This is a genomic window from uncultured Plantibacter sp. (genome assembly GCF_963518075.1).
GTDB classification, from domain to species: Bacteria; Actinomycetota; Actinomycetes; order Actinomycetales; family Microbacteriaceae; genus Plantibacter; species Plantibacter flavus_A.
Genome location: NZ_CAUQHZ010000014.1, coordinates 1 through 53,353, shown reverse-complemented (window position 1 = coordinate 53,353; position 53,353 = coordinate 1). Strand labels below are relative to the sequence as shown.

General features: G+C 69.7%; 60 protein-coding genes (1 of these 60 cut by a window edge). 30 read left to right on the top strand and 30 right to left on the bottom strand.

Going from position 1 to position 53,353, the window contains the following annotated elements; genetic code table 11:
- From RWN05_RS15330 to RWN05_RS15300, 7 genes are all read right to left on the bottom strand, one after another.
- Positions 1-332, bottom strand: the 5' portion of a protein-coding gene (locus tag RWN05_RS15330; RefSeq protein ID WP_314140192.1) for a hypothetical protein. Its footprint begins 301 nt before the window's first position; the window shows 332 of its 633 coding nt (coding positions 1-332); the start codon lies at positions 330-332; the stop codon falls past the left edge of the window.
- A complete protein-coding gene (locus tag RWN05_RS15325) occupies positions 329-1,090 on the bottom strand; it encodes a hypothetical protein (protein ID WP_314140191.1) in 762 nt (253 codons plus the stop codon). Before RWN05_RS15325 ends, RWN05_RS15330 begins: the two co-directional genes overlap by 4 nt.
- The gene (locus RWN05_RS15320; protein ID WP_314140190.1) at positions 1,068-1,463 is read right to left on the bottom strand and encodes a PadR family transcriptional regulator; all 396 of its coding nucleotides are present in this window, start codon (positions 1,461-1,463) and stop codon (positions 1,068-1,070) included. Before RWN05_RS15320 ends, RWN05_RS15325 begins: the two co-directional genes overlap by 23 nt.
- Before the next feature lie 69 nt (positions 1,464-1,532).
- Positions 1,533-2,144 (bottom strand): DUF1349 domain-containing protein, encoded by a 612-nt coding sequence (locus tag RWN05_RS15315; RefSeq protein ID WP_314140189.1) that lies wholly within the window; start codon positions 2,142-2,144, stop codon positions 1,533-1,535.
- A gap of 94 nt (positions 2,145-2,238) precedes the next feature.
- Positions 2,239-2,895 (bottom strand): YigZ family protein, encoded by a 657-nt coding sequence (locus tag RWN05_RS15310; protein ID WP_314140187.1) that lies wholly within the window; start codon positions 2,893-2,895, stop codon positions 2,239-2,241.
- Between the two features lie 43 nt (positions 2,896-2,938).
- Complete coding sequence (locus tag RWN05_RS15305) at positions 2,939-3,817, bottom strand: CPBP family intramembrane glutamic endopeptidase (protein WP_314140186.1); 879 nt, start codon at positions 3,815-3,817, stop codon at positions 2,939-2,941.
- Between the two features lie 90 nt (positions 3,818-3,907).
- The gene (locus RWN05_RS15300) at positions 3,908-4,402 is read right to left on the bottom strand and encodes an FBP domain-containing protein (protein ID WP_079003820.1); all 495 of its coding nucleotides are present in this window, start codon (positions 4,400-4,402) and stop codon (positions 3,908-3,910) included.
- 327 nt (positions 4,403-4,729) lie between these two features.
- Between RWN05_RS15300 and RWN05_RS15295 the strand changes: the two genes are divergently transcribed.
- Entirely contained in the window at positions 4,730-5,938 is a 1,209-nt protein-coding gene (locus RWN05_RS15295; RefSeq protein ID WP_314140185.1) for a cysteine desulfurase-like protein, read from the top strand.
- Positions 5,939-5,986: 48 nt separating this feature from the next.
- Here RWN05_RS15295 and RWN05_RS15290 read toward each other — a convergent pair whose 3' ends face one another.
- Positions 5,987-6,268, bottom strand: coding sequence for a hypothetical protein (locus RWN05_RS15290; protein ID WP_153303369.1), 282 nt, complete (start codon positions 6,266-6,268; stop codon positions 5,987-5,989).
- Positions 6,269-6,365: 97 nt separating this feature from the next.
- Positions 6,366-6,848, bottom strand: a complete 483-nt coding sequence (locus tag RWN05_RS15285; RefSeq protein ID WP_121291417.1) for a MarR family winged helix-turn-helix transcriptional regulator — start codon at positions 6,846-6,848, stop codon at positions 6,366-6,368.
- Between the two features lie 105 nt (positions 6,849-6,953).
- Between RWN05_RS15285 and RWN05_RS15280 the strand changes: the two genes are divergently transcribed.
- The 3 genes from RWN05_RS15280 (at position 6,954) to RWN05_RS15270 (ending at position 9,224) form a co-directional block, all read left to right on the top strand.
- Positions 6,954-7,526 (top strand): NAD(P)-binding domain-containing protein, encoded by a 573-nt coding sequence (locus RWN05_RS15280; protein WP_314140184.1) that lies wholly within the window; start codon positions 6,954-6,956, stop codon positions 7,524-7,526.
- Between the two features lie 66 nt (positions 7,527-7,592).
- A complete protein-coding gene (locus RWN05_RS15275; RefSeq protein ID WP_314140182.1) occupies positions 7,593-8,477 on the top strand; it encodes a biopolymer transporter Tol in 885 nt (294 codons plus the stop codon).
- A 48-nt stretch (positions 8,478-8,525) separates the two neighbouring features.
- Positions 8,526-9,224, top strand: a complete 699-nt coding sequence (locus RWN05_RS15270; RefSeq protein WP_314140181.1) for an IclR family transcriptional regulator — start codon at positions 8,526-8,528, stop codon at positions 9,222-9,224.
- A gap of 6 nt (positions 9,225-9,230) precedes the next feature.
- On the opposite strand, the gene RWN05_RS15265 is transcribed toward RWN05_RS15270, so the two are convergent.
- The gene (locus tag RWN05_RS15265; RefSeq protein WP_314140180.1) at positions 9,231-10,604 is read right to left on the bottom strand and encodes an MFS transporter; all 1,374 of its coding nucleotides are present in this window, start codon (positions 10,602-10,604) and stop codon (positions 9,231-9,233) included.
- A 157-nt stretch (positions 10,605-10,761) separates the two neighbouring features.
- On the opposite strand from RWN05_RS15265, the gene RWN05_RS15260 reads away from it, so the two are divergent.
- From RWN05_RS15260 to RWN05_RS15225, 8 genes are all read left to right on the top strand, one after another.
- The gene (locus RWN05_RS15260) at positions 10,762-11,544 is read left to right on the top strand and encodes a fumarylacetoacetate hydrolase family protein (RefSeq protein WP_314140179.1); all 783 of its coding nucleotides are present in this window, start codon (positions 10,762-10,764) and stop codon (positions 11,542-11,544) included.
- Positions 11,529-12,341 (top strand): HpcH/HpaI aldolase/citrate lyase family protein, encoded by an 813-nt coding sequence (locus tag RWN05_RS15255; RefSeq protein ID WP_314140177.1) that lies wholly within the window; start codon positions 11,529-11,531, stop codon positions 12,339-12,341. Before RWN05_RS15260 ends, RWN05_RS15255 begins: the two co-directional genes overlap by 16 nt.
- 59 nt (positions 12,342-12,400) lie before the next feature.
- Positions 12,401-13,897 (top strand): fumarylacetoacetate hydrolase family protein, encoded by a 1,497-nt coding sequence (locus tag RWN05_RS15250; protein WP_314140176.1) that lies wholly within the window; start codon positions 12,401-12,403, stop codon positions 13,895-13,897.
- Positions 13,894-14,640: a GntR family transcriptional regulator gene (locus tag RWN05_RS15245; RefSeq protein WP_314140175.1), complete on the top strand. Its 747-nt coding sequence runs from the start codon at positions 13,894-13,896 to the stop codon at positions 14,638-14,640. The genes RWN05_RS15250 and RWN05_RS15245 overlap by 4 nt, the downstream gene beginning before the upstream one ends.
- Positions 14,637-16,151: a 5-carboxymethyl-2-hydroxymuconate semialdehyde dehydrogenase gene (hpaE, locus tag RWN05_RS15240; protein ID WP_314140174.1), complete on the top strand. Its 1,515-nt coding sequence runs from the start codon at positions 14,637-14,639 to the stop codon at positions 16,149-16,151. The genes RWN05_RS15245 and hpaE overlap by 4 nt, the downstream gene beginning before the upstream one ends.
- Positions 16,152-16,203: 52 nt before the next feature.
- Positions 16,204-17,343 (top strand): 3,4-dihydroxyphenylacetate 2,3-dioxygenase, encoded by a 1,140-nt coding sequence (gene hpaD / locus RWN05_RS15235; RefSeq protein WP_314140173.1) that lies wholly within the window; start codon positions 16,204-16,206, stop codon positions 17,341-17,343.
- A 153-nt stretch (positions 17,344-17,496) separates the two neighbouring features.
- Complete coding sequence (locus tag RWN05_RS15230; protein WP_314140172.1) at positions 17,497-18,345, top strand: Ltp family lipoprotein; 849 nt, start codon at positions 17,497-17,499, stop codon at positions 18,343-18,345.
- A gap of 96 nt (positions 18,346-18,441) precedes the next feature.
- Positions 18,442-19,653, top strand: a complete 1,212-nt coding sequence (locus RWN05_RS15225; protein ID WP_314140170.1) for a GNAT family N-acetyltransferase — start codon at positions 18,442-18,444, stop codon at positions 19,651-19,653.
- 16 nt (positions 19,654-19,669) lie between these two features.
- Here RWN05_RS15225 and RWN05_RS15220 read toward each other — a convergent pair whose 3' ends face one another.
- Positions 19,670-20,248: a TetR/AcrR family transcriptional regulator gene (locus RWN05_RS15220; RefSeq protein ID WP_314140169.1), complete on the bottom strand. Its 579-nt coding sequence runs from the start codon at positions 20,246-20,248 to the stop codon at positions 19,670-19,672.
- Between the two features lie 46 nt (positions 20,249-20,294).
- Between RWN05_RS15220 and RWN05_RS15215 the strand changes: the two genes are divergently transcribed.
- A complete protein-coding gene (locus RWN05_RS15215; RefSeq protein WP_314140168.1) occupies positions 20,295-21,491 on the top strand; it encodes a DUF418 domain-containing protein in 1,197 nt (398 codons plus the stop codon).
- A 4-nt stretch (positions 21,492-21,495) separates the two neighbouring features.
- Positions 21,496-22,893 carry an alpha/beta fold hydrolase gene (locus RWN05_RS15210; protein ID WP_314140167.1) on the top strand — a complete coding sequence of 466 codons (1,398 nt, stop codon included), beginning with the start codon at positions 21,496-21,498 and terminating at the stop codon, positions 22,891-22,893.
- A gap of 34 nt (positions 22,894-22,927) precedes the next feature.
- Here RWN05_RS15210 and RWN05_RS15205 read toward each other — a convergent pair whose 3' ends face one another.
- The 3 genes from RWN05_RS15205 to RWN05_RS15195 are packed head-to-tail and all read right to left on the bottom strand — an operon-like array spanning position 22,928 to position 24,787.
- Positions 22,928-23,569 (bottom strand): ABC-2 transporter permease, encoded by a 642-nt coding sequence (locus tag RWN05_RS15205; RefSeq protein ID WP_314140165.1) that lies wholly within the window; start codon positions 23,567-23,569, stop codon positions 22,928-22,930.
- On the bottom strand, positions 23,566-24,417 hold the full coding sequence (locus RWN05_RS15200) for an ABC transporter ATP-binding protein (RefSeq protein WP_314140164.1): 852 nt from the start codon (positions 24,415-24,417) through the stop codon (positions 23,566-23,568). The genes RWN05_RS15205 and RWN05_RS15200 overlap by 4 nt, the downstream gene beginning before the upstream one ends.
- A complete protein-coding gene (locus RWN05_RS15195; protein WP_064297095.1) occupies positions 24,410-24,787 on the bottom strand; it encodes a GntR family transcriptional regulator in 378 nt (125 codons plus the stop codon). Before RWN05_RS15195 ends, RWN05_RS15200 begins: the two co-directional genes overlap by 8 nt.
- A gap of 108 nt (positions 24,788-24,895) precedes the next feature.
- On the opposite strand from RWN05_RS15195, the gene RWN05_RS15190 reads away from it, so the two are divergent.
- Positions 24,896-25,501 (top strand): class I SAM-dependent methyltransferase, encoded by a 606-nt coding sequence (locus tag RWN05_RS15190; RefSeq protein ID WP_314140163.1) that lies wholly within the window; start codon positions 24,896-24,898, stop codon positions 25,499-25,501.
- Positions 25,502-25,660: 159 nt separating this feature from the next.
- A complete protein-coding gene (locus RWN05_RS15185; RefSeq protein ID WP_314140162.1) occupies positions 25,661-27,124 on the top strand; it encodes an FAD-dependent monooxygenase in 1,464 nt (487 codons plus the stop codon).
- A 62-nt stretch (positions 27,125-27,186) separates the two neighbouring features.
- On the opposite strand, the gene RWN05_RS15180 is transcribed toward RWN05_RS15185, so the two are convergent.
- A complete protein-coding gene (locus tag RWN05_RS15180; RefSeq protein WP_314140161.1) occupies positions 27,187-28,170 on the bottom strand; it encodes an alpha/beta fold hydrolase in 984 nt (327 codons plus the stop codon).
- A 129-nt stretch (positions 28,171-28,299) separates the two neighbouring features.
- Here RWN05_RS15180 and RWN05_RS15175 point away from each other — a divergent pair, with 129 nt between their 5' ends.
- Together RWN05_RS15175 and RWN05_RS15170 are read left to right on the top strand one after the other, a co-directional pair.
- Positions 28,300-29,508 (top strand): FAD-dependent monooxygenase, encoded by a 1,209-nt coding sequence (locus tag RWN05_RS15175; protein ID WP_314140160.1) that lies wholly within the window; start codon positions 28,300-28,302, stop codon positions 29,506-29,508.
- Positions 29,505-30,257 (top strand): DUF2071 domain-containing protein, encoded by a 753-nt coding sequence (locus RWN05_RS15170; protein ID WP_314140159.1) that lies wholly within the window; start codon positions 29,505-29,507, stop codon positions 30,255-30,257. Before RWN05_RS15175 ends, RWN05_RS15170 begins: the two co-directional genes overlap by 4 nt.
- Positions 30,258-30,264: 7 nt before the next feature.
- Here the strand turns inward: RWN05_RS15170 and RWN05_RS15165 are convergent, their stop codons facing one another.
- The 3 genes from RWN05_RS15165 to RWN05_RS15155 form a co-directional block, all read right to left on the bottom strand.
- Positions 30,265-30,750, bottom strand: a complete 486-nt coding sequence (locus RWN05_RS15165; RefSeq protein WP_121291379.1) for an SRPBCC family protein — start codon at positions 30,748-30,750, stop codon at positions 30,265-30,267.
- Positions 30,751-30,824: 74 nt separating this feature from the next.
- Positions 30,825-31,523 (bottom strand): Pr6Pr family membrane protein, encoded by a 699-nt coding sequence (locus tag RWN05_RS15160; protein WP_071261773.1) that lies wholly within the window; start codon positions 31,521-31,523, stop codon positions 30,825-30,827.
- 59 nt (positions 31,524-31,582) lie between these two features.
- Positions 31,583-32,056: a DUF2000 domain-containing protein gene (locus RWN05_RS15155; protein ID WP_314140158.1), complete on the bottom strand. Its 474-nt coding sequence runs from the start codon at positions 32,054-32,056 to the stop codon at positions 31,583-31,585.
- A gap of 106 nt (positions 32,057-32,162) precedes the next feature.
- On the opposite strand from RWN05_RS15155, the gene RWN05_RS15150 reads away from it, so the two are divergent.
- The gene (locus RWN05_RS15150; protein WP_121291375.1) at positions 32,163-32,627 is read left to right on the top strand and encodes an Lrp/AsnC family transcriptional regulator; all 465 of its coding nucleotides are present in this window, start codon (positions 32,163-32,165) and stop codon (positions 32,625-32,627) included.
- A 4-nt stretch (positions 32,628-32,631) separates the two neighbouring features.
- Here the strand turns inward: RWN05_RS15150 and RWN05_RS15145 are convergent, their stop codons facing one another.
- Positions 32,632-33,264, bottom strand: coding sequence for an alpha/beta hydrolase (locus tag RWN05_RS15145; RefSeq protein WP_121291373.1), 633 nt, complete (start codon positions 33,262-33,264; stop codon positions 32,632-32,634).
- On the bottom strand, positions 33,261-34,175 hold the full coding sequence (locus RWN05_RS15140) for a VOC family protein (RefSeq protein ID WP_175117017.1): 915 nt from the start codon (positions 34,173-34,175) through the stop codon (positions 33,261-33,263). The genes RWN05_RS15145 and RWN05_RS15140 overlap by 4 nt, the downstream gene beginning before the upstream one ends.
- A gap of 167 nt (positions 34,176-34,342) precedes the next feature.
- Between RWN05_RS15140 and RWN05_RS15135 the strand changes: the two genes are divergently transcribed.
- Genes RWN05_RS15135 through RWN05_RS15125 form a run of 3 tightly spaced genes read left to right on the top strand, consistent with a single transcriptional unit; the run spans position 34,343 to position 36,109 of the window.
- Positions 34,343-34,798 carry a phage holin family protein gene (locus RWN05_RS15135; RefSeq protein WP_071261765.1) on the top strand — a complete coding sequence of 152 codons (456 nt, stop codon included), beginning with the start codon at positions 34,343-34,345 and terminating at the stop codon, positions 34,796-34,798.
- Positions 34,795-35,037 (top strand): DUF3618 domain-containing protein, encoded by a 243-nt coding sequence (locus RWN05_RS15130; RefSeq protein WP_064297084.1) that lies wholly within the window; start codon positions 34,795-34,797, stop codon positions 35,035-35,037. Before RWN05_RS15135 ends, RWN05_RS15130 begins: the two co-directional genes overlap by 4 nt.
- On the top strand, positions 35,030-36,109 hold the full coding sequence (locus RWN05_RS15125; RefSeq protein WP_314140156.1) for a YihY/virulence factor BrkB family protein: 1,080 nt from the start codon (positions 35,030-35,032) through the stop codon (positions 36,107-36,109). Before RWN05_RS15130 ends, RWN05_RS15125 begins: the two co-directional genes overlap by 8 nt.
- Before the next feature lie 96 nt (positions 36,110-36,205).
- On the opposite strand, the gene RWN05_RS15120 is transcribed toward RWN05_RS15125, so the two are convergent.
- Positions 36,206-37,102 carry an SDR family oxidoreductase gene (locus tag RWN05_RS15120; protein WP_121291367.1) on the bottom strand — a complete coding sequence of 299 codons (897 nt, stop codon included), beginning with the start codon at positions 37,100-37,102 and terminating at the stop codon, positions 36,206-36,208.
- 198 nt (positions 37,103-37,300) lie between these two features.
- Positions 37,301-39,085, bottom strand: a complete 1,785-nt coding sequence (locus RWN05_RS15115; RefSeq protein ID WP_314140155.1) for a glycoside hydrolase family 15 protein — start codon at positions 39,083-39,085, stop codon at positions 37,301-37,303.
- 169 nt (positions 39,086-39,254) lie between these two features.
- Here RWN05_RS15115 and RWN05_RS15110 point away from each other — a divergent pair, with 169 nt between their 5' ends.
- Positions 39,255-40,094, top strand: coding sequence for an SDR family oxidoreductase (locus tag RWN05_RS15110; protein ID WP_175117012.1), 840 nt, complete (start codon positions 39,255-39,257; stop codon positions 40,092-40,094).
- Between the two features lie 23 nt (positions 40,095-40,117).
- Here the strand turns inward: RWN05_RS15110 and RWN05_RS15105 are convergent, their stop codons facing one another.
- Positions 40,118-41,296 carry an FUSC family protein gene (locus tag RWN05_RS15105; RefSeq protein ID WP_314140152.1) on the bottom strand — a complete coding sequence of 393 codons (1,179 nt, stop codon included), beginning with the start codon at positions 41,294-41,296 and terminating at the stop codon, positions 40,118-40,120.
- 117 nt (positions 41,297-41,413) lie between these two features.
- Here RWN05_RS15105 and RWN05_RS15100 point away from each other — a divergent pair, with 117 nt between their 5' ends.
- Positions 41,414-41,542: a hypothetical protein gene (locus RWN05_RS15100; RefSeq protein ID WP_255376699.1), complete on the top strand. Its 129-nt coding sequence runs from the start codon at positions 41,414-41,416 to the stop codon at positions 41,540-41,542.
- Between the two features lie 71 nt (positions 41,543-41,613).
- Here the strand turns inward: RWN05_RS15100 and RWN05_RS15095 are convergent, their stop codons facing one another.
- The gene (locus RWN05_RS15095; RefSeq protein ID WP_071261759.1) at positions 41,614-42,177 is read right to left on the bottom strand and encodes a Dps family protein; all 564 of its coding nucleotides are present in this window, start codon (positions 42,175-42,177) and stop codon (positions 41,614-41,616) included.
- Between the two features lie 191 nt (positions 42,178-42,368).
- Between RWN05_RS15095 and RWN05_RS15090 the strand changes: the two genes are divergently transcribed.
- The 3 genes from RWN05_RS15090 to RWN05_RS15080 all read left to right on the top strand — a co-directional run bounded on the left by RWN05_RS15090 (position 42,369) and on the right by RWN05_RS15080 (position 43,435).
- On the top strand, positions 42,369-42,689 hold the full coding sequence (locus RWN05_RS15090; protein WP_064297077.1) for a hypothetical protein: 321 nt from the start codon (positions 42,369-42,371) through the stop codon (positions 42,687-42,689).
- Entirely contained in the window at positions 42,686-42,952 is a 267-nt protein-coding gene (locus RWN05_RS15085) for a hypothetical protein (protein WP_314140150.1), read from the top strand. The genes RWN05_RS15090 and RWN05_RS15085 overlap by 4 nt, the downstream gene beginning before the upstream one ends.
- Positions 42,953-43,132: 180 nt before the next feature.
- Entirely contained in the window at positions 43,133-43,435 is a 303-nt protein-coding gene (locus RWN05_RS15080; protein ID WP_064297075.1) for a hypothetical protein, read from the top strand.
- A gap of 71 nt (positions 43,436-43,506) precedes the next feature.
- Here RWN05_RS15080 and RWN05_RS15075 read toward each other — a convergent pair whose 3' ends face one another.
- The 6 genes from RWN05_RS15075 to RWN05_RS15050 all read right to left on the bottom strand — a co-directional run bounded on the left by RWN05_RS15075 (position 43,507) and on the right by RWN05_RS15050 (position 51,361).
- Entirely contained in the window at positions 43,507-45,819 is a 2,313-nt protein-coding gene (locus RWN05_RS15075) for a glycoside hydrolase family 3 N-terminal domain-containing protein (protein ID WP_314140148.1), read from the bottom strand.
- Positions 45,816-46,862 carry an ABC transporter permease gene (locus RWN05_RS15070; protein WP_399543083.1) on the bottom strand — a complete coding sequence of 349 codons (1,047 nt, stop codon included), beginning with the start codon at positions 46,860-46,862 and terminating at the stop codon, positions 45,816-45,818. Before RWN05_RS15070 ends, RWN05_RS15075 begins: the two co-directional genes overlap by 4 nt.
- A 7-nt stretch (positions 46,863-46,869) precedes the next feature.
- Positions 46,870-47,853, bottom strand: a complete 984-nt coding sequence (locus tag RWN05_RS15065; protein ID WP_064297072.1) for an ABC transporter permease — start codon at positions 47,851-47,853, stop codon at positions 46,870-46,872.
- The gene (locus RWN05_RS15060; protein WP_314140146.1) at positions 47,850-48,665 is read right to left on the bottom strand and encodes an ATP-binding cassette domain-containing protein; all 816 of its coding nucleotides are present in this window, start codon (positions 48,663-48,665) and stop codon (positions 47,850-47,852) included. The genes RWN05_RS15065 and RWN05_RS15060 overlap by 4 nt, the downstream gene beginning before the upstream one ends.
- Positions 48,662-49,534 carry an ABC transporter ATP-binding protein gene (locus tag RWN05_RS15055; protein WP_175117005.1) on the bottom strand — a complete coding sequence of 291 codons (873 nt, stop codon included), beginning with the start codon at positions 49,532-49,534 and terminating at the stop codon, positions 48,662-48,664. Before RWN05_RS15055 ends, RWN05_RS15060 begins: the two co-directional genes overlap by 4 nt.
- Before the next feature lie 168 nt (positions 49,535-49,702).
- A complete protein-coding gene (locus tag RWN05_RS15050; protein ID WP_314140145.1) occupies positions 49,703-51,361 on the bottom strand; it encodes an ABC transporter substrate-binding protein in 1,659 nt (552 codons plus the stop codon).
- Between the two features lie 132 nt (positions 51,362-51,493).
- Between RWN05_RS15050 and RWN05_RS15045 the strand changes: the two genes are divergently transcribed.
- The 3 genes from RWN05_RS15045 to RWN05_RS15035 form a co-directional block, all read left to right on the top strand.
- On the top strand, positions 51,494-52,141 hold the full coding sequence (locus RWN05_RS15045) for a TetR/AcrR family transcriptional regulator (protein WP_064297068.1): 648 nt from the start codon (positions 51,494-51,496) through the stop codon (positions 52,139-52,141).
- A 92-nt stretch (positions 52,142-52,233) separates the two neighbouring features.
- Positions 52,234-52,665 carry a hypothetical protein gene (locus RWN05_RS15040; protein ID WP_285038506.1) on the top strand — a complete coding sequence of 144 codons (432 nt, stop codon included), beginning with the start codon at positions 52,234-52,236 and terminating at the stop codon, positions 52,663-52,665.
- A gap of 287 nt (positions 52,666-52,952) precedes the next feature.
- Positions 52,953-53,353 (top strand): DUF222 domain-containing protein (locus RWN05_RS15035; RefSeq protein ID WP_314140143.1); only part of this gene is annotated, 401 nt, incomplete at its 3' end.

Sequence of the window (53,353 nt, the reverse complement as noted above, 5' to 3'; positions counted from 1 at the left end):
TCGTACCAGCCCTCCGGCGTCTGCGAGTAGTCGACGCCCGCCGCGGGCGAGACGGATTCGTCGGCGTCCGGGTCCGCGGGGACGACGGGTTCGACGGGTGGGAGTTCGTCCAGCGACGCCGCAGCCTGGGCCACCGCTTCGAGGGATCGGGCGTCGTCGGCCGCCGCCTGGGCGTTCGACACCCCGATGAACACCCCGCCTGCCGCCACCGCGAGCACCCCGCTCATCGCGATGCCGAGCCCGATCCGTCGTCGGAGCATTCCGGAACTCCGGCGGACGGGTGCCGCCTCCTGCGCCGCGTCCGGCCCGTCGTGGATCTCGCTGCCGCTCATACCGTCTCCCCCTGCATCGACGCCACTGCGTCCCGTTCCGTCGTTCGGCGACCCCCCGGCCACCACCACACCGCGGCTCCGATGAACCCGAGCGCCGCCCCGACCCCGATCGCCACGCTCATCACCCACCACGGTTCGAATCCGGCGCCGTGCGAGCTCAGGCGGGACACGATGAGCACGCCGGTCGCGCTGACGCGGTACATGATGTCGCCCGCGAGCACGCCGATGAGGACCGCTGCGGGCGCCAGGAGCCCCGCGCCGAGCCATCGACTGCGTCGCCGCAGCGACAGCACGAGCCCCACGATGCCCAGGACCGCGGCGATCGCCACACCGAGCGCGCCCATCGGCACCTCGACGACGTCGCCGATGACGAGAGCACGCAGGATCCGGACGAGGAGGAACAGTGCCGCTCCCGTGACCAGGACGCCGCCGGTCACCACGAGCGCTGCGAGGACATCACCGGCCCGCCGCATGCCGAGCGACATCGGATCGACGCCGTGGCCCGCGCGCAACTGCCCGGAGCGCCACGAGAGGTCGTGCGGGATCCCGCGGATGGCCCGCAGCATGATGTCGCGCCGGAGCCGCTGTGGCGTGACGCCCGTTTCCTGGGCCCAGACGGCGTGCTCGTGCAGGTCGGAGGCGATCTCGTCGCGGCGCTCCCCGGCGACGTCGGGCGAGAGGTCTCGGGTGTACCACCCGCACCAGTTCAGGACGCGGTGGGCGGCCGCGCGGTATTCAGGCGTCCGGATGGCGGTCATGCGACCGCCCCTGCGTCCACGCCGCACCCGCCGGCCTCGCCGCGGAGGCCTCCTCACCGGCGATCCTCGCGTGCTCACGATCCCGGGCCGTCGCGCCTTCGCCCGTGATCCGATACAGCCGTCGACGGGGGCGGCCCTCCGCCTCGGCGACCTCCGGAGCCTCCCACGTCGCCTCGATCAGGCCGGCGTCCGCCATCCGCGACAGGGCCTTGTAGAGCGTGCCGTGCGCAGTGAGGGCGGCATCCCCGGCTTCGGCGAGCTGCTTGGCGAGGGCGAACCCGTAGAAGCTCCCATCGGTCGCCTGCAACACGGTGCCGACGTCGAGGATGTCGAGCTCGAGCGGGAAGAGCGTGCCGGGTCGTCTGCGTGCCATGGAGCCACTATAGGAAGATAGGTTCCGATACGTCAACTCCGGATCCGCGGTCGCACCGGTCGAGGACGACTAGCTCCCGTCGCGGATGTCCGACGGGGGTTCCACTCCGAAGGTGATCTCGTCGAACCGCGCCTCGCAGGGTGGACCGAGCGGCGCCTGCGAAAGGAAGCCGACGCGCACCGGGGCGTCGCTGTGCAGACGGAAGACCCGGACGAAGTCCCACGTGACACCGTCGGTCGAGCTGTGGAACGCCCATGCCTCGCCGAGACGGCTGACGCGCATCCACACGTGGTCGGCCGCGACGTGCGTCGAGTTCACGTCGTCCGACCAGGTGTTCGTCACGACGCTCACCACCATCGCCTGCCCCTGCGGCGACTGCTCGAAGCAGAGCTTGGCCCAGTGCTCGTCGTCGATCCAGAGTGCGAGGGCGCCGGCGTCGAAGGTGCTGCGCTCGCTCACGACCGCGATCCGCGCCGAGAGCGTGAAGTGTTCGGGTGCGTCGAAGGCGAGCGCCGTGGCACGCAACTCACGCGGCCCACCGAGCGAGCTGTTGCTCCAGTCGACGCCGGCGGCGGAGGTGAGGGTGAGCGCTCCGGCATCGGCGTCGAACGCGGCGATTCCGCGGGTCGAGGTCCAGGCGAGGTCGGGAAGCCCGTCGATGCGGGTCACGTCGGTGTGCATGGTCCGACCCTATCGGGATCGCCTGTTCCCGTGAGTCGCCCGGATCTGTTCAGAATTCGGCGGATTTCGCGCAGATCCGGGCGACTCAGCGAGGTCAGCCGGCGGGGACGTCGACGACGCGCTCCTCCCCGACGGCCACGACGAGCGAACCGTTGGAGGCCGAAGCGACGTCCGCTTGGAGCCGCTCGAGCTCCGCCGGCGGCACCCACAGTTCCAGCTCAGCCTGCGCCCCGTAGACCGGCTCACCGAGCGTCGCACCGTGGGTAGCGGCCCAATCGCGCAGCAGGTTGTCGTACCGCCCGGCGTCGGCGTGGGGGACGACGAGGGTCGCGCGGGTCAGGGTCTCACGGCGCACGAGCGCGGCGAGGTCGAGCGTCTCGGAGGCCGCCGAGGAGTACGCGCGGACGAGCCCACCGGCCCCGAGCTTGACGCCGCCGAAGTACCGTGTGACGACGACGACCACGTCGGTCAGCTCGCGCCGCCGGATGACCTCGAGGATCGGCATCCCCGCCGTGCCGGACGGTTCACTGTCGTCGGACGAGCGGGCCTGGTCGCCGAGCAGCCCGGTGACCATCGCGACGCAGTGGTGTCGCGCATCCCACGCCTGCTTCTTCACCCGCGCGATGACCGCTTCCGCGTCCTCCGGCGACGCGACCGGGTGGGCGAGGCCGAGGAAGCGCGACTTCTTGATCACGAGTTCGTGCTCGACCGGCGCGGCGATCGTCGCCGGGTACTGCCGCGCGGTGGTCATCCGTCCGAGCGTACTGGTGGCCGGTCGACGAGGCCCGTTCGGCCTACGGCCGCAGCACGTCGTCGGCCGGGTGGGCCTGCACGTGCCCACGGACGAAGATCAAGCCGATCACGGCCACGAGCATGATGAGCAGGTTGGCCGGACCGGCGATCGCCAGGAACACGCTCTGACCGGCGGCCGCTCCCGCGTGGTCGATCCCACCGGTCGAGAGGAAGAGCGTCGGGTCGTAGAGTCCGTGGATCAGGATCGGCCAGATGAGGTTGCCGGTCACCCGGAGCGTCAGGTACATGCACACGCCGAATCCGAAGGTGTAGACGACGGTCACGAGCACGGTCACGACCGGCTGGCCCGACAGGAGGTTGGAGGCGTGCAGCAGCGCGAAGACCAGCGAGGAGATCACCATCACGATCCACTCCGAACTCCCGGCGTCGCGCAGCATCTTCACGACCAGTCCGCGGGTCAGGATCTCCTCGGCGAACCCGATGAACACGCCGGACAGCATCGCGACCACGACCACAGAACCCTCGTAGCTCCCGTAGTCGATGCCGAGCAACCGCAGGACGACCGCGGCGAGGATCACGATCGGAGCGGCCCACATCCACCAGCGTCCGCGGATCGGCTGCTTCGCGAACAGCTCCCGGAACCAGCCGACCGAGAGCACGAACCCGGCCAGGACGAGGGAACCGACGATGAGCGGCAGCATGAGCCCGAAGAACACGCTCTGCGGGGTCGCGAAGAGGTTCTCACCGATCTGCGATGTGAAGAGCTGCCCGACGACCCAGCCGGCCCCGAGGTACAGGGCGAGGTAGACGATGGCCAGCAGGAACGCCCGGCCGATCCCGCCCTTCGCCCAGAAGTCATGCCATCCGCTGGTGGTGAGCGTCCGCTGACGTCGGTGCTCGTGACCCCTGTGCTCGCCCATGCATCGATCCAACCACGGAGCACCAGACTGAGTCGCCCGAATCTGCGCGGACCCGGCCGCAATTCGTGCAGATCCGAGCGACTCAGTGGGTCAGCCGACGCCGTTCAGGACCGAGGAGGCGAAGGAGGCGGCACGGACGCCGAGCGTCGCGATGCGCTCCTGGCGGGCCGCCTCCGCGTCGAAACCGACGTAGGCGAGCGGTGGCAGCTTCCGCACGTTGGCCGAGCACTGGAAGTCGGCGCAGACGAGCGTGCCGACCGTGTCCCCGTTCTTGCCGGCCTGCCCGGCCCGCTTCGCGCTGTAGAACACGACGTCGTTGCTGAGCGTGATGTCCTGGCACCACGCGCACTGCGGCCGGGTGCGGGGTGTCGCGTCAGCCTGTCGGAGGAGGATGCCGACGGGTTCGCCGTCGACGATCGTGACCACGTACGCGCGTCGCGGCAGCTTCTTGTCGCGCCACCCGAGGAAGTCACGCACCTCGAAGTCGATCGCGTCGAGGTCGACGGGAAGGCTCACGTCACTGACCTCCTTGCGCGACGCGTTGACGAAGGAGGCTCGGATCTGGGATTCGTTCAGGGGGATCATGGGTTCACCGGTTTCGGCTGGGCCGTCGTGGCGACGGCGGAGAGACCCTCCGCGCGTCGGTGCGCTGCGGTGGGTACGTCAGGGTGCGCGGCCCCGTCGCCGTCGCTCGGACGAGCGCGATGGACGAAGCCGACGTCCTCACCGGGTGGGCGAGGTGGTCGACCGGGTGCGCTGCTCTCTCGGGCCGGTGTTGCGGACGCCGACGACCTCCAGACGCCCGACGCGGGGCGGAGTGATGAGCATGGACACACCGGCACTGTATCAAGCGGTGGCGCGCTCGCTCCCCCGATCCGCACGTTCTGGCTCCCGGCGCGGCAGGATGGACGTATGACCCTCGACGTCGCCCTCCTCCGCACCGCGTTCCCGTCCCTCGCCTCGGGCATCGCCCACTTCGACGGCCCCGGCGGCACCCAGACGCCGCTCGCCGTCGGCCAGGCCATCCTCGACACCCTCACCGGGCCACTGTCCAACCGGGGTTCGTCGGTCGCGTCCGAGCGTCGGGCGGACGACGCCGTGACCGCCTTCCGCGCCGCGTGCGCCGACCTGCTCGCCGCAGAGGAGCGGGGCATCGTCTACGGTCGCAGCGCGACCCAGCTCACGTACGACTTCTCCAGGCATCTGTCGCGCGACTGGATCGCCGGCGACGAGATCATCCTGTCCCGACTCGACCACGACGCGAACGTGCGCCCGTGGGTGCAGGCGGCGGACCGCACGGGCGCGACCGTCCGCTGGATCGACCTGGACCCGGCGACGGGCGAGCTCGACCTCGCCGACCTCGACGACCTCGTCACCGAACGCACGAGGCTCGTCGCCGTGACCGCTGCGTCGAACCTCCTCGGCACCATCCCGCCGGTGCGGACGATCGCCGATCGGGCGCACGCGGTCGGCGCACTCGTCTGGGTCGACGGCGTCCACTACACGGCCCACCACGTCGTCGACGTCGAGGCCCTCGGTGCCGACTTCTTCGTCTGCTCGCCGTACAAGTTCTTCGGGCCGCACTGCGGTGTCCTCGCCGCGTCGCCGGCGCTGCTCGAGTCGATCCACCCCGACAAGCTGCTGCCGTCGACGAACGTTGTGCCGGAGCGCTTCGAGTTCGGCACGCTGCCCTACGAGCTCATGGCCGGCGTGACGGCGGCCATCGGCGTGCTCGCGTCGATCGACCCCGGTGACGCCACGACGAGACGCGACCGTCTGGTCGCCTCCGCTGCAGCCGTCCACGAACGGGAACTCGCGCTGCGCACCCGCATCGAAGGCGCCCTCGCGGAGCTCGGCCCGCTCGTCGAGCTGCACTCGCGGGCCGCAGAACGCACGGCGACGCTGTTCATGACGTTCCCCGGCAGGCGTGCAGCCGATGCGGCCGCCTTCCTCGCCGCTCGCGACGTCCTCGCACCGGCCGGCTCGTTCTACGCGGTCGAGCCGTTCGCGGCGCTGGGCCTCGACGACGTCGGAGGCCTCCGCGTCGGCGTCGCCCCGTACACCTCGGACGAGGACGTCGACCGCCTGCTCGACGGCATCAGGGCCTTCCTCGCCGATTGAACGGCCCGCCGATTGAACGGTTGGCGGACCGACCCGGCGTCAGCGCTCTCAGGACCGCTTGCCGCTCTCGCGTCGCAGCACGACGAACCCGGCGACCATGACGACCGCCCCGAGGACGAGGGTGATGATCCGGAAGAACCCGAAGTCGTCGACACCGAAGATCAGGGGCCCGGCGAAGAGGAACGTCGCACCGACGAAGTACCAGACCGAGGTCGTCTGACCGTTGAGTGACGTGGGCGGAGGCGTTGATTCGGGCTCCGCCGCGGCGGGACCGCCCTGGGGCGCCTCGTCCCCGTATGGTGCAGGTTCGGGCTGCGTCGATCCGGTCATCATTCGCTCCGATCCGCGTCGCGCTCGGTGGTGTCCGCGACGTCGAGCCCCACGCTACGCAGCCCTCGAGCGCCGCGAATCCCCCAGGTGACGGAGATCAGGCCTCGCTGGCGAACATCCGTCCGTCTGGGTCGAGTTTCGTCAGGAGGGCGGCGGAGATCTCGCCGAGCTGCTCGATCTGCGCCGGCGTCAGCGCGTCGAGGACGAGGGATCGCACGTGCTCGACGTGGCCCGGTGCGGCCTGGACGACCTTGTCCCACCCCGCATCGGTGAGCGTCACGTTCGTCGCCCGTCGATCCTCCGGGCACGGCGTGCGCGCCACGAAGCCGGCCTCCTCCAAGCGGGTCAGCACCCGCGACAAGCGGGGCAGCGTCGCATTCGTCCGGGCGGCGAGCGCCGAGGTGCGCAGCGTGCGGCCCGGGGTCTCGGACAGCATCGCGAGCGTGAAGTAGTCGAAGTGCGTCAGGTGTTGGTCCCGCGTGAGCTGGAGGTCGAGGGCGGCCGGCAGGAGTTCGAGCACCGCGGCGAAGCGCACCCAGGAGCGTTGCTCGTCGTCGCTCAGCCATCGCGTCTCGGTCATGACTCCAGCGTAGCAATAGTTGCGCCTACAACTAACCGGTGCTACGTTAGTTGTATCAACAACCAATTGACCCGTGACCAGGCGGCCACGAGAAGGAGCATCGTCATGACGAACGTCACCATCTTCGGAACCGGCAACATGGGCACTGCCATCGCCGGCGTCCTCGCAGCGGGCGGCGCCTCCGTCGACCACCTCGGGTCGGCCGAGACCGGCACGATCACCGGCGACGTCGTCGTCCTCGCCGTCCCCTACCCGGCCCTCGCGTCGATCGTCGAGCAGTACGCCGACCAGCTCGCAGGCAAGGTCGTCGTCGACATCACCAACCCCCTGGACTTCTCGACCTTCGACGCCCTCACCGTCCCAGCCGGCAGCTCGGCTGCAGCGGAACTGCAGGCGAAGCTCCCGAGCTCCCACGTCCTCAAGGCCTTCAACACGAACTTCGCCGCGACCCTCGCATCGAAGCAGGTCGGCGACGTGGCCACCACGGTCCTCATCGCCGGGGACGACGCCGACGCCAAGGCCGCACTCCAGCAGCTCGTGACCGCCGGAGGCCTCGAGGCCGTCGACGCCGGGTCCCTGAAGCGCGCCCACGAACTCGAGGCGATCGGCTTCCTGCAGCTCACGCTGGCGGCCTCGGAGAAGGTCTCCTGGACCGCGGGGTTCGCGCTCGTCAAGTAGCCGTCGGATCGTGATCCGGGAGGAACGATCCTCCCGGATCACGACGGATTGGAGGACGATGGGCGCATGACCTTCCGCGCCCTCGCCCCTGGCCAGCGTTCCAGCATCCTGCTCGGCGGGCCGCACGATGATGCGCCCGTGCTCCTCTTCGAGACCGACGAGCTCCTCGTCGAAGCACCGAACTGGTCACTCGACGGCCGGACGCTGCTCCTCAACGGCAACGGGCGGCTCTGGGCGCTCCCGGTCGACGATCCGACCGCCGGGCTCGCGCCGATCGAGTTCCACGGCCTCCCCGAACTCAACAACGACCACGTCCTCGACCCCGACGGCGAGCACATCCTCCTCTCGGCGATGGACGGTCACATCTACCGCGGCGCGCTCACCGGCGGGCCGGTCACGAAGCTCACCGCCGACGACGACCGGTGGCACTTCCTCCACGGCGTTTCGCCCGACGGCACGCGGATCGCGTACGTCGAGCTCGAGGGCTTCGAGCACCCCGGTCGACTCGCGATCGCTCCGGCGGTCGAGGGCGGCGGCCCCGTCACCGTCCTCGACACCGGCGACGGCCACCTCGACGGTCCGGAATGGTCGCCCGACGGCCGATGGCTGTTCTGCAACACGGAACACTTCGGCACCGGCCCCGGCCATGCGCAGCTCGCGCGGATCCCCGACGGCGGCGGCGAGCTCGAGCAGCTCGTCGTGAGCGACACCGTCGACTGGTTCCCGCACCTCTCCCACGACGCCCGACTGGCCTCGTACATCGCCTTCCCCGCCGGCACGATCGGACACCCGGCCGACCTCGACGTCGAGGTCCGGCTCATCTCGACCGACGACTGGGCGACCCCGCTCCGTCGCTACCCACTGTTCGGCGGGCAGGGCACCCTCAACGTGAACAGCTGGTCCCCCGACAGCTCACGGTTCGCCTTCGTCGCCTACCCGATCGACGACTGAGGCACCGGGACTCCGGGCGCGCGGGCCGTCAGTCGGTACTGTCGGAGCGTGACCGATGCCAGCAGCGCCCACTCCCAGACGCTCTCGCGCGGCATCCGGATCCTCGAGGTCCTGGCCGACGCGCGCACCCCGCTGACGATCGACACCCTGAGCGCGACGCTCGGCCTGCACCGGAGCGTCACCTACCGGCTCCTGCGGACGCTCGAAGACCACCGCCTGGTCGTCCGCGACGGTACGGGACGGATCGCACTCGGATCGCGCCTGGCAGCCCTCGCCGCCGGTGTCTCCCACGACCTGCAGGCCGCCGCCCTGCCCGAGCTGACGGCCATCGCGAACGAGCTCGGCATGACCTGCTTCCTCACCGTGCTGGACGGCGACGAGATCGTCACCCTCGTCAGCGTCGAGCCACGGCACACGATGGGGTCGATCGCGCAGCGACCCGGCACCCGGCACCCGGTCGGTGTCGGCGCGCCTGGCAAGGCGATCGCGTCCCGCCTCTCCGAGGCGCAGTGGCCGGACACCCTCGACGACGACCACCGCGGGGAGCTGGCAGCAGTCCGCGAACAAGGCTGGGCGTCGAGCCACGACGAGGTCATCACCGGTCTCCGCGCCGTTGCCGCCCCGCTCTCGGCGCACGGCTCGCCGGCAGCCGCCCTCGCGGTCGTCTACGTCTCCAGCAGCCGCTCCGAAGCCGACATCGCGGCCCGCCTCATCGAGGGGGCCGCGACCATCGCGTCGTCGGTCTGACCGCGCCTACATCCGGGTGCCGTAGACCTGGCCGCGTCCCTGCTGCTCCTCCGCCTCGCCACCGAGCGGGATGCCCGTGCGGTCGCGCAGGAGGAGGGTCGCCGCGAAGGCGATCACGATCATGCCGGCGATGTAGAACGCGACGCTCGTGGACGACCCCGTGACCTGCACCAGCCAGGTCGCGATCGTCGGGGCGAACGCGCCGCCGAGGATGGCGCCGATCGCGTAGGTGACCGAGACGCCCGTGTACCGGATCGACGCGGGGAACAGCTCGGCGAAGTACGCCGCCTGCGGCCCGTAGGTGAAGCCGTTGCCGATCGTGAACAGGGCGAGCCCGAGGAACAACAACCACGGGTCACCGGTGTTCACGAGCGGGAAGAGCACGAAGACGGTTGCCAGGAACGCGACCCAGCCGATGATGTAGGTGTTGCGTCGGCCGATCCGGTCGGAGAGCGAGCCCGCGAACCACGTGACGATCAGCCAGACGATGGCCGACCCGGTGACCGCGAGCAGGACCGGTGTCCGCTCCATGCCCACCAGGCCGCCGTCGGCGAGCGGCGTCGTCGCGTAGTTCTGGATGTAGCCGCCCGTCGTCATGTAGCCGGCGGCGTTGTTGCCGGCGAAGGTGAGCGCCGCGAGCAGCACGAGCAGCCAGTGGTGCCGGAAGAGCTCGACGATCGGGACCCGGCGACGCTCCTTGTTGCGGGCGAGGGCGACGAAGACGGGGCTCTCGTCTACCTTCCGGCGCACGACGTAGCCGACGATGATCAGGACGAAGCTCAGCAGGAACGGGATCCGCCAGCCCCACTCAAGGAACGCCGCGCCGGGCGAGATCACGCCCGTCATGAGGGCGAGCATGCCGGAGGCGAGGAGGAGTCCGATCGGGACGCCGATCTGCGGGAACGCCCCGAACCGGCCGCGGCGGCCGGTGGGAGCGTGCTCGACCGCCATGAGGACGGCGCCGCCCCACTCGCCGCCGGTGGACAGCCCCTGCAGGATGCGGAGGAGCACGAGCAGGGCGGGGGCGATGATCCCGATCTGGTCGTAGGTCGGCAGCAGACCGATGAGCGTCGTGGCAGCTCCCATGAGGAAGAGCGTGATGACGAGCATCTTCTTCCGGCCGATGCGATCGCCGTAGTGCCCGGCGACGAACGCGCCGAGCGGCCGGAACAGGAAGCTCACACCGACGGTCGCGAACGACAGCAACAGCGCGGCCTGCGGTCCCGCCGGCTGGAAGAAGAGCTGCGAGAAGACGAGTCCGGCGGCGCTCGCGTAGAGGAAGAAGTCGTACCACTCGACCGTGGTGCCGATGACGGTGGCGAAGGCCACGCGCCGGAGTTCCGCGGGCGTCGTCGCTCGCGCCAGTGATGCGGTTGTCATTGTCTCGAGACCCCTTTGTCCGTCGCGGCCCGCCATTGGACCGCCAGAATGTACACCACATCGTATACAATCATGCTCACCGCGCAAGAGGCAGTCGACGACGACGCACCGTATCGTGATCGCAGGCCGCAGTCGACGCAGATGAGGACGGGACGCGATGCAGGATCACGAACGACAGGCGATCGCCGACGAACTGGCGGTGGCGCACGAGGAGCGGAGCGTCATCCCCCTCCTCACCGCCCGGCACCCGGACATGACCGTCGAGGACTCCTACGCCGTGCAGGCGCTGTGGGCCGAACGCCGCATCGCCGCCGGTCGGCGCGTCGTCGGCCACAAGATCGGCCTCACCTCAAGGGCGATGCAGCAGGCCACCGGGATCACCGAACCCGACTACGGCGTCATCCTCGACGACCAGGTCTTCGACTCGGGCGCGACGCTCGACTTCGACGCCTACTCCAACGTCCGCGTGGAGGTCGAGCTGGCGTTCGTCCTCGGACGCCCGCTGCAGGGCCCGCACTGCACGATCTTCGAGGTGCTCGACGCGACCGACCACATCGTGCCCGCGCTCGAGGTCCTCAACTCACACATCGAACTCGACGGTCGCACGATCGTCGACACCATCGCCGACAATGCGGCTCTCGGCGCCATGGTGCTCGGCGGAACGCCCGTCCGCCCCGACGCGATCGACCCGCGATGGGTCTCGGCCCTGCTCTACCGCAACCAGACCATCGAGGAGTCGGGGGTCGCCGGCGCCGTCCTCGGGCACCCGGCACTCGGCGTCGCGTGGCTCGCGGGCAAGCTCGCCCAGCACGGCGGGAGTCTCGCCGCCGGGGAGATCATCCTGTCGGGGTCGTTCACGAGACCGATGTGGGTCGAACGGGGCGACACCGTCCACGCCGAATACCAGGGACTGGGAGCCGTGACATGCCGATTCGAATGACCCTGCCGCCGACCTTCGGCGAGCGCCTGCGCACCGCGGATCGCCCCCTCGCCGGGATGTGGGTGGTGTCGGGGAGCCCGATCGCGGCGGAGATCGCTGCGGGCAGCGGCCTCGACCTGCTCCTCATCGACGGCGAGCACTCGGCGAACACCCTGGAGAGCATCCAACTGCAGCTGCAGGTGGTCGCCGCCTTCCCGGTGTGTCCGCTGGTGCGGGTGCCGTTCGGCGACGCGGTCGTCATCAAGCGGGTGCTCGACCTCGGGGCGCAGAACCTCATCGTGCCCATGGTGTCGTCGGCCGAGCAGGCGGCGGCGCTCGTGCAGGCCGTGCGGTACCCGCCTCAGGGCGTCCGTGGGGTCGGCAGCGCGCTCGCGAGGTCCTCCCGCTGGAACCGCGTCGACGACTACCTCGCGCAGGCGGACGATTCGGTGTCGCTCACGGTGCAGATCGAGTCGGCGGAGGCCGTCGAGCAGGCGGAGGACATCCTCGCGGTCGACGGCGTGGACGCGGTGTTCGTCGGTCCGGCCGACCTCTCGGCGTCGCTCGGACTGCTCGGTCAGCAGGGGCACCCCACCGTGGTCAGCGCTGTCGAGCGGGTGCTCGATGCCGCCGCCGCCGCGGGGAAGCCGGCCGGCGTGAACGCCTTCGACCCCGGCATGGCCGAGCACTACCTCGACCGCGGGGCGTCCTTCGTCCTCGTCGGTGCGGATGTGTCGCTCCTCGCCCGCGCATCCGAGCAGTTGGCGGAGCGCTTCGTCGACGGCCGGAGTGATACGAGCCGCAGCGACGGGTACTGACCCTTTCCCACTGCGCCCAGATCGTATACGATTCTGGATACCGACGACGAGGACGTGTGATGAGCAGCCACCAGAGCATCGAAGGTCTCCCGAACAGCGGGGGCGGCAAGATCATCGCCGTCCACCTCAACTACCCGTCACGGGCGGCCCAGCGCGGCCGCACGCCGGAGCACCCCTCGTACTTCCTCAAGCCGTGGTCCTCCGTCTCAGGCACGGGCGGCACCGTCGAGCGCCCGGCCGGCGCGGAACTGCTCGCCTTCGAGGGAGAGATCGCCATCATCATCGGGACCGCGGCCCGCCGCGTCAGGGTCGAAGACGCCTGGCAGCACGTCTCGGGCGTCACCGCGGCGAACGACTTCGGGCTCTACGACCTCCGCAGTGCCGACAAGGGGTCGAACCTGCGCTCGAAGGGCGGTGACGGCTACACGCCGCTCGGCCCGTCCGTCATCTCCGCCGAGCAGATCGATCCGGCCGCCCTCCGCGTGCGCACCTGGGTCAACGGCGTCGTGGTCCAGAACGACACGAGCGACACGCTGCTCTTCCCGTTCGCCCAGCTCATCGCCGACCTCTCGCAGCTCTCGACGCTCGAGCCCGGCGACGTCATCCTCACCGGCACACCCGCCGGCTCCTCCGTCGTCGTGCCCGGCGACGTCGTCGAGGTCGAGGTCGACGCACCGACCGCACCCGGCACCCCGACGAGCGGTCGACTCGTGACGACGGTCGTCGAGGGCACCGAGCCCTTCGGTGGGTTCGGCGCGAAGCCGGCCGTCGACGACCATCAGCGGATCGAGGCCTGGGGGGACGCTGCGGCGGCGGGTCTGCCTGCACCGACTGAGCCTCCCACCGCTGCATCGCCCGCCGAACCGCTCGACCCCGCGGTCGCCGGACAGCTCGCCTCGGTCTCGACGGCGACGCTCAGCGCCAAGCTCCGGGCCCGCGGGTACACCGAGGTCTTCATCGAGGGCGTCCAAGCATCGCGACCGGGCACGCGCATGGTCGGCGTGGCCCGCACCCTCCGGTTCGTCGCCTACCGGCCCGACCTCTTCGCCGAGCGCGGCAACGGCTTCAACGCGCAGAAGCGCGTCTTCGACACCGTCGAGGCCGGCGAGGTCATCGTGATCGAGGCACGCGCCGAGCGCGGCACGGGCACCGTCGGCGACGTCCTCGCGCTTCGGGCACAGCAGCGGGGAGCGGCCGGGGTCGTCACCGACGGCGGCATCCGCGATGCCGAGCAGGTCGCGGCGTTCGACCTGCCGACCTTCTCGCAGGGTCCGCACCCGTCCGTCCTCGGGCGCCGCCATGTGCCGTGGGAGACCGATGTCGCGGTCACCTGCGGCGGGGCGACGGTCCTGCCCGGCGACGTGATCGTCGGGGACGGTGACGGCGTCATCGCGATCCCCCGGGCGCTCGCCGCCGAGGTCGCCGCGGAGGCGGTCGTGCAGGAGGCGGAGGACGCCTGGATCGCCGAGCAGGTCCGTGGTGGTGCAGCGGTCGACGGCCTCTTCCCGCTGAACGCCGAGTGGCGGGCGCGATACGAGAGCGAGCAGGGACGATGAGCGGACCGCACCCGACCACCGGGCAGGAGGCGTCGCTCAGCAAGTCGGAGCGCGCCTACCGGTTCATCCGCGAGGCCATCGACGAGGGGCGCTTCGTCCCCGGGTACCGGCTGGTGCTCGGCCAGATCGCCGGTGAGCTCGACATCAGCGTGGTCCCGGTGCGCGAGGCGATCCGTCGGCTGGAGGCCGAGGGGCTCGTGACGTTCGAGCGCAACGTCGGCGCGCAGGTCGCGATGCTGCACGAAACCGAGTACCTCTTCACGATGCAGACGCTCGCCCTCGTCGAGGGCGCAGCGACCTCGATGAGCGCCGCCTACCTGACCGACGACCACCTGGCCCGCGCCCGCGAGATCAACGAGCGGATGCGCCGCACGCTCGACGACTTCGACCCGCACGCGTTCACGGCGCTGAACCTGGAGTTCCACACCGTCCTCTTCGAGGAGTGCCCGAACCCGCACGTCCTCGACCTCGTCCACCGCGGCTGGCGGCGGCTGAACGCGCTCCGCGACTCCACGTTCAGCTTCGTGCCCGGCCGCGCGCGGGAGTCGGTCGCAGAGCACGACGGCATCCTCGAACTCATCGTCGCCGGCGCGCAGCCGCTCGAGATCGAGATCGCCGCCCGCGACCACCGCACCGCGACGCTCGACGCCATGCTCGCGTACCAGGCGGAGCACCAGCCGCCCACCACGGCCCGCCCGCCGTCGTCACCGCCGTCCACCACCGACCGGAGGAACCACCCATGACCCAGCACGTTCCGGCAGCGTTGCCCGACCGTATCCGGCACTACATCGACGGCGCGTTCGTCGACTCGGTCGACGGCGACACCTTCGACGTCCTCGACCCGGTGTCGAACGAGACCTACGTCCAGGCCGCCGCCGGCAAGCAGGCGGACATCGACCTCGCCGTCGCCGCCGCCAAGCGCGCCTTCGACGAGGGTCCGTGGCCGCGGCTCCTCCCCCGCGAGCGCAGCCGGATCCTGCACCGGGTCGCCGACGCCGTCGAAGCGCAGGACGCCCGCCTCGCGGAGCTGGAGAGCTTCGACACCGGGCTACCGATCACGCAGGCGCTCGGTCAGGCGAAGCGCGCCGCCGAGAACTTCCGGTTCTTCGCCGATCTGATCGTCGCCCAGCACGACGACACCTACAAGGTCCCGGGGCGGCAGGTCAACTACGTCAACCGCAAGCCCATCGGTGTCGCGGGGCTCATCACGCCGTGGAACACGCCGTTCATGCTCGAGAGCTGGAAGCTCGCTCCGGCCCTCGCGACCGGCAACACGGTCGTCCTGAAGCCGGCGGAGTTCACCCCGCTCTCGGCGAGCCTGTGGGCGGACATCTTCCGCGACGCCGGCGTGCCCGACGGCGTATTCAACCTCGTGAACGGCCTCGGTGAAGACGCCGGTGACGCCCTCGTGAAGCACCCGGACGTGCCGCTCATCTCGTTCACCGGCGAGAGCAGCACCGGTCAGCTCATCTTCGCGAACGCCGCGCCGTTCCTGAAGGGGCTCTCGATGGAGCTCGGCGGCAAGTCACCGGCCGTCGTGTTCGCCGACGCCGACCTCGACGACGCCCTCGACGCGACGGTGTTCGGGGTGTTCTCGTTGAACGGTGAGCGCTGCACCGCCGGCAGCCGCATCCTCGTCGAGCGGAGTGTCTACGACGACTTCGTCGAGCGCTACGCCGAGCGGGCCCGCAACATCGTCGTCGGGCACCCGAACGACCCGGCCACCGAGGTCGGCGCGCTCGTGCACCCGGAGCACTACGAGAAGGTCATGGGCTACGTCGAGATCGGCAAGACCGAGGGCCGCCTCGTCGCCGGTGGTGGTCGCCCCGAGGGATTCCCGACCGGCAACTACGTCGCGCCGACGGTCTTCGCCGACGTCCCGCCGACCGCCCGCATCTTCCAGGAGGAGATCTTCGGGCCGGTCGTCGCCATCACCCCGTTCGACTCCGACGAGGAGGCGCTCGCCCTCGCGAACGACACGAAGTACGGGCTCGCCGCGTACATCTGGACGAACGACCTCAAGCGCGCACACGCCTTCTCCCAGAACGTGCAGGCCGGGATGGTGTGGCTGAACTCGAACAATGTGCGCGACCTCCGCACGCCGTTCGGCGGTGTAAAGGCCTCGGGTCTCGGGCACGAGGGCGGCTACCGCTCGATCGACTTCTACACCGACCAGCAGGCGGTGCACATCACGCTGAACCAGGCGCACTCCCCGCGTTTCGGCACGGGCGGGCCGCTGCAGGCCGCGCACTGACCGCTCCCGGTCGACCTCCACCCAGCAACCGAGATCAGCAAGGACGCAGATCATGTCGAACCCCATCACCCCGTCGTCGGCCGAGCCCGTCGTGACCGCCTCCGACCCGATCCCCGCGCCGGTGAACCGCATCCCGACGCCGACCGCCACCCCGCCGGACATCCTCCGCTGTGCGTACATGGAGATCGTCGTCACGGATCTCGCCGCGAGCCGGAAGTTCTACGTCGACGTGCTCGACCTCGTGGTCACGGAGGAGGATGAGCACACCGTCTACTTGCGGAGCTTCGAGGAGTTCATCCACCACAACCTCGTGCTGCGGCAGGGGCCGGTGGCGGCGGTCGCGGCGTTCAGCTACCGGGTGCGGAGTCCTGAGGACCTCGACCGCGCGGTCGCCTTCTACACGGAGCTCGGGTGCCGGGTGGAGCGTCGTGCCGAGGGGTATGTGCAGGGCATCGGCGACTCGGTGCGCGTCGAGGATCCGCTCGGGTTCCCCGTCGAGTTCTTCTACGACGTGGAGCACGTCGAGCGGTTGGCGTGGCGCTACGACCTGTACACGCCGGGCGCGCTCGTGCGGCTCGACCACTTCAACCAGGTGACGCCGGACGTGCCGCGGGCGGTCGCGTACATGGAGGACCTCGGGTTCCGGGTCACGGAGGACATCCAGGACGAGGCCGGGACGACGTACGCGGCGTGGATGCGGCGGAAACCGACCGTCCACGACACCGCGATGACGGGCGGTGACGGACCGCGCATGCACCACGTGGCGTTCGCGACGCATGAGAAGCACAACATCATCGCGATCTGCGACAAGCTCGGCGCGCTGCGGATGTCGGACGTCATCGAGCGCGGCCCCGGCCGACACGGCGTCTCGAACGCGTTCTACCTGTACATCCGCGACCCCGACGGCCACCGGATCGAGATCTACACCCAGGACTACTACACGGGCGACCCCGACAACCCGGTGGTCACGTGGGACGTGCACGACAACCAGCGGCGCGACTGGTGGGGCAATGCCGTCGTGCCGAGTTGGTACACGGACGCGTCGCTCGTGCTCGACCTCGACGGCGAGCCGAAGCCCGTGGTCTCCAGGACCGACGACTCCGAACTCGAGGTCACGATCGGCGCCGACGGCTTCTCCTACACCCGCAAGGGCGACGAGGCGCAGGGCTTCAAGCTCGGCAACACCCTCTAGGCCTCGGTTCATTCGCCCATCTTTGGGCGACCCAGTACTCGCTCGCCCAAAGATGGGCGAATGAACCGGGCTAGGGGGAACCTCCCGAATCACCCCTGCACTGGGGGCAACACCACTCTCGGAAGTCGGTCGCTCGACTGCCATGCTCAGATCGTGACCACATCAGAACCGCTGGGGGGCGGCTCACAGCAGCCCGACCCCGCATACGCACAACAGCCGACCGCGCCCTACACGAACCCGTACGCACCGACGGCCCAGTACACCGACACCACGGCACCGCCGCCTTACGGCCAGCAGCCATACGGTCAGCAGCCGCAGCAGACACCGCCGCGATCGACCTCGGCCGGGCTCGCGATCGCGGCCCTGATCGTCGGTATCGTCGCGTTCCTCATGGGCCTCATCCCCGTCGCCGGCGCGCTCGTCGGTATCGCGGCGATCGTCCTGGCGGTGCTCGCACTGCAGAAGCGACAGTCCAAGGGACTCGCGGTCACCGGTCTCATCCTCGGAGCCGTCGCGACCATCGCATCATTCGGCTCCCTCGTCGGAATCGGTGCGGCGGTGAACAGTGTGTCCGATGACAAGCCTGCCGCGATCGTGGAGTCCTCGGCGCCGGCCGAAGAAGCAGCCAAGCCGGTCGAGACGACTGCTCCCGTCGCCGAGACTCCGGTTCCCGCAGCTCCTGCTGCACCCGCGGTGCCCGTCGAGTACCAGTCCGCGCTGATCAAGGCGAAGAGCTACTCGGACCTCATGCACATGAGCAAGGCCGGCATCTACGACCAGCTGACCTCCGAATACGGCGAACAGTTCTCACCAGAGGCGGGCCAGTACGCCGTCGACAACCTGCAGGCCGACTACAACGCGAACGCGCTCGCGAAGGCGAAGTCCTACCAGGAGACCATGTCGATGTCGCCCGAAGCGATCCGCGATCAGCTGACCAGCGAGTACGGAGAGAAGTTCAGGCCCGAAGAGGCCGACTACGCGATCCTGCACCTCAATGACTGACCTGAGGTGAGGCAGATCGTCGCACGCTCACCTCTCTGACGACGATCTGCCTCACTTCGCGGGCTCGATGCACTGCCACTTCCCTATGCTGGCTGGATGATGAGCCCGGTCGGCTACACCTCCTTCGCCGGATCCGCACCCGACGGCGTGTGGGGTCAGGTCACGCAGCTGTTCGTCGCGGCGTTCACCGCCGAGCCGTACAACGAGGACGCGATCGATCTCGCGACCATCCGGCAGTGGGGCCCGGAGCATCTCGGGCACCGCGGCGGGCGCCTCGTGATCGCCACGGTCGACAGCCGGATCGTGGGCTTCGCGCTCGCCCACGGCCTCGACGCCGACCCCGCCTGGCTCGGCATCCTGGCGCAACTGGCCGGCTCCAGCAGCACGGCTTCGACTGCGATCGCGCATCCGGCGGACGCCGTCGTCGTCCACGAGCTCGCCGTCTCGGAGGAACAGCGCGGACGTGGGATCGCCCGCGGGTGCCTGGCTGAAGTCTTGCAGGAGCGCACCGAGTCGACGACCTTCATCGGCGTCTACGAGCGCGCGACCGACGCCGCGTCGATGTACCACCGCTGGGGGCTCAGCGAACTCGGTCGCGTACCGATGCCTGGCGACGCGATCGCCCTCCGCGTCCTGTCCGCACCCACGACCTCGCTGGTTTCGCGCCTGCGGTCCGACGACCCGGCGTCGGCGCGGATGACCCGGCGGACGCTCTGGCTCAGCTCCTGGGAGTGGGATTGTTGCGGCGGGCCGTTGGAAACCGGCCAACGGGCGACCTTCTCCGTCTGGCCCGTCGACGACGGCCAGCGGACCTGGCTGACCGAGGAGATCGGGGCGGATCTGACGGCGCGGATCGACGGTGTCGAGATGCACCACGAAGAGGACGCCGCACCGGAGCGGCTGACGGGCAGGCTGGCGAAGCTGTCGAGGGTGTCGATACCCTCGCGCCGCGTCCACACCAAGCGACCACCGTTGCCGCTTGGAGCTCTGCCCACGGCGAGGCGCCTCGTTGGGCCACCAGGCAGCGGCGTGTACATCGGCGTAGCGGTCTCCGACGACGTCACCCATCATGAGACCGTCCCCGGCCCGCCCGTCGTCGAGGAGACACCGCGGATCCCGCTCACGCGCGGGATCGATCACCCCGACGCCCAAGCAGCGGCAGAGGCAGCGGCGGCAGCGGCACGCGCAGCGGCGCGGGCGGCGGAAGCTGCCGCTCGAGCGGCGCAGACGACCGGCCCGCCACCACCCGGCGAGGTCGAACCCCGACTGGTCGGCTATCTCGTCGAACTCGAACTGGACGTCGACTGAGCAGGATCTTCGCGACTCAGCCCGCTCGGCGCAGGCCCCGGAGCGTCGCGGCGATGAGCCGTTCCGCCCGCTCCGGGGTCATCCGGTCCGACTGCTCCGCCGCTCGCGCGACCGCGATGCCGTCGAGCACTGCGAGCAGGAGTGCCGCATCGTCCGCGACCAAGCCGTCGTCAGGGAACGCTGCGACGAGCAGCCGCAGGAGGACCTCCTCGGTGCGGGCCCAGTCGACGGCGTGGATCGCTCGCACCTCGGTCTCGGTGCTCGCCCGCGCGGCGAAGGCGACCCAGACGATCCCATCGGTCAGGTCGTCGCCCTCGATGCAGGCGATCTCACGACAGAAGATCCGAAGTCGCTCTTCCTCGGACGCCTGGGCCTCGAGTCGCGCCGCCACGCGCCGACGGAACCGCTCGTTGACCTCGGTCATCGCCGCGACGACCAGTCGGTCCTTCGTCGGGAAGTGATGCTGGACCGCGCCGACGGAGACCCCGGCCTCGCTCGCGACCGTGCGGATGGTCAGGGCGTCGGCTCCGCGCGACGCCATGATGCGCAGCAGTGCATCGAGGATCCGATCCCTGTTCGTGTCCTGCTCGGTCATCGCCTCCGCTTTCGCCATCGCCCACTCGACAGGGTACGGTCATCTCATGACCAATACGAGCGTATTGCCACCATCGCGTCCGAGCAACCGACGGATCGCCGCACTCGACGTCGTCCGCGGACTCGCCATCCTCGGCACGCTCGGCACCAACATCTGGCTGTTCTCGCACCCTTGGGGCATGGTCGGCATGCTCTCGGCCCCGGTGACGCCGGAGACCGGCCCCGCGGCGGGCACGATCCAGCTCGCCCTCTCGGCACTCACGCAGGGCAAGTTCCTCGCTCTGCTGACCCTGATGTTCGGCGCCGGACTCGCGATCCAGCACGCCGCGGCACGCCGACGCGAGCAGCGCTGGCCGGGCCGGTACCTGTGGCGCGCCACCCTGCTCCTCATCGACGGCGCCGTGAACTACGTCCTCATCGCGGAGTTCGACGTCCTCATGGGCTATGCGGTCACCGGCGCCATCGTCGCCTGGCTCCTGCTCACGAGGCCCCGCGCGCAGCGCGCCATGATCGCCGTCTTCGGGGCGCTGCACGTCCTCCTCATCACCGCGATCGTCGCGTTCATCGCCACGACGCCGACGATGTCGGGCGACCTCCCGCTCCCCGCCGGACCGAGCCCGTACGCCACTGACTCGTTCCTCGGCCTGGCGGCCTTCCGACTCGAGAACGTGGGGGTCTTCCGCGCGGAGCCCGTGCTGATCGGGTTCCTCACGCTCGCGATGTTCCTCGCCGGCGCACACCTCTTCCAAGCCGGCGTCTTCGGGGAGACCGGCGGTCGACTCCGACGCCGCCTGATGATCGTCGGTACCTGCGCGCTGCCGGTCGACCTCGCCCTCGGTGTCTGGGGCGGCACCGCAGGACTCCTCGCGGAACGCTACCTGGCCGCGCCGCTCGTGGCGCTCGGCATCCTCGGCGCCACCGTCGAACTCTGTCGTCGCTTCGGTACCGATGGCTGGATCGCCGTACGCCTGCGCGAACTCGGGAAGGTCGCGCTCAGCGCCTACCTCCTGCAGAATCTCCTCGGCGGCGCGCTCTTCTACGGCTGGGGATTGGGCCTCGCCGAACACACGACGGCCTGGCGTGTCCCGATCACCGTGGCTGCGTTCGTCGTCATCGCCGCGCTCGTGACCGGCTTCGCCCACCTCTGGCTCCGACGGTTCGCGCTCGGCCCCGTCGAATCGCTCTGGAAACACGGTGCGGAGCTCGGGTCGAAGCGGCCGGAGGGCCGACCCTCGCTACGGTGAGACCATGACCACCGTGCACCTGACCGGCCAGTTGATCTGCGCGACACCGACCGACGTGGCGGTCGTCGAGACCCATCTGCCGGAGCATATCGCTCTCACCCGCGCCGAACCGGGGTGTGTGTCGTTCGAGGTGACGCCGACGGACGAGCCGCTCGTCTGGGACGTCGCCGAGGTCTTCGAGGACGACGAGTCGTTCGCAGCACACCAGGCCCGCGTCGCGTCCAGCGAGTGGGGGCGTGCGACCGCGGGCATCGAACGCCGCTACCAGGTGACCCGATCGCCAGCAGGCCAGGCCGTCTTGGACGTCGGCGACGACGACCTCGCGGACCTCCGCCGCAGACTCCACGACATGCGCTGGCCCGACCGGTGGCCGACCGCCGGTTGGGAGGCCGGCACCGACCAGGACAAGCTGCGGCGGCTCGTCACCTACTGGGCGGACGACTTCGACTGGGCGGCGCAGCAGCGGGACATCAACGCCCTGCCGTGGCACCGCGCCGAGATCGGCGGGGCCGCGATCACCTACCTCCGGTTCGACGCCGAGGCCCCGGGCGGCATCCCCGTCGTCCTCACGAACGGATGGCCGAGCACCGCCCTCGAACTGGTCGGACTCGCCAGGCGCCTCGCGACACCGTCCCGGTACGGCGGAGACCCGGCGAGCGCCTTCACCGTCATCGTGCCCGCACTGCCCGGACTGCCGTTCTCACCGCAACGGCCGAGCTTCGGCGACCAGACGCACGAGCTGTGGCACACGCTCATGCACGACCACCTCGGCTTCGCCCGGTACGCCGCGCACGGAGGCGATCTCGGATCCGGAATCACCTCTCGGCTCGCGCAGGCGCATCCCGAGGCGGTCGCCGGCATCCACCTCCTCGCGGTCGCTGCACCGCGCGAGGTCGACGCTGAGACGCTCACGGAGGAGGAGCGGGCGCATCTCGCCCGGGTCGATGCCTGGGACGCCGAGGAGGGTGCGTATGAGCATCAGCACCACACCCGTCCGCTCACGCTCGCTCCCGCGCTGTCCGACTCCCCCGTCGGCCTGCTCTCATGGATCCTCGAGAAGCATCGGGCCTGGAGCGATTGCGGCGGCGACGTCTCGTCCCGGTTCAGCGACGAGTACCTCGCGACGCTCGCCTCCGTCTACTGGTTCACGAACGCGATCGGCACCTCGCTCCGCCCGTACTACGAGTCCGCGACCGGGATCACGACGCGTGTCGACCGGGTCGAGGTGCCGACCGCGGTCGCGCTCTTCCCGCACGACCTGGCGAGTCCGCCGCGCAGCTGGGCCGAGCGGAGCTACGACGTGCGGCGGTTCACGACGATGCCCCGAGGCGGCCATTTCGCGCCGCACGAGGAGCCCGAGCTCCTCGCGGACGACATCCGGGCGTTCCTGACGACGCTGTGACGCCGGGAACGCTCGGGACGGATGCTGCGACTGCTCAGAGTTCGCGCTTGCGGTACAGCGGCACGGCGACGAGGACGCCGACGACGATCCCGGTGGCGCCGAGCGCGAGTCCGAGGCCGACTGCGAGCGGGAGCGGAACACCGGTGGCGGCCTCTTGCGCGCCGTCCAGCACGCCGATCGCCTGCGCGAGCCAGGCGAGGCCTGCGATCGCCAGCGCAGGGGCGTAGCTGATCAGTCGGCCGCGCGTGTATCCGATCCGGAACAGGACCGGCAACTGGATGCTGGCCGACAGCCCGACGAAGGCGACCGCGACGGCCTGGATCACGAGCAGGAGGCCCCAGTCGAGTGAGGCGCCGCGCACGCCGGCCATGAGCACGGTCACGGCGAAGGCGATCGCCGAAGCGAGCAGGGCGAAGACGACGATGGAGCCGGCCCGTCCCACCACGACGGTGGACCGCGAGACGGGGAGGATGCCGTAGAGCGTGTCGAGGCGTCCGCGCTCGTCGCCGAGGAACGGCGCGGCGATCATGAGCGAGGTGACGATCGCCGCGCCCATGATCGCCATGCCGGGCACGGGGAGCAGGATCCCGACGACGGCGACGAAGCCGAGCAGGAGGAGCGTCTGCCGCCGCGGCAGCCAGGAGGTCAGGTCGAAGCGGATGAATGAGCCGATCATGCGGAAGCCTTCCCGTGTGCTGCTGCCAGGTGGATGACGATGTCGTCGACGCTCGCCGGGTCGATCACGGTCTCCGGTCCGAACTCCGCCATCTGCGTCGTCCGGATGAGCGCGGACCACTGCTCCCCGCGCCGCTCGAGCCCGAGCACCTCGCCGGTCGGCGGCGCTCCCGCGCCCCGCACCATCGCGAACTCGTCGACGGTGTCGGCGAACCGTCCGTCATAGGCGACCCGGCCGTTCACGAGCACGAGCAGGTCGTCGGCGAGCTCGTCGAGATCCGTCGTGATGTGTGTCGAGAAGAGCACCGCGTGCTCGGGGTCGACCATGAACTCACGGATCAGGTCCCCGATCTCGCGCCGGGAAGCCGGGTCGAGGCCGCTGGACGGCTCGTCGAGGATGAGGAGTTCCGGCTGCTGCGCGAGTGCGGTCGACAGCGACAGCTTCACGCCCTGCCCCCGGGACAGCTCGCTGACCCGCTGCTCGCGGGGCACCCCGAGGCGGTCGAGCAACGACTCGAACCGCTGCTGATCCCATTCCGGATAGAACGGGCTGAGCCGTCGGCCGATCGATGCGACACGCCACTCCGGAGCCGCGGTCGGCTGGTCGAGGACGACGCCGATGCGTGCGAGCGCACTCGGGGAACCGGCCGGCTGCCCCAGCACCTCGATGTCGCCGGCGTCGGGGGTCAGCAGGCCCAGTAGGGCACGGATGGTGGTCGTCTTGCCGGCCCCGTTGGGTCCGACGAGGCCGGTCACGGTGCCGCGTTCGACCGCGAAGGAGACGTCGTCGACGGCGAATGATCGCCGCTGGACGCGCAATCCGTCGATGCGAAGGATCTTGTCAGTCATCGGTACTCCACCTCTGTTCGAGTCGTGTCTGGATGTCGGTCCTACTGAGACGCGCATGCCGAGCCGCGATGACGAGCTCGCTGATGACCTCGTCGACCCGCGACTGCAGGAGGGTGCTCGCCGTCTCGGGGTCGACGTCGAGGACGACGAACCCGCGTCCGTGCTCACTCCGCACCAAGCCCTCGGCGACGAGATCGTTGTAGGCCCGGGTGACGGTGATGACGCTCACCCGGAGATCCGCCGCGAACTGCCGCAGGGACGGAAGCGTCTGCCCGACGGGGATCTCCCCGGCGAGGATCGACGCACGCAACTGGGTCTCGATCTGTTCGTAGATCGGTGTTCCCGAACTGTTCGAGATCACGACGCCCATGGCACCTCCATCTGTTTATAAACACCATAACAGTTGGCATGCGGAACCGCGAGGCCCGCCTCTCCATCCCGACGGCGAAGCGTGCCGCGTGCTCGCTACGGTGGAGCCATGAGCACCGTCCGAGACGCCTACACCCGACGGTCCACCGAGTACGCGAAGCTGCTGGGCACGATGGCCTCGGTGCATCCGTCGGACCGGCAGCTCGTGACCTCCTGGGCCGACCGGATCGCCGGTCCCGCACTGGACGCCGGCTGTGGCCCGGGACAGTGGACGGCGTACCTCGCCTCGCGCGGCCTCGACATCCGCGGCATCGACCTGGTCCCCGAGTTCATCGCGCATGCCCGCGTCGAGCACCCGGAGACCCGGTTCGACCTCGGCAGCCTCGACACCCTCGACGCTGAGACCGGCTCGGTGGGCGGCGTCCTCGCCTGGTACTCGCTGATCCACCACCGTCCCGACACGATCGAGACACCGCTCGCGGAATTCGCTCGCGTGCTCCGGCCGGGAGGTGGACTCCTCATCGGCTGCTTCGAGGGGCCATCGGTCGAAGCGTTCGACCATGCCGTGGCGACGGCCTATCGCTGGCCGATCGCGGAGCTGGCCGAGCACGTGCGCCGAGCGGGCTTCGAGGTCATCGAGACGCACACCAGGACGAGCCTCGATCAACGACCGCACGGAGCGATCCTGGCCAGGCGAGCCGACCCGGTGAGGTGAGGCGGTTCGTCACCCGGCCCGCGGCTGAGCGACGAACCGCCGCATCTCACCGCCGCTGCAGTTCCAGCGTACGCCGCGCACCGGGGCTTGCCGCAAGACCCCCTCCGGCCTCCAGAATGGGTGGCCGCGGTCGCCTCCGACCACGAGAACGGGGTCCTCATGCATGACGTCATCATCAGCGGTGGTGGACCGACCGGCATGATGCTGGCAGCCGAAGTCCGGCTCCACGGCGTCGATGTCCTCGTCATCGAACGGGACGCCGAGCCGAGCCCTGCCGTACGGTCGTTGGGCCTCCACCCGCGGACCATCGAGATCCTCGACCAGCGCGGCATCCTCGACCGGTTCCTCGCCGAGGGCACGCAGCACCCGGGCGCCACCGGTCACTTCGCCGGCATCGTCCCGCCGCGACCCGTGCCGCTCGACACCGCGCACGACTACGTCCTCGGTCTCCGGCAGCCGGTCACCGATCGACTACTGACCGAGCGCGCGGTCGAGCTCGGTGCAGAGCTGCGTCGCGGGAGCGGACTCGTCGGCCTCGAACAGGACGACGACGGGGTCACCGTCGAGCTGGACGAGGGTGAGCGCCTGCGGGCACGGTGGCTCGTCGGGTGCGACGGCGGGCGGAGCACCGTTCGGAAGATCCTCGGCATCGGCTTCCCCGGCGAGTCCGCGCAGACCGAGTGGATCCTCGGGGAGATCCAGGTCACCCTCCCGGCCGACGAGGTCACCGCCATCGCCGACGAGGTCCGGAAGACGCACCGTGGCTTCGGCATCGGGCCGGTGTCCGACGGCTTCTTTCGCGCGGTGGCGCCCGCCGACGCCCCCGCCGACGAACGCCTGGCGACTCCCACGATCGAGGAGTTCCGGGCCCGGCTCGAACGCTTCGCCGGGACCGACTTCGGCGCACACTCCCCACGCTGGCTGTCGCGCTTCACCGATGCGACGAGACTCGCTGAGCGCTACCGGGTCGGCCGGGTGCTCATCGCCGGCGACGCCGCCCACGTGCACCCGCCCCTCGGCGGGCAGGGCCTCAACCTCGGGATCCAGGACGCGTTCAACCTCGGATGGAAACTGGCAGCCGAGCTCGCCGGCTGGGCACCGGCCGACCTCCTCGACACCTACGCGACGGAGCGCCGCCCGGTCGCCGACGACGTCCTCACGCTCACCCGCGCGCAGAGCGTCCTCCTGTCCCCCGACCCCGGCCCGCAGGCGGTGCGTCGGCTGTTCTCGGAGCTCATGCGGTTCGACGACGTGGCCCGTTTCCTGGGCGAGCGGATCGCGTCCACCGGCATCCGATACGACGTCGGAGGTCCCGGTACAACGGTGGACAGCGGCTCGGACGAGGGGTCGCTGCTGGGTCGACGGCTCCACGACCTCCCCCTGGCCGACGGCAGGGGCCTGTTCACGCTCCTGCACGAGGGTCGCGGACTCCTGCTCGACCGGACCGGGACCCACAACGTCACCGGCTGGGCGGACCGCGTCGACCGGGTCGCCACCACGACCCCGGGGCTCTCGGCCACGGCGGTGCTTCTGCGCCCCGACGGACACGTGGTCTGGCTGGGCGACGGGCGGGAGCCGCTCGAGCCGGCCCTCCGGCGCTGGTTCGGTGAACCGACGCGGTGAGGTGAGGCGGTTCGTCGCCCGGCCCGAGGCTGAGCGACGATCCGCCGCATCTCAGCGAGCGCTCAGTCGTGGTCGATGGAGGCGACCGCGTCGGCCACCTGCGACTTCCCCTCGGCCACACGGTCGTCGTCGTCGGTGACGATTCCGATCGTCTCCTCGATGCGCCCCTGCACAGCCTGGATGACCGCCTTCGGCTGCGGTGCCTCCGGCTCGGAGTCGTCGCTCCCGTCCGAGTCCTCGGGGTAGACCCGGAGCCGGTCGTCGTCACCGTCCGCCACCGTGCGTCTGGCGTGGTCGACGCAGAGTTTGGCGACCTCCTCCGCGTGCGCGTACATGACGGAGTGCGCTGCGCCGGGGATCTCCCAGAGGCGCGAGGAGGGCAGGAGTTCTCCGACCCGTTCCACCCACTCGCGCGGTGCGACGGCGTCGTACTCGCCGCGGATCACGAGCGTGTGCGCCTGCACCTTCGGCAGGGCCTCCTCGATCGGATACCTGAGCATCTGGGGCAGAACCCGAGAGAACCACTTGAAGCCGCAGAAGACGTAGGCGCTGACGGCGAGCACCTTCACCGTGAGCGGTTCGTGCCAGCTCGACTGCAGGAAGCGGACGGCCTGGGTGAGCACCCGGCGCTGACCGGGCACGACGACCGGGCCGATGAGGACGAGGGTGGACAGCTCAGGACGACGGGAGACGAGGTCGCTGACCACCTGGCTGCCCATCGAATGGCCGACGATGATCGGGTCCTTGAGATCGAGCTCGTCGATCACCCGGCCGACGAGGTCCGCGTACTCGCGGATCGAGAGCGTCGACGAGGGGTGCGGCACGCCGCCGAAGCCGGGGAGGTCGAGCGCGTGCACGGGACCGAACTCGTTGAGGTGCGGCGCCAGGCGTTCGAAGTAGGTGGAGGAGACACCGATGCCCGGGATGAGGATGAAGGAGCGGTCGCCGCTGGATCCCACGGAGTTGACCCGGACGTAGACGTCGCCGTCGTACACGCGATCGACCCGCACACTCCGCCTGCGACGCTTGCGTTCGATCCTCGACATGCCCCCAGCGTACAAGCGGGTGACGCCTGCACCGCCGGAGCTGTCAACCATGCGGGATTCGGATCGGCGATTGCGATGATGGAGGCAACCGGAGCGGCAGTCCCACGCTCCTCGAGAGGTGGCACCACCATGACCGTTCCCCGCGTCCTGATCTCCGGAGCCAGCATCGCCGGCCCCGGCCTGGCCTTCTGGCTGAACCGCTACGGCTGGGAGACGACGGTGATCGAGCGCGCGCCGGCGTTCCGCGACGGCGGCCAGAACATCGACGTGCGCGGCGCCGCTCGCGAGGTCCTGCGACGCGCTGGCCTCGAGGACGCGGCGCGCGAGGCGACCACCGGAGAACGCGGCACACGCTTCGTCGGCGACGCCGGTGAGACGATCGCCGAATTCCCGGTGTCGGACTCCGAGACCGACGGCGCGACCGCCGAGGTCGAGATCCTGCGCGGTGACCTGGCCCGCATCTTCATCGATGCGACGGACGACACCACCACCTACCGCTACGGCGACCACATCACGGCCCTCGACGACGACGGCGAACGGGTCCTCGTGTCCTTCGCGCATGGAGCGGACGAGGCGTTCGACCTCGTGATCGCGGCGGACGGCATCCGATCGTCGACCCGTGAGCTGGCCTTCCCCGGCGAGGCGGTGACCCGGTCCCTCGGGCTCGAGATGACGTACCTCACGATTCCGCGCGACGACGCCGACGTGCCGTGGTGGCAGTGGTACTCGGGCGTCGGCGGCCGCAGCGTCACGCTCCGACCCGACCGGCACGGCACCACTCGCGCGGTGTTGACGGAGGTCACATCCGACCGTGGTGACGGCGTCGTCCCCGCGCGCCGCGACCTCGACGCGCAGCGACGGCATCTCCGGAACCGGTTCGTCGGACTCCCCTGGCAGGCGAACCGGATCCTCGAGCACCTCGACGACAGCGACGACGTCTATTACGAGTCCATCGGCCAGGTCAGGACGCCCCGCTGGGCATCCGGACGGGTCGCGCTGCTCGGCGACGCGGCCTGGTGCGCGTCGCCCGTCAGCGGCATGGGGACGAGCCTGTCGATCGTCGGCGCCTACGTGCTGGCCGGAGAGCTGGCCGCGCACGTGCACCACCGGGACGCCTTCCGCGGGTACGAACGCATCATGCGCCCCTACGTCGAGCAGGCCCAGTCGCTGCCGCCGGGCACGCCGCAGCTCGCCAATCCGACCTCGAAGGCCGGCGTCGCCGCCTTCCGAACCGCGCTCCGCGTGGCCGGGTCGAAGCCGGCGAAGCTCGTCGGTGCGCAGTTGTTCTCCCCGCCGGCCGACAAGATCGACCTGCCCGAGTACGAACACCTGGCATGACCGGCGAGCCCAGGCCGATCGCCTCGGACGCACCGGCACTGTCCGGCCCGGTCGTCGCCGCGCAGGAATGGCGGGACCTGGCGTTCGTCCACTGGCGCGTCCCGGCGAGCGCGGTCGCGCCACTGCTCCCGCCCGGGGTGGTCCCCGACGTCTTCAACGGTTCCACCTGGGTCGGACTCATCGCCTTCCAGTTGGGCGACGCCCGCATCGGCCCACTGCCGCCGTCGCCCATCGGCGGTTCCTTCACCGAGGTGAACGTCCGGCTGTACGGGGTCGACACCGAGGGGCGTCGCGGCGTCGTGTTCCGGTCGCTCGAGGCGTCGAGCCTGCCGGCGGTCCTCGCGGCTCGCGCGATGTTCGGTCTGCCCTACCGGTGGGCGCGGACCGCGCAACGGCCGACGGACGACGGCTGGGAGTACGCGTCGCGGCGGATCACCACGTCGCCGACGACACGGGGTCCGGGCTTCCAGCTCGGCGTCGATGTCGACCGGACGACGACCGTCGACGACGAGCTGTCCCAGTTCCTGACGGCGCGGTGGGGGCTCTTCCAGAGCCGCTTCGGTCGGACGCAGTGGTTGCCGAACGAGCACGAACCCTGGGTCCTCCACCCGGCTCGCGTCACCTCGTTGCGCGACGAGCTCTGCGCAGCGGCGGGCCTCCCGGGTGTCGTCGAGCACGAGCCCGACTCGGTCCTCTTCAGCCCCGGCGTGACCGCCCGGTTCGGTATCGGCTCGTTCCTCGCCCGCTAGTGCCGGATCAGTCCGCTGCAGCGACCGCGGCGAGCACCACGGGGTCCTCGCAGCCGCGCGCGAAGCCTCGGATCCGGCGGTCGATGTCGCGCTGCAGGACGATCGCACCGATGCGCTCGGCGATCGGTGCCAGCCACCGCGGCTTGCACGTGAAGTTGTAGCGCCAGACGGCGAGGGTGCGCTGGTCGTCGCCGTCCACCGGGCTGAAACGCCAGCCGCCAGCGAGCCGTTCGAAGAACCATGAGCCCTTCGTCATCTTCATGCCGACGTTGGTCGGCGGGTGGTACGAGACGTATTCGCTGACCATCCGAAACCCGAACCGCTGGACCGTGAAGGTGCGGACGCCCTTGGCGGGCTCCTTCGCGCCGTCGAGGAAGTGCTGCCGCCGGATGAACGGGTCCCAGCGCATCCGGGTGTCGCCCGTGGTCTGGGAGATCGCGAACGCGACGTCGGGCGGGACGGGCACGGTGCAGCGGGATTCCACGACGGGCATGCCCCATCCTGACACGGCCCCGAGGTGAGGCAGATGGTCACCCGGAACGCTGCCGGGCGACCAGTTACCTCACCTCAGCGGCGGAGCGTGGCGGGCAGCACCCGGTCGACGAGCTTGAGCAGCACGGCGAACACGATCGCGACGACGAGCACCATGAGCGCGTTCCGGACGGCACCGTCGAAGCCGAGCTGCGTCGCATCGAGGAAGGGGTAGGGGTACCAGCCGGTGATGCCGCCACGGATGAAGGTGAAGACCACCCAGGCGAGCGGCCAGAGGAACGCCCAGGCGACGGTGCTCCAGGTGAAGCGCGGACGCGGACCGAACACGAGCCAGGCACCGAGCGTGAGCCACGGCGAGAGGTAGTGGAACCCGATCGTGATGACGAGCGCCCACCCCGTGAGGTTCACCTGCGGCGCGAGGACCACCGCGTAGACGATGCCGGTGATGACGATGCTGAGCAGGGCGTCGAGCCGCGCCACCCGCCACAGCCGGCCGTCACGCAGGGGGTCGATCACCAACAGGACGGACACGGTGAGCACGATGAGGTTGCTGAGGATGGTGAACGCGCTGAAGATGCGTGCGAACCGGGTCGCGAGGTCGACGGACATGTCCACACCACCCGAGCGGGCGTCGGCGCCGCCGGTGATGACGAGGACGATCTGGATGACGAGCGAGATCGCGATGATCACGGCGATCAGGAGGTAGACCACACGGCTGGCGGTGACGACGGCCGCGGACGGCGCGACCTGCGTGGGATGGACGGTGGTGCTCACCCGCCAACCCTAGCCAGCCCGCCGCACCCCATCTCCCTCAAGCCCTGACACGTGCGCTTTCAGGCCAACAGCGGCAGTCGCCCGACGATCCGGTCCACACGGTTGCGCGGCCCGACCAGGGCGACGGCCATCGGGTTGAGTGCATCCGACACGGTGTCCCCAACCACCTCGAGGTACTCGTCGTAGACCCGGGTGAGCTGGCCCGCCTCCGGCATGTCGACGACGAGCACGCCGTCCGACCCCGCCGCTTTGGCCCGGATCGCCCCCAGTTGCGCAGCCGGTGCGGACAACACACTGCACCCCGCCCACGGCAGTCCGGGATGAGCCGAGCCGTCGGCGTCGACCGCGTCCGGTCCGAGGAGTCCCTGCACCCCGGCTCCGATCGCCGCTGCGACGCAGGCCGCCGCATTCACGGCACGACCGGCCGGAAGATCCTGTTGCACGACGACGACCCACTTCAGCCGGGCGGACCGCGTGGGCGCCGCCGTGTCGATCTCCTCCGGCGCGAAGCCGACGAATCGTTCTTCCGTCATGTCTCTCCCTGATGTCATACGCGAATCGATCCTCAGGCTACGTCGATCAGAAGGGAGCGCGGATCGCAGCCGTACATCGTTCGGTGCATCTGGCAGAATCGCCGCCATGGACGAACTTGATACGGCGATCCTGCGCGAACTCCAGCGCGACGCTCGGCGCACCAACCGCGACATCGCGGCCGCGGTCGGCGTCTCCCCCACCACCGCACTCGACCGGACACGCGGCCTGTACCGCCGCGGCGTCATCCGCGGCGCGCGACTCGACGTCGATCTGCCGTCGCTCGGTCGCTCCGTCCAAGCGCTCATCGCGATCCGGATCCGGCCGCCGTCGCGCGTCAACATCGACGCGTTCCGCAGCTGGGCGATCACCCTCCCGGAGACCATCGGCGTCTTCGTCGTCTCCGGGAACGAGGACTTCCTGCTCCAGGTCGCCGTCACCGACAACGACGCGCTCTACGCCTTCGTCATCGACAAGCTCACGGAGCGCGAGGAGGTCGCGGACGTCCGGACGAGCGTCGTCTACGAGCACGTGCGACCGCAGGTGGTGATGCCTGCGGAACCGGAGACCTGAACGATCAGCCGGTGTGCGCCTCGAGGAACCCGCGGACGTCGTCGATCTCGGCTTGGTGGATCCCGTGGGCGAGCCCCGGATAGGTGCGCTCGGTGAGCGTCGTGTGCTGCGGCAACCAGGCGGCGGTCCGCGCGACGGCCGGCGCGGCGATGACCCGGTCCTCGAGACCCCGTCCCCAGAACACCGCGGGCTTCGTCGCCGCCAGCACCTCGTCGCCGGGCTGTGGTGCACTCAGGACGAAGCCGGCGAGGATCACCGGCGCCACGACCCGCTCGGGTCGGGTGCGCAGCAGCTGCGAAGCCATGAAGCCACCCTGCGAGAAACCGATGGGCACGATGCGCGCCTCGGCCGACACGTGTTCGTCGATCCAGCCCCAGACGGCGTCCGTTGCGCGGGCGATCGGCTCCGGGTCCGGGTTGCCCGGCGTCGTGATCTCGAACCAGGCCGCCCCGCCGTGTCCCATCTCGAGCGGCGCGCGCAGCGACACCCAGGGCATGCCGAGCGCGAGGGGCCCGACGAGGCCGGTGAGGTCGTGCTCGTTCGAGCCGTAGCCGTGCAGGAGCACCGCGACGGCGGGAGCCGCAGCGGCAGTCTCGGCCCAGTCGGCGGAACGGACGTCGCGCAGTGCGGTGGTCATCGGGACAGCAGCTCCTCGGTCGACAGGTCGGGCAGCGCCACGGTCACGCGGGTCCCCCACGGGTCGGAGACGGTCACGGAACGACCGTCCGCGTCGAAGGGGATCGTGCGGGTGCGCAGCCTCGCGGCCAGCGTATCGAGGTTCGCGAGGTCGGGGACGGTGATCGACACGTCGCCGAGGCCGAGGGCGGCCGCGCGGGGACCGGCGCCCTGGCTGTTCCAGACGTTCATCGCGATGTGGTGGTGGTACCCGCCGGCGGAGGCGAAGATCGCGCCGGGGTACTCGGTCTGCGTCGTCTCGAATCCGAGGGCGTCGACATAGAAGGCTCGGGCGGTCTGTAGGTCGCCGACCTGCAGGTGCACGTGCCCGACCGCGCCGGCCAACGACGGCCCGGCGCCGAGGGCGTCCTCCGTGAGGTGCCGCTGCAGGTAGGCGTTCGGGTCGAGGTACGTGGTGGTCATGGCGATCTGGTCCCCCGAGCGCACCCAGCTGCTGCGCGGGCGGTCCGTGTACAGCTCCACGCCGTTCCCCTCCGGGTCGGTGAAGTAGAACGCCTCGCTCACGAAGTGGTCGCTCGACCCGACGAACTGTCCGCGGGGATCCTGCGCGGCCCGATAGACCGTCGCCGAGAGACTCGACTCGTCCTCGAACAGGAACGCCGTGTGGAACAGGCCGGCCTGCCGCCGGTCGACGGCCGGCAGATCCGGCGTGTGCACGAGTCGCACGAGCGGGGTGTCGCCACGACCGAGCACCCGGTGCACCTCGCGGGCACGGCTGCGCTCCTCGAGCGGCTCCATCGCGAAGGCGTTGGCGTAGTAACCGGACATGAGGTCGAGGTCGCCGACGCGGAGCGTGACCGCGCCCATCGACGTCTCCGGGGCGAGCAGACGCTCGTCGAGCACAGCGGACATTCGGTCTCCGATCGGGTGATGGGGTCGGTACAGGCTACCCCGTTTACTTGTAGATGTAACCAATTCAGGGTCGTCGTATTCCGCGATCGGCCGACACGCCTGTCAAGCCCTTGTCTCGCGCGCGCGAGGGGTGTGGGCTGGAGGACCACAACGAGAAGAGTGCTCACATGACCGATGCCAGCAGCGCGGCCGACCGCAGACGGAGTCGCCGCGGACTTCCTCCCATGAAGACCCTCCTCACCGACCTCCGCGAGGACGTCGTCCGCCTGGTCACCGGCGAGATCGCCCTGTTCAAGGCGGAGATGACGAAGAAGGCCAAGGACCTCGGGATCGGCGCGGGGATGCTCGTCGTCGCCCTGGTGCTCGTGCTCTTCGGCTTCGGGACGCTCATCGCGGCCGCCGTCCTCGGACTCGCCACCGTGCTCCCCGCCTGGCTCGCCGCCCTCATCGTCGGCGTCGTCCTCATCCTCGTCGCCGGGATCCTGGCGCTCGTCGGCGTCAAGAAGCTCAAGGCCGGCGCGAAGCCCGTTCCCGAGCGCAGTGTCGAAGCCCTCACCGGCGACCACCTCGCAGAGCACCAGCAGCACGACTCGAAGCACGACACCAAGGAGGCCGCAGCATGAGCGACCAGGATCTCGCCCGCCCCACTCCCCCCGAGGGCGCCGGGCTGAACACCCTGCAGCTCGACGTCGAGCAGACGCGTGAGCACCTCGCACAGACGCTCGACCTCCTCTTCCAGAAGTTCGACGTCCGCACCGCCGTGGCCTACCACCTGCGCACCACCGCCATCGTCGTCGCCTCGGTGGCGGTCGTCGGCGCCGGCGTCCTGCTGTGGCGTGCGAACCGAGGGCACCGTGTCTGAACCCACCAAGCAGCGCCAGGACCGCGTCGAGGCGAGCCAGCCCGACGATCCGAAGGACCGTCACGCGGATGACGCCGAGGAGACGATGCAGCCGCAGCGCGTCCCCGTGCCCTGGGGCTACGTCCTCAAGCGGACGCTGCACTCCTTCACCTCGAACCAGTGCACCGACCTCGCGGCAGGGCTCACCTACTTCGCGATCCTGTCGCTGTTCCCGGCCGTCCTCGCGCTCGTCTCGATCCTCGGCCTCTTCGGGCAGAGCCGGAGCGGCACCGACGCCCTGCTCGAGATCGTCGGCAACCTCGCACCGGGCGACAGCCTCGGCTTCCTGACCGACGCCGTGAACCAGTTCGTCGAGTCACCGGCGATCGGCTTCGCCCTCTTCGCCGGTATCGCCGGTGCCGTGTGGTCGGCATCCGGCTACGTGGGTGGTTTCGGTCGCGCGCTGAACCGCATGTACGGGGTCGAGGAGGGTCGCAAGATCTGGTCCCTGCGTCCGACGCAGCTCGGCGTGACCCTCGTCGTCCTCCTCGTCATCTCGGTGATCGCCCTCGCGCTCATCGTGTCCGGCCCGGTCGCGCAGGCCATCGGACAGGCGGTCGGTCTCGGTGAGACGGGCCTCACGGTCTGGTCGATCGCGAAGTGGCCGGTCATGGCCATCGCGCTCGTCTTCGTCATCGCCGTGCTGTACTCCGCGACGCCGAACATCAAGCCGGAGAAGTTCCGTTGGATCAGCATCGGTGCGCTCGCCGCTCTCCTGATCCTGCTCATCGCCTCGGTCGGGTTCGGCTTCTACATCGCCAACTTCAGCAACTACGACGCCACCTATGGCTCGCTCGCCGGCATCATCATCTTCCTGCTGTGGATCTGGATCGCGAACCTCGCACTGCTGTTCGGTGCCCAGCTCGACATCGAGATCCAGCGTGGCCGCCAGCTCGCCTCGGGTGTCGCCGCGGAACAGGAACTGCAGCTGCCGCTGCGCTCGGACGCCGCGATCAAGGCGCTCGCCGACCGCGACGCGAAGGACGCCCTCGAGGGCCGTCGTGTCCGACGAGCGGCAGACCGCCAGGACTGACCAGAACAGCCCGCGAACTGTCAGAAACGGCTAGTCGGATGGTGGTCCGACTAGCCGGAACTGACAGTTCGCGGGCTGCTGTGAGTTGGGACGGGGTTACGGCGTGGGCATACCGCCGTTGACGTTCAGGGTCTCACCGAGGACGTAGCTCGACTCAGCCGACGCGAGGAACACGTAGGCGGGCGCGAGCTCGGCAGGCTGGCCCATGCGGCCGAGCGGGGTGTCCTCGCCGAACTCGGCGATCTTGTCCTGCGGCTGACCGTCCGACACCTGGAGCGGCGTCCAGATCGGGCCGGGCGCGACCGCGTTGACGCGGATGCCCTTGGGTGCGAGCTGCTGCGCCAGCGCCTTCGTGAAGGCGTTGATGGTCGCCTTGGTCGACGCGTAGTCCACGAGGATGTCGGAGGGCGAGTACGCCTGGATCGAGGTCGTGTTGATGATCGACGAGCCGGCCGGCAGGTGCGGGAGGGCGGCCTTCGAGAGCCAGAACATCGCGTAGACGTTGGTCTTGAAGGTGTCGTCGAACTGCTCGTCCGTGAGGGTGGTGAGGTCCTCGTTGAACGTCTGCTTGCCGCCGTTGTTCACGAGGATGTCGAGTCCTCCGAGGCCCTCGACCGTCTGCGCGACGAGGTCACGGCAGTAGGACGGGTCGCGCAGGTCGCCCGGCAGGGTGAGGACGGTGACGCCGGCCTCGCGGACGATGCCGGCGATGCGCTGCGCGTCCTCTTCCTCCTCGGGGAGGTAGGACAGGGCCACGGAGGCACCTTCGCGGGCGAAGGCGATCGCCGTGGCCGCTCCGATGCCGGAGTCACCGCCGGTGATGAGCGCCTTGCGGCCGGTGAGACGGCCGCTGCCGCGGTAGCTCTCCTCGCCGAGGTCGGCCTTCGGGTCGAGCTTCGCGTCGAGGCCGGGCTCGGGCTGGTGCTGCTTCTCCGCGGAGATGTGAGCGTAGAGCTTCGCCGGGTCGGTGAAGGTGTACTGGTCGTCGGCCATGGTGATGGTCCTCTCGTTCAGTGGGTGTTCGGCGTGGATCGGATCGTGGCCGAGTGGTTGTAACGCTACGGAACGCGACCGGTGTGACCCCGGGGCTTGCGTTCTCGGAGGCTGCCGGGTATCCGCGCAGGGACCGCCCTTCGACAAGCTCAGGGACCGGGGTGCAGACTCAGGGTGCAGACTCAGGGACCGGTGACTTCACTCCTCCCCGGTGAGCTCCTTGATCGTGAGGGCCGCGTTGATGAGCGCGAGGTGACTCAACGCCTGCGGCAGGTTGCCCCAGTGCGCACCGTCGGCGGGATCGATCATCTCGGCGAGGATTCCGACGTCGTTGGTCATGCCGACGAGTTCGTCCATGGCCGCGATCGCCTCGTCATGACGGCCGACGCAGGCGAGCGCGGACGCCCGCCAGAACGCGCAGGCGACGAAGGTGTACTCCTCCTGCTGCACGCCCGAGTACCGGTAGAGCAGGGCCCCCTCGCCGAGTTCGTCCGTGAGCGCGTCGATCGTCGACGACATGCGGTCACCACGGTCGAATCCGCTCATCGCATGCAGCAGCACCGAGGCGTCGAGATCGTCGCTCCCGGGGAACATCACGTACGCGCCGCGCTCCTCGTTCCATCCGTGCTCGTCGATCCATTCCCGGATCCGGGTCTGCTCGGCGCGCCAGCGATCGGCACTGCCGGCGACCTGCCCGAGCTCCGCCAGGTGCACCGCATCGCCGAGGGCCTGCCAGCAGCCCATCTTCGACGAGACGTAGTGCTCCTCCTGCGGCAGCTCCCACATGCCTGCATCGCGATTCCGCCACAGGTCGCAGGTGCGGTCGGCGACCTCGGCGAGGAGACGACCGGTCTCCACGTCGAGGACGTTGCCGGCGTCGACGTAGGTGCGGCAGATCGCGAAGAGGTCGCCGTAGACGCCGAGCTGCAACTGCCCCTGGGCGGGGTTCCCACTCACCACCGGTCCGATACCGCGCCAGCCGGCGACGTCGTGCTCGACGACCCCGTCGGGCACACCGCCCTCGAGTCCGTAGAAGATGTGCAGCTCCGGCCCGTTCTCGCGGATGGTGCGCAGCAGCCACGACACGGCGGCGTGCGTCTCCTCGCGGAGACCGAAGCGGACGAGCGCATGCGCGGTGTACGCGAGGTCGCGCACCCAGGCGAAGCGGTAGTCCCAGTTCTTGGCCCCGCGCGGGTTCTCCGGCAGTGACGTCGTGGCGGCGGCGGCGATGGCCCCGGTGGGGCTGAAGATGAGCAGTTTCAGGGCGAGCGCGCTGCGCTGCACCTGATTCGCCCACGGTCCCTCGTAGGAGAACGCCCGGGACCAGGCCCGCCAGTTGTCGATCGTGCGGTCGATGCCCACGTCGACGTTGGCAGGCACGGGCAAATGGATCGGCTCGCCGTGGGTGGCGACGACGATCAGGAGATGCCGGGAGTCCTCGCTGGTCGTGAACTGGCCCGAGAGCTCCGTCGGCATCGATCCATCGACCTCGACCTCGTTCGGCCCGTACTCGTCGCCGACCACCGCGATCGTCGTCGCGCCCGACCGGATGATGGGGCCCCGTGTGCTGTCCTCGATCCAGGGCGAGGCCGTCCCCAGCGCGGTCCCGGGCCGGACGCGCCAGGTGAACTCGACGCTGCCTGAGACGCCGTCGATCCGGCGTGCGAGTTCGGCCCAGGGCAGGCGGCCCGCGATACCCGTGACGAGTGCGTCCGTGATCGTCGCGCGCCCGTGCTCGGTCGTGAAGGTCGTGCGCAACACGTTGGTGCCGGAGACGTAGCGTCTCGTGACGGTGTACTCGCCGACCGGCTCGAGCTCGATGCACCCGCCGGAGTCGTCGTCGAGCAGCCGGGCGAACACCGGCATGGAGCCGAGGTCGGGGATCGGCAGCCAGTCGACCTGGCCTCGGAGTCCGATGAGGGCGACGGTGCGGCCGTCCCCGATCGGTGCGTACGAACGGAGATCCTCGCCAGCTGCGGTCATGCGATTCACCCTACGAGCCGCGCCTCCGAATCGCCGGGGCTGGCGGCCCCGGCACGCGGCTGCTAGCACGGGACGCCCGGTGCCGGGCGGGCGTCAACCCCTGGAGGCGGATCACCCGGATCGGCTTGGGTGGACGGACCGCAACCGCAGCAGCACAGGGAGGAACACCATGAACCAGCCCGCTCAGCAGCAGCAGCCGCCCGGGACCGAGGGAGCGCTCACGCCGCAGGCCGATCACGGCGAGACCAGCTACCGGGGTTCGGGCAAGCTCGAGGGCAAGGTCGCCATCATCACCGGCGGCGACAGCGGCATCGGGAAGGCCGTCGCGATCGCCTACGCCCGCGAAGGGGCGGACGTCGTCGTCAGCTACCTCGACGAGGACGAGGACGCCGCGGACACGGTGCGCTGGGTCGAGGAGGCCGGCCGGAGCGCGCTCAGCATCGGCGGTGACCTGACGAGCCCGGAGCACTGCCGCGAGATCGTCCGCGCGACGGTGGAGCGCTTCGGCAAGGTCGACATCCTCGTGAGCAACGCCGCGTACCAGATGACCCGGGAGAGCCTGGCCGAGATCCCGGACGAGGAGTGGGACCACACGCTCGCGACGAACCTCAGTGCGTTCTTCCACCTGAGCAAGGCGGCGGTCCCGCACATGGCTCCGGGATCCTCGATCATCGCGACGAGCTCGGTGCAGGCCGACTCGCCGTCGCCGCAGCTCATGCCCTACGCCATGACCAAGGCGGGTCTCGCGAGTATGACCGCGTCGCTCGCGCAGCTGCTCGGCGGCGACGGGATCCGCGTGAACGCGGTCGCCCCCGGCCCGATCTGGACACCCCTGATCCCGTCGACGATGCCGCCCGAGACGGTCGAGTCGTTCGGGACGGACACCCCGCTCGGGCGTCCGGGACAGCCCGCCGAGGTCGCACCGCCCTACGTGCTGCTCGCCTCGGACGAGGGGAGCTACATCTCGGGCGCCGTCATCGCGGTGACCGGCGGCAAGCCGATCCTCTGAGGACCGGGCGCGCCGGGCGCCGCTCAGGCGTCTGGCGACCGCTCCGAGCGTTCGATCTCGGCGTGGATGCGGCGCAGGGCGAACAGCAGGTTCTCGCCACCCGCATCCTCCGCCGGGTCGTCGTCGTCCGGCTCCCGACCGGCCGCACCGTTCGCGCCCGCGTGGGCCGATCGGACCGCCCGACGCAGCATCGTCAGCGCCCGGTCGGAGGCACGCAACGCCTCGGAGAGACGCTCGTCGTCGATCGCGGCCTCGACGAGGTCGGCCGAGGCGTCGATCGCATCGGCGAGTGCGCTCCGGACGCCCTCGTCGAGGTCGACCGGCACCGGGATCCCCCAGAGCGCCGCACGCAGGGCGTCACCGATTTCCACGACCACCGGCGCGATCCGTTCGAGGGCGGCGAGCGCCCCCTCGTCCCCGCGGAAGTCGTGCCGGTTCCACCGCGTGCGCGGGTTGGCCCGGCGGCTCTCCGCGGCGTCTTTCATCAGCCCGCGCGCGGCGTCGACGTCGTGCCGGATGGCGAGCAGCGAGCTGTCCCAGGACGGCGGGTCGTCCGAGGTCGGTGCCGACTCGGATCGGAGGGTGTCCGACATGCTCCGGAGCGCACCGACCATCCGTGACCTCGCGGCCGAGATCCCGGCTGCCGACTCGCGGACGAACAGCGGCGGCATGATGAGCAGGTTCACGAGGAGCCCGACGAGCACGCCGAGTGCCATCTGCACGAGGTAGCCGAGCGAGAAGTCGTTGGCGTTCGCGCCGCCGATGATGATGACGAAGAGCGCCGCGATGGGGACGTAGTCGCGGCCCTGTCCGAGCCCCGGCAAGCCGGCGAGGAGTGTGCCGAGCCCCACCGACAGGGATACGGACACCCAGCCGGGCGCGGGCGAGATGATGAGGAGCCACGCGAGTCCGATGCCGAGGCCCAGACCGATGAGGGTCTGCAGGCTCGAGCGCACCGAGTCCATGAGCGTCGGTGTGAGGCTGACGAGGGCGCCGAGCGGGGCGTAGTAGGAGAAGTCACCGAGCTCGCCCGGGAGCAGGCTGCCGAGGAACCAGGCCGCGGTGGCCGCGATGGCGACCTTGAGCGCGAGCATGAGGCGCCACGGACGCAGCGCGGGCATGATCCACGCGCCGACCCGTTGCTTCGGTGTGCGGATGCTCCCCGTCGGGGTCTTGCGTCCGGTCACCTCATCGCCGCTCATCACAGCCGCCATGGTGGTCTGGCCCTGTCGAAGCGTCAACCCCCACGCGCCGATCAGCTCGGCGGCCTAGCGTGGGTCTGGTCATCTCCGATGGCGACAACCAGGAAGGAAGCGAACATGACGAACGCATCTGCATCATCCTCACGTCCGGACGCGGAGGAGATCCCCGACGGTTCGGGCTCCGACGGTTCCGAGTCCACTGACGGTGAGGACACGGCGTCGGGTGGCGGCGCCGACGACGAGTAGTCGCCGAACCGACATCCGACCCCGATGGGTGGCGGCGCCGACGACGATTCGCCGTCGGACGCCGCCCCAGGTCAACGACTGCGGGTCGCCGTCCGGTTCTCCGCGCTGATCATCCAGGCGAACTGCTCCAGCTGCTGGATGATCGCGTGGAGGATGTCCGCGCTCGTCGGGTCCTCGTCATCGACCTCGTCGTGGACGCGGCGCATGGTGCCGACGACGGCCTCGAGTCGGACGGTGATCAGATCGATCGTCTCCGAGGTGTCGATCTCGCCCTGCGGGTACTCGGGCAACGTCGTGGTCTCGGCCACGATGTCGCTGCGTCCGTCCGGCACGGCGTGCAGGGCACGCATGCGCTCGGCGACGGTGTCGCTGAACTCACGGGCAGCGTCGATGATCTCGTCCAGCTGCAGGTGCGTGTCGCGGAAATTGCGTCCGACGACGTTCCAGTGTGCCTGCTTGCCCTGGATCGACAGCTCGATGAGGTCGACGAGGACGGCCTGCATGTTGGCGTCCAGTTCCTTCGACGCGACGAAACCCTTCTCGGCGTTCTGCCGACGGGTGGGCTTCGGCCCGGATCCTCCGGGAGCCGATCGGGTCGTGCTCTCGGTCTTGCTGGTCTTCTCTGCTGTTGCCATTGGTGGCACCTCCTGCACCGCAGGTTACGCACCGAAGCTGTCGATCCGGGGGCCCTTGACATCATCGACGACATCTCCCATTCGCGCCCGCGCGGTCGTCAGCTGGGAATTCCGAGCCGGGAGACTTATGGTGAAGCGACACAGCGTGACGCGACACCGCGTGAAGCACGACGAGGAGAGCACGGCCCGCCATGGGAAAACTGATCTACGGTTCTGAGGTCTCGATCACCTTCGAGGACCGGCTGCTTGCGCACCTGCAGTTCGTGATCGGCGCGAAGCTCCGCCGGAACGAGGCCTTCTACTTCGGCTGGAAGGACGACCCGCGGGCGGGCGACGGGCGCAGTGTCATCTGGATCCACCCCTCGGTGCCGTTGCGCTTCAAGTACTCGGGCAGCGTCCCGATCGACCTCAACCGCGCGTGGATCGACGCGCTGAACGTCACGGCGAACTCCGCCCACGGCCTCTCGGTCATCGCGGAGCCCGCTCCGAGCCGGACAGGACAAGTCGCATGAGCCGCATGGAGATCGTCTACCAGGGACTTCCGTACTCGATCGCCGTCTCCGACCCGGACGAGTTCCGCGCCGAGGTGCTCGAGAGCATCTCGTCCGGGCAGTTCCGATGGCTGCAGGTCGACCGCGGCGAAGGACAGCTGGAGCCCATCAACCTCCTGATCGGTCCCGGTATCGGTATCGCGATGGGCACGCCTGACGGCGATTCCCAGGACACCCCGTCCTCGACCCTCCCTCAGGGACAGGACCCGGACCTGCTGTCCTGACCATCTCGCCGAGCGGACACGCATAGCGCAGCAGGCACTCGGAAATCAACAGTTCAGAGCGCCGATTTCAAGTTTCCTAGACTAGTTCGGCGGACGTTGAAGTGGGTCTCCAGGCTGGCCGCTCGACACCGGCGCATCTCGCCGTGTCGATCGTCGGAGGTCCGGAGAAGGGTACAGCACATGGGCGCGATCGTTTACGGGACGGGCGAGAACCGGTTCCACCTCGAGGACCGGATGCTGGCTCACGTCAAGACCATCACCCTCATGAAGCTCCGCCGGAACGAGTCGTTCTCGGTGACGCTCCGCGACACCTCGACGGAACGCGGCCGCGTCACGCTCTGGCTGCACCCCTCGATCCCGCTGCAGTTCAGCTTCGAGTCGGATGAGACGTTCGAGATGGACCGCCCGCTGCTGGAGGACCTCATGCACGGCGCCAACGGTGGCGAGGTCACCGTTCGAGCGGACGCCGAAGAACTGGCCTGATCGGCCCCGCGGTGCCGCACGAAACAGGAGGGACTTCGTGCGGCCCCCTGAGGGTCCCGGTGCTCGACGGCTCAGTCGGTGATCGTGAAGCGGACCGCGTGCAGCGCATCGGCCCGTGACGAACCGCCCACCCGCAGCTCGAACTCGCCCGCTTCGACGACCCGCCGTCCCCGCGCGTCGACGATGGAGCAGTCGGCGACGGGCAGTTCGATCGTGACCGTCGTCGTGTCGCCCGGTTCGATCGCGACCTGACGGAACGTCTTCAGCTCCTGGTCGGCCCAGCTCACTGACGTGACGAGGTCGCGGACGTACACCTGCACCGTCTCGAGGACGGAGCGCGAACCGCTGTTGTGGACCTCGACCTCGGCACGCACGGTCTCGTCACGTCCGTAGACGGCCTGGTCGAGGCGCGGCTGCCCGTACTCGACGCTCGAGTAGGAGAGCCCGTCGCCGAACGCGAACGCAGGCTCCTGGGTGAGGTCGGCGTAGCGGTCGCCGTGCTGGCCGCGGATCTGGTTGTAATACGTCGGCTGCTGGCCGGCGTGCCGCGCGAAGGAGATCGGCAGGCGACCGGTCGGCTCGATGAGACCGAGCAGGAGTTCCGCGATCGCCCGACCGCCCTGCATGCCGGGACTGGCCGCCCACACGATCGCGTCGGCGTGCAGCGCGGACGGCGGCAGCACGAGCGGCTTCGAAGCGAGCAGGACCACGACGAGCGGCTTCCCGGTGGCGGCAAGGGCGTCGAGCAGGGCCACCTGTGCGCCGATGAGCTCGAGCGTCGCGGTGGAGCGACCCTCCCCCACGAGCTCGATGCGGTCGCCCACCACGGCGACGACCACGTCGGCGTCCTCGGCCAGTGCGACGGCTTCCGCGATGAGCGCCTCGTCCGGTCGCGCGGGCGTGACGAGCGGTGGACGCGGCTGGCCGTCGGGGAAGGTCGCCCCCGCGGGATCGGGCGAGAGCGTGAGGATGTCCGCTCCGAACGCCGTCGTGACCGTGCTCCCGGCGGGTGCGACCGCACGCAGGCCGTCGACCACGGTGGTGATCATCTCGCGCGGCTGGCCGTCGGGCAGCCAACCGGCCTGGCCGGAGTTGCCCGCCCAGTCGCCGAGCTGCATCTGCGCGTCGTCCGCGAGCGGACCCACGACGGCGATGCGCTGCGGCCCGGCCTCGGACGTCGCGATCGCCCTGCCTGCCTCGTCCGCCCGGTAGCCGCCGGCGAGCGGCAGCACGCCCTCGTTGCGGAGCAGGACGAGCGAACGCCGCGCGGTCTCGAGGTTGAGCTCGGTGTGCTCCGGCGAGCCGATCACCGCGAGCTGCTCCGCGGCGTCCGGGTGCCGCGGGCGCTCGAACAGGCCGAGCGCGAACTTCAGGGTGAGGATGCGACGGACCGCCCGGTCGAGGTCGGCCTCCTCGAGCAGGCCGCGCTCGAGCGCTTCCAGGGCGCCCTCGAAGAAGCCAGGGGTGGTCATCACCATGTCGTTGCCGGCGCGGATCGCGGCAGCCGAGGCGTGCACGTAGTCGGGGCTGACGTGCTGCTCCCATACCATGCGGCCCACGTTGTCCCAGTCGGTGATGAGCGTCCCCTCGTACCCCCATTCACCGCGCAGGACGTCGCCCAGTAGCCACTCGTTGACCGTGATCGGCACCCCGTCGATCGACTGGTAGCCGAGCATGAAGCTGGCGCAGCCCTCGCGGGCGACCCGCTCGAACGGCGGGAGGAACCATGACCGCAGTTTGCGCGGGGAGATGTCGGCCTCGCTCGCGTCGCGGCCACCCTGCGTCTCGGAATAGCCGGCGAAGTGCTTGGCCGTCGCGAGGATGGCGGTCGGGTCGGACAGTCCGTCGCCCTGGTAGCCGCGCACCATCGCGGAGGCCAGCTCACCGATGAGGAACGGGTCCTCACCGAAGGTCTCGCCGACGCGGCCCCAGCGGAGGTCGCGCGCGATGCAGAGCACCGGCGAGAACGTCCAGTGGACACCCGTCGCGGCGACCTCGACGGCCGTGGCCCTGGCGACCCGCTCGAGCAGCTCGGCGTCCCAGCTCGCGGCCATGGCCAGTTGCGTCGGGAAGATCGTCGCGCCGAGGTGGAAGGAGTGCCCATGGATGCAGTCCTCCCCCACGATCAGCGGGATCCGTAGTCGCGTCCGGCCGACGAGTTCATGGGCGACCGCGAGACGCTCCGGTGACGCGTGCAGGATCGAGCCGACGTGGGTCTCGAGCACGTGCGCCTCGATGTCGTCGCGGGCGTCGAGCTGCATCATCTGGCCGACCTTCTCCCGGACGGTCATCCGCTCGACGAGGTCGTCGACACGGGCCGCGATGGGCAGCGTGGCGTCGAGGTAGCGGGCCGCGTCGAGGTGACGGGTGGTGTCGGTCTTCATCGTTCGGTCGCTCCAGCGCGTTCGGTGTGGGTCGTGTCGGTGATCGTGGACGGGCCGGCCGGCTCGGTGCGGACGGCGGTGACGCTCGCCCCGGGCTTGATGCCGCGCTTGCGGAGGGCCCTGGCGCGCTCGCCAGCCGAGCGGAGCCTCGGGTTCACGTACTCGTCGATCCCGAAGTTGATGAGCGACAATGCGACACCGAGCAGGGCGATGCACACACCGGCGGGCACGTACCACCACCAGAAGTCGGGGAACGCACCGTTCTGCTGCGCCCAGAACAGGATGGTGCCCCAGTTGAGGTTGGTGATGGGGATGACACCGATGAACGCGAGCGTGGTGAGCCCGAGCACTGCCGCGGTGACCGTGCCGACGAAGCTCGAGGCGATGATGGCGGTCAGGTTCGGCAGCATCTCGACGGTGATGATCCGGAAGAGGGACTCCCCGTTCGCCTTCGCCGCCTGGATGAAGTCCCGGTTGCGGAGCGACATCGTCTGCGCGCGCAGCACCCGGCCGCCCCACGCCCACCCGGTGAGCGCCAGGACACCGGCGATGAGGAACAGGCTCGGGTTGTCGTACTGGGACGCCACGATGATCATGAGCGGGAGACCCGGGATGACGAGGAAGACGTTCGTCAGCGCGGACAGCGACTCGCTCGTGAACCCCGAGACGTACCCGGCGGTGACGCCGATGGCGACGGCGATGATCGTCGCGAAGATGCCCGCGAGGAAGCCGACGAGGAGCACGCCGCGGGTGCCGTAGATCAGCTGGCTCAGGACGTCCTCGCCCATGTGCGTGGTGCCGAGCAGGTGCGCGGCGGACGGAGCCTGGCGCAGCGCGGTGAAGTCCTTCTCCAGTGGGCCGTACGGCGCGATGAGGTCGCCGAAGACCGCGACGAGGACGAAGAAGCCGAGGATGCAGAGGCCCGTGATCGACTTGCCGTTCCGGAACATCGCGAACGACGACGCGAACCGTGCGGCGACCGAGCGGCCGGCCGGCGTCGGTTTGGGCGCCTCAGCGGTGGCGAGGGCCTCGGTGGTGGGGATGGTCATGTCAGGACTCCATCTGGCGGGTGCGGGGGTCGAGCACCGCGTAGGCGACGTCGGCCAGGATGTTCGCGACGAGGACGGTGAGGGTGATGACGAGGAAGAGCCCCTGCATGAGCGGGTAGTCCTTCGCCGTCGTGGCGTCGAGCAGGAGCTTGCCGACGCCCGGGTAGGAGAAGACCATCTCCATGACGATCGTGCCGCCGACGATGAAGCCGAGCGACAGGGCGAAGCTCGACAGCTGCGGCAGCATGGCGTTGCGTGCTGCGTAGTCGACGAGCACCCGACGGGTCGGCAGGCCCTTCGCCTGGGCGACGGTCACGTAGTCCTCGTCGAGGACGGTGACCATCATGTTGCGCATGCCGAGGATCCAGCCGCCGAGCGAGGCGAGCACGATCGTCGCCGCCGGGAGGAAGCCGTGCGCGATCACCTGACCGATGAAGTCGAGCGAGAACTCCGGCCTCGATCCCTTGCCGTAGGCGTGGGAGGCGGGGAACCAGCCGAGGAGGGTGGAGAACACGGCGATCGCGATGAGGCCCATCCAGAAGTACGGCACGGTCGAGAAGAAGGTGGACAGCGGGACGATGAAGTCCGCCTTGCTGCCGCGTCGCCAGCCGATGAGGGCGCCGATGGAGGTGCCGAGGACGAACGACAGGATCGTCGCGATCCCGACGAGGCCCACGGTCCACGGCAGGGCGGCGGCGATCACGTCGGTGACGGGTGCGAGGCCCTTCGAGAAGGACCGTCCGAGGTCGCCCGAGAACAGCAACCGCCAGTAGTCCAGGTACTGCTCGAGCATAGACTTGTCGGCGTCGAGTCCGAACAGGGTGCGCAGCGAGTCCGCGGCCTCGGGGCTGATGCGGCCCTGGTTCTTCGCGATGTACGCCGAGACGGGGTCGCCCTTGAGCATGCGCGGCAGGAAGAAGTTGATCGTGATCGCAGCCCACGCGGTGAACGCGTAGAAGGCGGCGCGACGGAGGAAGAAGGTCATGGTCGGCTCCCTGCCGATTCGGAGAGCGCGTCGCCCGCGAAGTGGCGGTCGGGGTCGGGCGACGCGTTGCGGAGGGCGAGCGTGTAGGGGTGCTGCGGGCGGAGGATCACGTCGTCGGCCGGGCCTCGCTCGACCACCTCGCCGTGGTGCAGGACCATGATCTCGTCGCTGAAGTGTCGCGCGGTCGCGAGGTCGTGCGTGATGTAGAGCACGCCGAGTCGCGACTCGCGCTGCAGCTCGGCCAGGAGGTTGAGGACGCCCAGCCGGATGGAGACGTCGAGCATCGAGACGGGCTCGTCGGCGATGAGGAGGGACGGACGCGACGCGAGCGCACGGGCGATGGCGACCCGCTGGCGCTGACCGCCGGACAGTTCGTGGGGCCGACGGTCGATGGTGCCGGCCGGGTCGAGCTGCACGCGCTCGAGGAGGCGGTGCACCTCGTCCTCGACCTCGGCCTCGGCGACGACGTGGTCGAGGCGCAACGGCCGCTCCAGGTGGTGGCGGATCGTGTGCGACGGGTTCAGCGAGGCGAACGGATCCTGGAAGACCATGCGGACCTGCTGGCGGTAGCGGCGGAGTGCACGACCACGACGCGGGATCGCCTTCCCGTCGAGCAGGATGTCGCCGCTCGTCGCCCGTTCCAGCTGGGTGAGGATCTTCGCGATGGTCGACTTGCCGCTGCCGGACTGTCCGACGAGGGCGAGCGTCTGGCCGGACCGCAGGGTGAAGCTGACGTCGTCGAGCGCGAGCATGTGTCCGGAGCCACGGACCCGGTACCGCTTCGACACGTGGGAGAACTCGAGGGTGGTCATGCGGTCGCTCCTGCCTGGGTGGCCGACGTGGCGGCACCCGTCCCGCGGACGAAGTCGCCGCGCTCGCCGGTGAGGCTCGGGAAGGACGCGAGCAGCTTCCGCGTGTACGGGTCCTTCGCCTGTCGGTAGATGCGTTCCGCCGTGTCGATCTCGACGAGCCGACCGGCACGCATGACGGCGATGCGGTCGGAGATCTCGAGGAGCAGCGGGAGGTCGTGGGTGATGAAGATGACCGAGAACCCGAACTCGGTGCGGAGCTCGGAGATCTGCTGGAGGATCTCGCGCTGCACGAGCACGTCGAGGGCGGTGGTCGGTTCGTCCATGATCATCAGCTGCGGCTTCAAGGCGAGCGCCATCGCGATCATGACGCGCTGGCGCATGCCGCCGGAGAGCTCGTGCGGGTAGGACTTCAGGCGGTCGCGGCCGACCCCGACGATGTCGAGCAGCTTGCCGGCCTCCTCGCGGCGTTCGGCTCGCGACATGCCCCGGCGGTGCGTGGTGAAGACGTCGTCGAGCTGCCGCCCGATCGAGGTGACCGGGTTGAGGGCGTTCATCGCGCCCTGGAACACCATGGAGGCCTTGTCCCAGCGGAACGCGCGCATCTCCTCCTCGCCGAGCAGGCCGAGGTCGATGTCCTCGCCGGACTCGTCGTGGAAGACGGCGGTGCCACCCGTGATGACCGCCGGTGGTTTGAGGAGCCGTTGCAGGCCGTAGGCAAGGGTGGTCTTGCCGCAGCCGGACTCGCCCGCGAGGCCGAGGATCTCGCCGCGGCGGAGGGTGAGCGAGACGTCGCGCACGGCTTCGACGGGCGGTTCCACGTCGTAGGTGACGCTGAAGGAGGACACCGTCAGCAGGTCGTCGTTGGTCACTGCATGAGTCCGTTCTGTGCTGATGAAAAGCGGCGCCGGACCGTCGGCAGGTCGTCGTTGGACACTGCATGAATCCGTTCTGTCGCTGGCCGCGGTGCATGCCGTTGGGCATGCGGGAGGTGACGGGCGGGGCGGATGAGCGCCCCGCCCGTCGGTGTGATGCCGTGCCTACTTCGCGGCCTTGAGCTGCGTGAGGATGTAGACCGCGGTCGGCTGCGTCGGGTCGGCGGGCGCGTATGGGTCGTCCTCGCTCGGCCATCCGGTGTAGTTCCGCGTGTTGTACGAACCGATGAACGGGCGTGTGCCGATCGGCATGGCCGGGACGTCGGAGACGAAGAGCTTCTGCACGGTCTCGAGGGCGGCTGCGCGCGTCGCGTCGTCCGTGGCGTTGGCGTAGGCCGCGAGCGCCGCGGTGGCCTCCGGGCTGTCGTACCGACCGAAGTTGAAGTCGGCCGCCTGGCCCTCGGCGACGAGCCAGCGGCCGTCCATGATGTCGGAGTACAGGTCGTACGGCGTCGCGCCGGTGTCGGTCCAGTGCAGGATGGCCTGGAAGTCGCCGTCGGACTTCGCCGCCCACCAGGTGTCCTGGTCGGGGGTGTCGACCGTGGCGGTGACGCCCAGCGTCTTGACCGAGTCGGCGATCAGGCTGATGCCGGTCACGTAGTCGTTCCAGCCCTGCGGTACCGACAGCGTGAAGGTGACGGCCTCGCCGGACGGGTCGGTGAGGACGTCGTCCTGCCAGGTGTAGCCGGCGTCGGTCAGGACCTGCTTCGCGGCCTTCGCGTCGACGGTGTAGTCCTCGCCCTCGAACTCGGAGGCGATGAACGCGTCACCCGCCGGGGTCGGGAGGCCGGTCACCGAGCTGAGCTCGGGGACGCCGCCCTCGCGGGCGATCTGCTGGTGCTGCTCGCGGTCGATGACGAGGTTCACCGCCTGGCGGAACGCGGGGTCGTTGAACGGCTTCGTCTGCGTGTTCACGAACATCGCGTCGACGGCGAGACCGGCGGCCGCCCAGTAGACGTTGTGCTCCTTGTCCTTGTCGAGGTACGCGGACTGCACGTTCGGGATGAAGGCCTGCGCCCAGTCGGCGTCACCGTTCGCGAGCGCGGTGGTGAGAGCCGTGTTGTCGTTGTACGACACGTAGTAGAGCGTCGGCACGGCCGGCTGCTCACCCCAGTAGTCGTCGCGGGCGGAGAGCTCGACGCTCTCGGTGCTGAAGCTCGTGAGCGTGTACGGGCCGGTGCCGACGGGCTCCGGGTTCTCGAAGGTGGCGGGGTCGTCGACGGACTCCCACACGTGCTTCGGGACGATCTGCTTGAGGAGCACCTTGTCCTGCTTCACGAACATGGGGTTCGCGAACGAGAGGGTGACGGTGTCACCCTCGGTCGCGACCGTGGTGAGGCCGAGGGCCGAGTTGTCGAGTTCGGGGTGGTCGATGAACTGCTGGAAGGTGAACGCGATGTCGTCGGCGCTGAACGCCTCGCCATCGTTCCAGGTGACGCCCTCACGGGCGGTCAGCGCGACGGAGGTGTAGTCGTCGGACCAGGCGATCTCGGATGCGAGCCAGGGCTTCACCTCGGCACTCGGGTCGACGAGGTTGACGATCGCGAGCGGCTCCAGGATCGCGTTGATGTAGCCGAGCTTCATGGCGGACGAGTCGCCGACGTAGGGGTTGTTGGACTCGGTGGCGATCGAGCCGTCCGGCTTCGCGATCGTCAGCGCGGCGCCGCTCTCGGGGCCGTCGCTCGACCCGCCGCCACCGGTGCATCCGGTGAGCAGCAGGGCTGTGGCCGCGAACGCGGCCAGCAGTGGGGTTCTCAGCTTCATCGCTTTCTCCTCTTGGGTGTGCGCTGCGGCAGTGCGGCGCAAGTCGGGATTCGGTGATAACTTACTGACCATTCAGTAAGTTGGCAAGCGCGGTAGTGTCGGGCGCATCGAGGCCCCCGCGGAACGGACACCATGAGCACGGTGAAACGACAGAACACGGTGAAACGACCGGCCCAGCCACGCCCGGCGACCGTGGCGAGGCGAGCCGAGGTCGTCCGCTCCGCGTTGGACGTCTTCGGCGCCAAGGGGTACGCGAACGGCACGCTCATCGACATCGCCGAGCTCGTCGACATGACGCCGGCGGGCATCCTGCACCACTTCGGGTCGAAGGACCAGCTCCTCCTCGAGGTGCTCAGCTATCGCGACGCGACGGACGTGCAGGATCTCGACGACCAGCACATCCCGGGCGGCATCGACCTGTTCAAACACCTGATCCGCACTGCCGCCGCGAACGCGCAGCGCGCCGGGATCGTGCAGGCGTTCGTCGTCCTGTCGGCGGAGTCGGTGACCGAGGACCACCCGGCCAGGCACTACTTCGACGACCGCTACCGGACGCTGCGTCGGGAGATCGCGGAGGCGTTCGAGGTGGTGTGCGCCGAGCGGGGCGTCGATGCGCCCGAGACGATCCACCGTGCGGCGGCGTCCATCCTCGCGGTCATGGATGGATTGCAGGTGCAGTGGCTCATCGACCCGGCGGACGTCGATCTCGCCGAGACGAGCGAGTACGCGATCCGGGTCATCGTCGAGTCCGTACTCGGTCCCGGCGCGCTGGACGACTGAGCCGAATCCGCACCCCACGTCCCCACCGCGAGGGCTACCGTGAGAGGCGGAGCCGGGCAGGACTCGGAGACGGTGATCGGAAGGACGTCGACATGGCCGAGAAGCAGTCGAGCACGAAGAGCGGATTCAGCGCCGAGGAACGCGCGGCGATGAAGGAGCGCGCCAAGGAGCTGAAGGCGGCCGCGAGTCGCGAGGAGGCCCTGCAGGCCGTCGTCGACGCGATCGCCGACATGGAGGACGCCGACCGCGCGATCGCCGAGCCGTTGCACGAGCTGATCATGAGCGGCGACTCCGGCCTCGCGGCCAAGACCTGGTACGGCATGCCCGCCTACGTCGGCGCCGACGGCAAGGCGGTCGTGTTCTTCCAGGCGGCGGCGAAGTTCAAGGCGCGCTACGCGACCATCGGGTTCAACGACTCCGCGAAGCTCGACGACGGCGACCTGTGGCCGACCGCTTTCGGTGTCACCGCGTGGAACGACGCCGTCGCGAAGCGTGTCGCGGACCTGCTCGCCAGGGCCGTCTGACCCTCCGGCCGCTGGGCCCCGGTCCCTGAACCCGTCGATGGGCACACGGGACCTCCCGCTCAGGTGATCTCCTCCCGGTCCCTGAGCCCGTCGAAGGGCACCCGAGCAACCTCACGAACCCGGCACCCTCCCTCCGGTCCCCGAGCCTGTCGAAGGGCACACGGAGAACCCCACGAACCCGGCGCCCTTCCCCCGGTCCCTGAGCCTGTCGAAGGGCCCACGAGCAACGTCCACAACCGGTGCGACTCGGCATCTGGAATGTCAGTGGTCCATGATGGACTAGTCCCATGACCGAGACCTCCTCCGCCGCGACCCGCGTCGGCGACGAGTACGCCGCGCAGCTCGCGGAGTTCTCGGACGAGTGGGCGGAACTCCACCGGCAACAAGCCGTCCTGGACGCACGCAAAGCGCGCCTCCTGGCCCGCTCCGCCGCCTACGCGGACGCCTTCGCCGACTCGGTCGTTCCGGCCGTGTTCCCCCCGGCCGAGCGGCAGGCGCTCTCGCGTCGCTCGACGTGTGCGGCCCTCGCGATGGCGACGCACACGCCCGAGCAGACGGTCCAGCGGGCCACCAATGACGCCGAACGTCTCGTGAACGACGCCCCATCAGTCCTGGCGTCGCTCGAGGCGGGCCGTATCTCGGCGCGGCACGCGCAGACGATCATCGACCAACTCAGTGACGTCCCGGT

Excerpts from the sequence above, each read along its gene's own strand:
- RWN05_RS15120 (WP_121291367.1), bottom strand. The coding sequence starts at position 37,102 with ATGGCCGACGACCAGTACACCTTCACCGACCCGGCGAAGCTCTACGCT.
- RWN05_RS15180 (WP_314140161.1), bottom strand. The coding sequence starts at position 28,170 with ATGTCGAGGATCGAACGCAAGCGTCGCAGGCGGAGTGTGCGGGTCGAT.
- RWN05_RS15290 (WP_153303369.1), bottom strand. The coding sequence starts at position 6,268 with ATGACCGGATCGACGCAGCCCGAACCTGCACCATACGGGGACGAGGCG.
- RWN05_RS15305 (WP_314140186.1), bottom strand. The coding sequence starts at position 3,817 with ATGGGCGAGCACAGGGGTCACGAGCACCGACGTCAGCGGACGCTCACC.
- RWN05_RS15050 (WP_314140145.1), bottom strand. The coding sequence starts at position 51,361 with ATGAAGCTGAGAACCCCACTGCTGGCCGCGTTCGCGGCCACAGCCCTG.
- RWN05_RS15215 (WP_314140168.1), top strand. The coding sequence starts at position 20,295 with ATGACCAATACGAGCGTATTGCCACCATCGCGTCCGAGCAACCGACGG.
- RWN05_RS15220 (WP_314140169.1), bottom strand. The coding sequence starts at position 20,248 with ATGACCGAGCAGGACACGAACAGGGATCGGATCCTCGATGCACTGCTG.
- RWN05_RS15265 (WP_314140180.1), bottom strand. The coding sequence starts at position 10,604 with ATGACAACCGCATCACTGGCGCGAGCGACGACGCCCGCGGAACTCCGG.
- RWN05_RS15280 (WP_314140184.1), top strand. The coding sequence starts at position 6,954 with ATGACGAACGTCACCATCTTCGGAACCGGCAACATGGGCACTGCCATC.
- RWN05_RS15260 (WP_314140179.1), top strand. The coding sequence starts at position 10,762 with ATGCAGGATCACGAACGACAGGCGATCGCCGACGAACTGGCGGTGGCG.
- RWN05_RS15175 (WP_314140160.1), top strand. The coding sequence starts at position 28,300 with ATGACCGTTCCCCGCGTCCTGATCTCCGGAGCCAGCATCGCCGGCCCC.
- RWN05_RS15090 (WP_064297077.1), top strand. The coding sequence starts at position 42,369 with ATGGGAAAACTGATCTACGGTTCTGAGGTCTCGATCACCTTCGAGGAC.
- RWN05_RS15210 (WP_314140167.1), top strand. The coding sequence starts at position 21,496 with ATGACCACCGTGCACCTGACCGGCCAGTTGATCTGCGCGACACCGACC.
- RWN05_RS15250 (WP_314140176.1), top strand. The coding sequence starts at position 12,401 with ATGAGCAGCCACCAGAGCATCGAAGGTCTCCCGAACAGCGGGGGCGGC.
- RWN05_RS15110 (WP_175117012.1), top strand. The coding sequence starts at position 39,255 with ATGAACCAGCCCGCTCAGCAGCAGCAGCCGCCCGGGACCGAGGGAGCG.
- RWN05_RS15205 (WP_314140165.1), bottom strand. The coding sequence starts at position 23,569 with ATGATCGGCTCATTCATCCGCTTCGACCTGACCTCCTGGCTGCCGCGG.
- RWN05_RS15130 (WP_064297084.1), top strand. The coding sequence starts at position 34,795 with ATGAGCGACCAGGATCTCGCCCGCCCCACTCCCCCCGAGGGCGCCGGG.
- hpaD (WP_314140173.1), top strand. The coding sequence starts at position 16,204 with ATGTCGAACCCCATCACCCCGTCGTCGGCCGAGCCCGTCGTGACCGCC.
- RWN05_RS15225 (WP_314140170.1), top strand. The coding sequence starts at position 18,442 with ATGATGAGCCCGGTCGGCTACACCTCCTTCGCCGGATCCGCACCCGAC.
- RWN05_RS15155 (WP_314140158.1), bottom strand. The coding sequence starts at position 32,056 with ATGACGGAAGAACGATTCGTCGGCTTCGCGCCGGAGGAGATCGACACG.
- RWN05_RS15105 (WP_314140152.1), bottom strand. The coding sequence starts at position 41,296 with ATGAGCGGCGATGAGGTGACCGGACGCAAGACCCCGACGGGGAGCATC.
- RWN05_RS15075 (WP_314140148.1), bottom strand. The coding sequence starts at position 45,819 with ATGAAGACCGACACCACCCGTCACCTCGACGCGGCCCGCTACCTCGAC.
- RWN05_RS15145 (WP_121291373.1), bottom strand. The coding sequence starts at position 33,264 with ATGACCACCGCACTGCGCGACGTCCGTTCCGCCGACTGGGCCGAGACT.
- RWN05_RS15040 (WP_285038506.1), top strand. The coding sequence starts at position 52,234 with ATGGCCGAGAAGCAGTCGAGCACGAAGAGCGGATTCAGCGCCGAGGAA.
- RWN05_RS15325 (WP_314140191.1), bottom strand. The coding sequence starts at position 1,090 with ATGACCGCCATCCGGACGCCTGAATACCGCGCGGCCGCCCACCGCGTC.
- RWN05_RS15165 (WP_121291379.1), bottom strand. The coding sequence starts at position 30,750 with ATGCCCGTCGTGGAATCCCGCTGCACCGTGCCCGTCCCGCCCGACGTC.
- RWN05_RS15315 (WP_314140189.1), bottom strand. The coding sequence starts at position 2,144 with ATGCACACCGACGTGACCCGCATCGACGGGCTTCCCGACCTCGCCTGG.
- hpaE (WP_314140174.1), top strand. The coding sequence starts at position 14,637 with ATGACCCAGCACGTTCCGGCAGCGTTGCCCGACCGTATCCGGCACTAC.
- RWN05_RS15190 (WP_314140163.1), top strand. The coding sequence starts at position 24,896 with ATGAGCACCGTCCGAGACGCCTACACCCGACGGTCCACCGAGTACGCG.
- RWN05_RS15245 (WP_314140175.1), top strand. The coding sequence starts at position 13,894 with ATGAGCGGACCGCACCCGACCACCGGGCAGGAGGCGTCGCTCAGCAAG.
- RWN05_RS15285 (WP_121291417.1), bottom strand. The coding sequence starts at position 6,848 with ATGACCGAGACGCGATGGCTGAGCGACGACGAGCAACGCTCCTGGGTG.
- RWN05_RS15275 (WP_314140182.1), top strand. The coding sequence starts at position 7,593 with ATGACCTTCCGCGCCCTCGCCCCTGGCCAGCGTTCCAGCATCCTGCTC.
- RWN05_RS15320 (WP_314140190.1), bottom strand. The coding sequence starts at position 1,463 with ATGGCACGCAGACGACCCGGCACGCTCTTCCCGCTCGAGCTCGACATC.
- RWN05_RS15095 (WP_071261759.1), bottom strand. The coding sequence starts at position 42,177 with ATGGCAACAGCAGAGAAGACCAGCAAGACCGAGAGCACGACCCGATCG.
- RWN05_RS15135 (WP_071261765.1), top strand. The coding sequence starts at position 34,343 with ATGACCGATGCCAGCAGCGCGGCCGACCGCAGACGGAGTCGCCGCGGA.
- RWN05_RS15045 (WP_064297068.1), top strand. The coding sequence starts at position 51,494 with ATGAGCACGGTGAAACGACAGAACACGGTGAAACGACCGGCCCAGCCA.
- RWN05_RS15140 (WP_175117017.1), bottom strand. The coding sequence starts at position 34,175 with ATGTCCGCTGTGCTCGACGAGCGTCTGCTCGCCCCGGAGACGTCGATG.
- RWN05_RS15060 (WP_314140146.1), bottom strand. The coding sequence starts at position 48,665 with ATGACCACCCTCGAGTTCTCCCACGTGTCGAAGCGGTACCGGGTCCGT.
- RWN05_RS15195 (WP_064297095.1), bottom strand. The coding sequence starts at position 24,787 with ATGGGCGTCGTGATCTCGAACAGTTCGGGAACACCGATCTACGAACAG.
- RWN05_RS15170 (WP_314140159.1), top strand. The coding sequence starts at position 29,505 with ATGACCGGCGAGCCCAGGCCGATCGCCTCGGACGCACCGGCACTGTCC.
- RWN05_RS15185 (WP_314140162.1), top strand. The coding sequence starts at position 25,661 with ATGCATGACGTCATCATCAGCGGTGGTGGACCGACCGGCATGATGCTG.
- RWN05_RS15115 (WP_314140155.1), bottom strand. The coding sequence starts at position 39,085 with ATGACCGCAGCTGGCGAGGATCTCCGTTCGTACGCACCGATCGGGGAC.
- RWN05_RS15255 (WP_314140177.1), top strand. The coding sequence starts at position 11,529 with ATGCCGATTCGAATGACCCTGCCGCCGACCTTCGGCGAGCGCCTGCGC.
- RWN05_RS15085 (WP_314140150.1), top strand. The coding sequence starts at position 42,686 with ATGAGCCGCATGGAGATCGTCTACCAGGGACTTCCGTACTCGATCGCC.
- RWN05_RS15310 (WP_314140187.1), bottom strand. The coding sequence starts at position 2,895 with ATGACCACCGCGCGGCAGTACCCGGCGACGATCGCCGCGCCGGTCGAG.
- RWN05_RS15100 (WP_255376699.1), top strand. The coding sequence starts at position 41,414 with ATGACGAACGCATCTGCATCATCCTCACGTCCGGACGCGGAGGAGATC.
- RWN05_RS15300 (WP_079003820.1), bottom strand. The coding sequence starts at position 4,402 with ATGATCCCCCTGAACGAATCCCAGATCCGAGCCTCCTTCGTCAACGCG.
- RWN05_RS15150 (WP_121291375.1), top strand. The coding sequence starts at position 32,163 with ATGGACGAACTTGATACGGCGATCCTGCGCGAACTCCAGCGCGACGCT.
- RWN05_RS15295 (WP_314140185.1), top strand. The coding sequence starts at position 4,730 with ATGACCCTCGACGTCGCCCTCCTCCGCACCGCGTTCCCGTCCCTCGCC.
- RWN05_RS15080 (WP_064297075.1), top strand. The coding sequence starts at position 43,133 with ATGGGCGCGATCGTTTACGGGACGGGCGAGAACCGGTTCCACCTCGAG.
- RWN05_RS15065 (WP_064297072.1), bottom strand. The coding sequence starts at position 47,853 with ATGACCTTCTTCCTCCGTCGCGCCGCCTTCTACGCGTTCACCGCGTGG.
- RWN05_RS15200 (WP_314140164.1), bottom strand. The coding sequence starts at position 24,417 with ATGACTGACAAGATCCTTCGCATCGACGGATTGCGCGTCCAGCGGCGA.